Annotated in this window: 30 protein-coding genes (1 of these 30 running past the window's edge); 21 read left to right on the forward strand and 9 right to left on the reverse strand. The window is 35.6% G+C overall.

Features of this window, described 5'->3' with window-relative positions; translation table 11 throughout:
• Window positions 1-486: the 3' portion of a 23S rRNA pseudouridine(2604) synthase RluF gene (gene rluF / locus ACTJIP_RS07150; RefSeq protein WP_077415282.1), read on the forward strand. It extends 237 nt beyond the left edge of the window; the window shows 486 of its 723 coding nt (coding positions 238-723); the start codon falls outside the window, past its left edge; it ends in the stop codon at window positions 484-486.
• A gap of 166 nt (window positions 487-652) precedes the next feature.
• Window positions 653-1,873: a YncE family protein gene (locus ACTJIP_RS07155; protein WP_440704295.1), complete on the forward strand. Its 1,221-nt coding sequence runs from the start codon at window positions 653-655 to the stop codon at window positions 1,871-1,873.
• Window positions 1,874-1,957: 84 nt separating this feature from the next.
• On the opposite strand, the gene ACTJIP_RS07160 is transcribed toward ACTJIP_RS07155, so the two are convergent.
• On the reverse strand, window positions 1,958-3,220 hold the full coding sequence (locus ACTJIP_RS07160) for a helix-hairpin-helix domain-containing protein (RefSeq protein ID WP_077415278.1): 1,263 nt from the start codon (window positions 3,218-3,220) through the stop codon (window positions 1,958-1,960).
• A gap of 371 nt (window positions 3,221-3,591) precedes the next feature.
• Here ACTJIP_RS07160 and ACTJIP_RS07165 point away from each other — a divergent pair, with 371 nt between their 5' ends.
• From ACTJIP_RS07165 to ACTJIP_RS07205, 9 genes are all read left to right on the forward strand, one after another.
• A complete protein-coding gene (locus ACTJIP_RS07165) occupies window positions 3,592-5,196 on the forward strand; it encodes a T9SS type A sorting domain-containing protein (protein WP_440704296.1) in 1,605 nt (534 codons plus the stop codon).
• A 38-nt stretch (window positions 5,197-5,234) separates the two neighbouring features.
• Window positions 5,235-8,300, forward strand: coding sequence for a hypothetical protein (locus ACTJIP_RS07170; RefSeq protein ID WP_440704297.1), 3,066 nt, complete (start codon window positions 5,235-5,237; stop codon window positions 8,298-8,300).
• A gap of 11 nt (window positions 8,301-8,311) precedes the next feature.
• Window positions 8,312-9,322: a hypothetical protein gene (locus ACTJIP_RS07175; protein ID WP_228408717.1), complete on the forward strand. Its 1,011-nt coding sequence runs from the start codon at window positions 8,312-8,314 to the stop codon at window positions 9,320-9,322.
• A gap of 9 nt (window positions 9,323-9,331) precedes the next feature.
• Complete coding sequence (locus tag ACTJIP_RS07180) at window positions 9,332-12,922, forward strand: DUF6443 domain-containing protein (RefSeq protein WP_440704298.1); 3,591 nt, start codon at window positions 9,332-9,334, stop codon at window positions 12,920-12,922.
• Window positions 12,909-13,382 carry a hypothetical protein gene (locus tag ACTJIP_RS07185; protein WP_440704299.1) on the forward strand — a complete coding sequence of 158 codons (474 nt, stop codon included), beginning with the start codon at window positions 12,909-12,911 and terminating at the stop codon, window positions 13,380-13,382. The genes ACTJIP_RS07180 and ACTJIP_RS07185 overlap by 14 nt, the downstream gene beginning before the upstream one ends.
• Window positions 13,383-13,789: 407 nt before the next feature.
• Window positions 13,790-14,038, forward strand: coding sequence for a hypothetical protein (locus ACTJIP_RS07190; protein ID WP_411267035.1), 249 nt, complete (start codon window positions 13,790-13,792; stop codon window positions 14,036-14,038).
• Window positions 14,025-14,459: an RHS repeat-associated core domain-containing protein gene (locus ACTJIP_RS07195; RefSeq protein WP_411267036.1), complete on the forward strand. Its 435-nt coding sequence runs from the start codon at window positions 14,025-14,027 to the stop codon at window positions 14,457-14,459. Before ACTJIP_RS07190 ends, ACTJIP_RS07195 begins: the two co-directional genes overlap by 14 nt.
• A gap of 59 nt (window positions 14,460-14,518) precedes the next feature.
• Window positions 14,519-14,941, forward strand: coding sequence for a hypothetical protein (locus ACTJIP_RS07200; protein WP_219072404.1), 423 nt, complete (start codon window positions 14,519-14,521; stop codon window positions 14,939-14,941).
• A complete protein-coding gene (locus ACTJIP_RS07205; protein WP_219072405.1) occupies window positions 14,941-15,378 on the forward strand; it encodes a hypothetical protein in 438 nt (145 codons plus the stop codon). Before ACTJIP_RS07200 ends, ACTJIP_RS07205 begins: the two co-directional genes overlap by 1 nt.
• Before the next feature lie 277 nt (window positions 15,379-15,655).
• Here ACTJIP_RS07205 and ACTJIP_RS07210 read toward each other — a convergent pair whose 3' ends face one another.
• Complete coding sequence (locus ACTJIP_RS07210; protein ID WP_047383183.1) at window positions 15,656-16,000, reverse strand: MerR family transcriptional regulator; 345 nt, start codon at window positions 15,998-16,000, stop codon at window positions 15,656-15,658.
• A 210-nt stretch (window positions 16,001-16,210) separates the two neighbouring features.
• On the opposite strand from ACTJIP_RS07210, the gene ACTJIP_RS07215 reads away from it, so the two are divergent.
• On the forward strand, window positions 16,211-17,092 hold the full coding sequence (locus ACTJIP_RS07215; RefSeq protein ID WP_440704300.1) for an AraC family transcriptional regulator: 882 nt from the start codon (window positions 16,211-16,213) through the stop codon (window positions 17,090-17,092).
• A 136-nt stretch (window positions 17,093-17,228) separates the two neighbouring features.
• Here the strand turns inward: ACTJIP_RS07215 and ccoG are convergent, their stop codons facing one another.
• Window positions 17,229-18,671: a cytochrome c oxidase accessory protein CcoG gene (gene ccoG, locus ACTJIP_RS07220; RefSeq protein ID WP_077415258.1), complete on the reverse strand. Its 1,443-nt coding sequence runs from the start codon at window positions 18,669-18,671 to the stop codon at window positions 17,229-17,231.
• 256 nt (window positions 18,672-18,927) lie between these two features.
• Between ccoG and ACTJIP_RS07225 the strand changes: the two genes are divergently transcribed.
• Window positions 18,928-19,821, forward strand: coding sequence for an SMP-30/gluconolactonase/LRE family protein (locus ACTJIP_RS07225; protein WP_077415256.1), 894 nt, complete (start codon window positions 18,928-18,930; stop codon window positions 19,819-19,821).
• Window positions 19,822-19,896: 75 nt separating this feature from the next.
• Here the strand turns inward: ACTJIP_RS07225 and ACTJIP_RS07230 are convergent, their stop codons facing one another.
• The gene (locus ACTJIP_RS07230; protein WP_077415254.1) at window positions 19,897-21,204 is read right to left on the reverse strand and encodes a DEAD/DEAH box helicase; all 1,308 of its coding nucleotides are present in this window, start codon (window positions 21,202-21,204) and stop codon (window positions 19,897-19,899) included.
• 85 nt (window positions 21,205-21,289) lie between these two features.
• Window positions 21,290-22,564, reverse strand: coding sequence for a carcinine hydrolase/isopenicillin-N N-acyltransferase family protein (locus ACTJIP_RS07235; protein WP_077415252.1), 1,275 nt, complete (start codon window positions 22,562-22,564; stop codon window positions 21,290-21,292).
• A 278-nt stretch (window positions 22,565-22,842) separates the two neighbouring features.
• Here ACTJIP_RS07235 and rpsA point away from each other — a divergent pair, with 278 nt between their 5' ends.
• The 4 genes from rpsA to ACTJIP_RS07255 all read left to right on the forward strand — a co-directional run bounded on the left by rpsA (window position 22,843) and on the right by ACTJIP_RS07255 (window position 29,829).
• Window positions 22,843-24,633 (forward strand): 30S ribosomal protein S1, encoded by a 1,791-nt coding sequence (gene rpsA / locus ACTJIP_RS07240; RefSeq protein ID WP_077415250.1) that lies wholly within the window; start codon window positions 22,843-22,845, stop codon window positions 24,631-24,633.
• A 383-nt stretch (window positions 24,634-25,016) separates the two neighbouring features.
• Window positions 25,017-27,644: a T9SS-dependent M36 family metallopeptidase gene (locus ACTJIP_RS07245; protein WP_440704301.1), complete on the forward strand. Its 2,628-nt coding sequence runs from the start codon at window positions 25,017-25,019 to the stop codon at window positions 27,642-27,644.
• 125 nt (window positions 27,645-27,769) lie between these two features.
• Entirely contained in the window at window positions 27,770-28,756 is a 987-nt protein-coding gene (locus ACTJIP_RS07250) for an EamA family transporter (protein WP_077415246.1), read from the forward strand.
• Window positions 28,757-28,836: 80 nt separating this feature from the next.
• Complete coding sequence (locus ACTJIP_RS07255; RefSeq protein ID WP_440704302.1) at window positions 28,837-29,829, forward strand: alpha/beta fold hydrolase; 993 nt, start codon at window positions 28,837-28,839, stop codon at window positions 29,827-29,829.
• Window positions 29,830-29,965: 136 nt separating this feature from the next.
• Here the strand turns inward: ACTJIP_RS07255 and ACTJIP_RS07260 are convergent, their stop codons facing one another.
• Window positions 29,966-31,108, reverse strand: coding sequence for an MFS transporter (locus tag ACTJIP_RS07260; protein WP_440704303.1), 1,143 nt, complete (start codon window positions 31,106-31,108; stop codon window positions 29,966-29,968).
• 76 nt (window positions 31,109-31,184) lie between these two features.
• On the opposite strand from ACTJIP_RS07260, the gene ACTJIP_RS07265 reads away from it, so the two are divergent.
• On the forward strand, window positions 31,185-31,967 hold the full coding sequence (locus ACTJIP_RS07265) for an AraC family transcriptional regulator (RefSeq protein ID WP_219072409.1): 783 nt from the start codon (window positions 31,185-31,187) through the stop codon (window positions 31,965-31,967).
• 200 nt (window positions 31,968-32,167) lie between these two features.
• Here the strand turns inward: ACTJIP_RS07265 and rplS are convergent, their stop codons facing one another.
• Window positions 32,168-32,524, reverse strand: coding sequence for a 50S ribosomal protein L19 (gene rplS / locus ACTJIP_RS07270; RefSeq protein ID WP_047376947.1), 357 nt, complete (start codon window positions 32,522-32,524; stop codon window positions 32,168-32,170).
• A 293-nt stretch (window positions 32,525-32,817) separates the two neighbouring features.
• On the opposite strand from rplS, the gene ACTJIP_RS07275 reads away from it, so the two are divergent.
• Window positions 32,818-35,556 carry a fibronectin type III domain-containing protein gene (locus ACTJIP_RS07275; RefSeq protein WP_428168617.1) on the forward strand — a complete coding sequence of 913 codons (2,739 nt, stop codon included), beginning with the start codon at window positions 32,818-32,820 and terminating at the stop codon, window positions 35,554-35,556.
• Window positions 35,557-35,756: 200 nt separating this feature from the next.
• Here the strand turns inward: ACTJIP_RS07275 and ACTJIP_RS07280 are convergent, their stop codons facing one another.
• Window positions 35,757-37,286 carry a membrane-binding protein gene (locus ACTJIP_RS07280; protein WP_440704304.1) on the reverse strand — a complete coding sequence of 510 codons (1,530 nt, stop codon included), beginning with the start codon at window positions 37,284-37,286 and terminating at the stop codon, window positions 35,757-35,759.
• Between the two features lie 370 nt (window positions 37,287-37,656).
• Between ACTJIP_RS07280 and ACTJIP_RS07285 the strand changes: the two genes are divergently transcribed.
• Window positions 37,657-38,358 carry a CoA transferase subunit A gene (locus ACTJIP_RS07285; protein WP_047423619.1) on the forward strand — a complete coding sequence of 234 codons (702 nt, stop codon included), beginning with the start codon at window positions 37,657-37,659 and terminating at the stop codon, window positions 38,356-38,358.
• A 49-nt stretch (window positions 38,359-38,407) separates the two neighbouring features.
• On the opposite strand, the gene ACTJIP_RS07290 is transcribed toward ACTJIP_RS07285, so the two are convergent.
• Window positions 38,408-40,210: an ABC transporter ATP-binding protein gene (locus ACTJIP_RS07290; protein WP_180565495.1), complete on the reverse strand. Its 1,803-nt coding sequence runs from the start codon at window positions 40,208-40,210 to the stop codon at window positions 38,408-38,410.
• A 122-nt stretch (window positions 40,211-40,332) separates the two neighbouring features.
• Between ACTJIP_RS07290 and ACTJIP_RS07295 the strand changes: the two genes are divergently transcribed.
• Entirely contained in the window at window positions 40,333-40,986 is a 654-nt protein-coding gene (locus ACTJIP_RS07295; protein ID WP_047376943.1) for a CoA transferase subunit B, read from the forward strand.
• Window positions 40,987-41,201 lie beyond the last annotated feature (215 nt).

A 41,201-nucleotide genomic window follows, 5' to 3' on the forward strand; every position in this document is an offset into this window, starting at 1 on the left:
ACAAAACGTGAAAAAAATAATATTGTAGATTATATCAACCACCCGAAAAGGATTTTTCCTATCGGAAGATTGGATAAACCAAGTGAGGGATTAATCTTACTTACAAGTGACGGTGATATCGTTAATAAAATTCTGAGAGCCCGCAACAATCACGAGAAAGAATATATAGTTCGTGTAGATAAACCGATCAATCCAAGATTTTTGGAAAAAATGCGAAATGGAGTTCCTATTCTGGATACCGTAACAAAAAAATGTGAGGTAGAAAAGATTGATGATATGAATTTTAGAATTGTTCTTACCCAGGGACTCAACAGACAAATCCGAAGAATGTGTGAATATCTCGGATATGAAGTGAAAAAACTGAAGCGAATCCGTATCATGAATATCAAACTAGATCTCCCGATTGGAAAATGGAGAGATCTTACAGAAGATGAACTAAATGCATTGAATTCTATGCTAACAGATTCCAGTAAAACATTCAACTAAAATTTATACTATACTTTAACGGTTTACTTTCTATACTTTCCAATATCAATTATTGGAAATAGTATAAATTATTTTTATTTCATAATTTTTCACATATTGGTGTAATATATTTTATTTTTCACTAAAAATATTTTATATTTATAATAATAACTATAACCTGAAAATAATGAAATTAAATTTCAATGGAGTTCTTTTGTTTGTGACTTTGGTAATTCTTACCAGTTGTCTAAATGAACACGATCCGAGTCATTCACATGATTCTTCCTTTTACATTGATTATAGAAGCTTAAAAGGATTGTCAGACGGAATTGCCGTTATAGAACTTGATCCTGAAGCCCCGGATTTTGGAAATATCAGCAGCAGACTTGAACTGGGTGTTGGTGTATTGCCACATCATATTTATTACAATCAGAATGCAAAAAAAATGTTCACAACTGCTTTGGGAGGTAGTTATCTCTATGAGATAAAAACAGGAGAGGACCAAAACGGGCTGCCAAAATTAATTGATGCAACGCCTATTGATACTGGTGAGAATACAGTAGGAGAAAATTTATTTTTCACGAATGACGGAAGATATTTTATGACCTTTATGGGAGGAGCAGGAGGCCCGAAGGATGGCAGCATAGGTGTTTTTAACGCTAATAATAATCAGCTTATCAAAACTATTAAAGCGCCAATTCAGGCTAATCCCAATCAATTTATAATGTATCCGCATGGTATTTCAATTAATGAAGAAAAAGGATTAATGATGGTAACCTCTACCATTCACCCAGATCTTACTACGGGATTAGGAAATACCTGTACTTTATTAGACCTCAATACCTATGAAATTAAGGAGACGTATCGGGTAGCAGACTCACCAACAGATATGTCCGCTCCTGTTGAGGTTTTACTGCTGCGTGGGAAATTTCCGCAATATGCACTTGCTACAACAATGATCGGGGGTGATATCTGGATTGCACCATACAATACTACCACAAAAAAATATGATGCTTTTACTAAGCTTTTTGACGGGAGTACACAGGGGCTGGGCTGGGCACTCGAAATGTATATTGATGATTCAAATAAGCTGTATGTGAGTTTTGCAGATCCTGGAAAGGTACTTGTCTTCGATTTAAGTAATCTTCCCCAGCTAAAACTTTTGAAGACTTTCGATGCTGATAAAGGGGCACATCACATGGCTTTCTTTAAAACCAAGTCAGGAAAAGAGGTTGTAGCAGTACAAAATAATTTATTGGATCTCCCTAATCTGAACTCAGGAACCATTAGTGTAATTGATATCAACACCGGAAAAACCTTAGGTACAGTCGATTTGCGTAACCGTTATGGAATACTGCCGGAATCCATTGAAGGAACCAATGGCCCGAGCAATTATATGCATCACTAGAATTTAGAATATTGTTTCATAATATGAACTGTTCCAAAATATTATTTTTGGAATAGTTGATGTTGTTTTTTATCTGAGCTTAAATTATTTTACATATAATCTCATTCTTTCTTCATACTCAGGTTTCAGTTTTAAAAGTTTCCATATTTTTCTATCATCAGGATTACTGATCCGGTAGAAAATGATTTTGTCTGCAGAATATTTGAAATAGGGATGATTTTTAAGCCATTCCTCAGGAGCATCCACTAATGAATATCTGGGTACATCTGAAGCATTCAAAGGTGCTGTTGAGATCAGCTTCTGAACAAGATCCTGATCAATATTGTATGTACTTAAAATCTGTTGCTTATTGATAAAGCCTCCTAACTTTTTTCTGAAGCCAATAATAGAACCGGCACTCCTTTCATCCAGACCAAACTCTATTAGCTGTCTGAAAGTAATCGTATTGAGATCTGTTTTTGAAAAATCTGTTTTTTCCTGTTGCTTTTCCTGAATTCTGATATAAGGTTTCATTTCCTGAAATTTCTCTGCAGAAATCACAAAACATTTCTGCAGATCTTCTATACTTTTAAAACTTCCCCGTAGATTTCTATCCCGGTAATTAATGATGGTAATGGCTTGTTTTTCTGAAAACCCAAAAGCTTTCCAGCCCTCCAGGTCCTGTTGATTAGGATCAAAAGAATGGTATTGGATTTTGGTTTTGGCAGTATTATTCTTTGTGGAATTTTGGAAAGTTTCGGGAGTTTTCACTGGCAAAAGCAAATAAGATTCAAGTTTGCTGTAATTTTCAGGAGAGATGATGAAACACTCTTTAAACTTCTCCTTGCTGATAAAGCTTCCTCCCAGATAATTCCTGTATTTTAAAATAGCTTCTGCCTGTCTTTCACTGAAACCCATTTTGAGCCAGTCATTGGCAGAAAACCTATCAGGATTGAATTTTCCTGAAATAATAATTTCTTTCTTTCCATATGCATTGTGTCCTTCTAAATTCTTTCTCTCTGCTGTTTCAGGAAGTAGAATAGATGATTCCAATTCACTGAATTTTTCTTCAGAAATAGCGTAACATTTTTTCAACTGTTCTTTTGAATTAAATTTTCCTCCTACAATATCTTTATACTTGAGAATTGTAGCAGTCTGTTTCTCTGAAAATCCAAGTTTCTGCCATTGTTCTTTGTTCAGTGTATTGGGATCAAAATCTGATAGATCCACAGAATTTGAAGAACTTGCAATGAACTTTACATCAGGGAAAGGTTCTTTTTCCCGACTGGTGTACTTTTGGTAGGCCAGTAAAATAGTCAGCAAAGTGACCATAAATGCTAATTTTCGGTAATAGTTTTTTCTCATCATATGGTAAAAATATCAATAAAAATAAAGTGTGTCAATACTTGATAATGAAATGATTAAAGATGATATGCAGATTGTGTTTAATGCTTAAAAAGGAAATGGAAATTTGATATTTTATAAGATATAATTTCGTAATTGAGCGTGAATTTTTTTTGATTAATGTTGATCTTTTTGTTTGTAATGCGACAAGTTTTGTCGTTGTGTATAGATAATTTTGCATCAGTAAAATGAAAATATCAATATAAATTAAGAGGATTTAATAATAAATAGTATGATTTACAGCATACCACATGAAAGTGATTTTCGTGTCTTAAAAAGTGTTAAATTCGCACAGTTTTAATAAACTAATTACTAACTCAGAAAACAACATTGGAATGAAAAAATTCTATATCGGTGCATTCACCTTGTGCACGGTCTTGGGTATCTCTGCCCAGGAAGTAGTGTGGCAGAAAGATATCAAATCCTCTACCCAGGATTTTCTAAGCCAGGTTACCACAACCATTGATCAGCAGTATCTTATCACGGGAAGCTCTATACAGTCAGGAAGCGGGAAGCTGGAGGCTGGAAGTAAACAGAATAACGGATATGATTTTCATCTGGTAAAACTAAACCAGCAGGGAAATGAAGTCTGGGAAAAATACTTCTCAGGATCCAACCATGATTATTTATCAGCTACCGTTACCACACAGGATGGTGGATTTCTATTAACCGGAACATCTTATTCAGGAAAAGGATTAGATAAAAAAGAGGACTCCAAAGGAGGTTCAGATATCTGGCTGATCAGAATCAATGAATTCGGTGATGAATTATGGCAGAAAACGTTAGGAAGCACTTCTGATGAAGAAGCAAGATCTGTTATCCAAACTACAGACTTAGGGTTCTTTGTGGCCGGAAATGTACAAAATGCTGCAAAAGGTTATGGTTCCAAAGACGTTTGGATCACGAAACTGGATAAAGACGGAAAAGAATTATCCCAATTAATCTTAGGTGGAAAAGGCTTAGATGAAGTGGAGAAGATGATTCCAACGAAAGACGGCGGAGCATTATTGGGAATTTATTCAAGAAGTTCATCCGTTAAAACAAATAATCAGCAATCAACGACCAACACTAATACTCCGTCTGATAGAACTGCAACCTCAAAACAAAGCGACAACTTCGGTGAAGGAGACTACTGGATTGTTAAACTAGACAAGAACGGAAAAGTAGAATGGGAAAAGAACTATGGAGGTAAAGGTGATGATCATATCAGAACGCTGGCATTAACATCAACTGGTTTCATTATTGGTGGTGAATCCAGATCGGAAAGATCAGGAAATAAAACTGTAGGCATTGAAGAAGGAACAGATCTTTGGCTGATTTCCTTAAATGAAAGAGGTGATGAACAGTGGCAGAAATCCTACAATTTCAAGAACAGAGATATTCTAATGAGTATGAGTGTTCTTCATTCAACAGATGATAAATCTTCCAAAGGAATTTTATTAGGAGGTTATACTCAGGCAGAAGGAAGAATTCAAACCGATGATGAAACCTTCTGGATGCTCTACTTGGATCACAATGGGAATGAACAATGGAGAAAACACGTCAAAGGAGAATCCAGCAAGAAGGAAGAGAGATTGTCTGACTTAAAGCTCAACAGAGATGGTTCAATTGTTCTGGCGGGAACCAGTGCAGAAGAATTGGGTAAAGAGAACTGGAAGATTGTAAAGCTGGGAGACAAACAGGTTGATCAGTTGATTGAGAAATATGACATTAAGATCTATCCCAACCCTGTTTCAGATTATGCTTATGTAGAAATCGGCTTTGATTTTAAAGATGCTGATATTCTGTTGTATGATATGAGTGGAAGACAATTGCAAAGTCTAAAAACAAAGAACAGAGTGACCAAGATGAATACACAGGCTTTGGTGCAGGGAGCTTACTTGATTACAATAAAAACTGATACTAATAAAACGGCGAACGCTAAATTGATAAAAAAATAAACTTGATGAAAAGATTATATTCACTCATATTATTAATAATGTTAACTGGCTTTTCTTTCCAATTGCAAGGGCAGGGCCTCAATTTTAAACCGGTCAATATCAAATCACCTGAATCTTACAGTTATGAAAGAATGGGGAATATTCCTATTAATATGAATAGAGGTACTATTGATTTCAATATTCCTTTATTGGATATCAATATTGATGGTTTTAGCAGTTCAATATCATTAGGCTATGATTCTTCAGGATTTATTCCTACAAAAAAATCAGGGTTTGCGGGGCTGAACTGGTCTATTAATGCCTCAGGTGCTATTACACGTGAAGTAAGAGGAATTCCAGACGATTTTACAACTGTTCAATCCGCTTCCCTTAATGGATTTTTATCAGCCATAGCATATAATAAATCAGCTAATGATATTTATACAAAAAATTTTCAGTTGAGCATTGGACTTTCGACTCCTTGGCCAGGAATTTCTAATGGTTCTGTCTCTTCAGAACTTGAGTCTGACAAGTATAATTTTAATTTCTTAGGTATTTCAGGATACTTTACTTTAAGCAATGATGGGACTCCTTTAATAAGATCTAACGATCCCAACCTTGTAGTAGATATCTCTGGGTATTCACAGCAATGGGTTGCCGAACAAACCAATTGCAAACCAGAAATATCATCATTTAAAATAATTGATGGTAATGGAAACAAATATTATTTCGGAGGAAGATATGATAATTTAGAGCTCTCGAGTGATTTAGGAAATTATCAAACTAATCAGGGCGCATATATAGGTGATGCTGACTTTACAATTACTTCCTGGTATCTAAATAAAGTAGAACTTAATAATGGACGTACAATAAAATATACTTATAATGAAGATGATCCTATTGGTGCAGGCAGTAATTACTGTACGCAAAAAAATGCAATGCCACATTTAACGAATGCAGGCAGTTTCAATTTTTCATTTGATATCAACAGGTATTTTTATCAGGAGGCACAAAATACAACAGCACAGTATGATTATTCTTGGGCAGGTTATTCTGTATCAGGATCTTCACAAAGTAGTACTTGGCAAAGTCCATATATTAGAATCAATCTTACCAAAAAAGCAATGCTGAAGGAAATAAATGTTGATAATCTTTATACTATTTTTTTTACTTATGACACCTACAATGATGACTTGGGTTATAAATCGTATAAACTAAAAAAGATTGAAGAAAAATACCAAAATAATATTACTAAAACTATTGATTTTACTATTAGCCCTAAAGGAAGTTCAAAAAGAAGATGGCTACTTACTGCATTAAAGATCAACAATAAAGACTACGGATTTGAGTATTATAAGGATACCTCTTTTCCGGATGATGCTACAAGAGGGGTAGATTATTGGGGATATTATAATGGGAAGCCGGAAACAAATATGATGATTCCTGATTATAAGTTCTATGCTAATACGGGAGATACCGAAATACTCTCAAATAATCGAAATGTAGATTCTAATTTTAATGATATAGGCTTATTGAAAAAAGTTATTTATCCTACAAAAGGATATACGGAATTTTTTTATGAACCTAATACATTCTCTTCCAGATTAATGAAGAATTCGACAACAGCTTTTTTCCCTCAAATAGGTAATGAGACTGGAATAGCAAGTGGTATGAGAATCCAAAAAATGATAGATAATGCGGATAATATAATACCTGTAGTAAAGACTTATAAATATACGAAGGACCTCAACTCCATTGAATCTAGTGGCATTTTAAAATCACTTTATAGTTTTGTTGATTATGTTGAATATAAGCAAAGTGCACCAGGGGGGTACACCTTAAAAAAAGAGCTTAAACAGACTGGTTCAAATATAGAGCTTCAGGCATACTCCAGTAGTAATATTGAGTATTCCAATGTTTTCGAATATGTTGATGGACAAGTACGAAAGCAGCATACATTCTCAACTTATAAAACAAATCCGGATATACTGAATAGCACCAACTATTTTGTACAGTTACATACTCCACAATTTAACTATGATCATACGCTTCAGGATTATCTTAAAAACAAAGAAACTGATCTTGAAGATAGGAGTTTTGCCAGAGGAAAATTAGTGCAGGAAGATTATTATAAAGATAATACAGTGATTAAAACCGTCAAAATGAATTACGGATTTATTGATAAAGATTACTGTAAGAATTTTTCTAAAAACAATATTCTGACTCTAAGTTGTAGAAATGTAAACCAAGATTATACTACTAGGGTAAAAAAAATATCCAATGCGTGGGAACTGTTCCAAAAAGAATTTATAAAACCCTATGCACTAATTTCGTCCCAGATTGAAGAAAAGAATACCGGTGGAAACCTGATAACTCAAAATGGTTATGTTTATGATGATATTTCATATTTAAATAACAATAAGATAAATACTACTTTTTCAGATGGTAAAATAGTATCAACTGAAAAAAAGTTTGCTCAGTCCTTAAATAAGCCTGCGCTTATTAATTTAAATATGACAGGAATTCCTTTGCAGGAAATCACTTCACAAACGGTAGGAGTTGCTAATAATTTTTTATCAAAAATAGAATATGTCTATCCGGATTCATTGCCAACCATACAAGGAGGGAATCTAATGGTTCCTCTATCAATTCTTTCATATGATCTTCAGAATATTGCTACTTCAAGAACTGAAATATTCTATGATAAATATGATCCCAAAGGCAATCTTCAGCAGTTTACCACAAAGGATGGTCTTTCTACGGTGATCATCTGGGGGTATAATTTGACCCAACCTATAGCTAAAATAGAAGGAGCGAAGTTAACAGATATTCAGCAGTCCTTAATTGACTCGATTGTTAATGCTTCTAATACAGATGCTTCTGCCGCGGCTAATAATGATGAAACCCCACTTTTATCTGTACTAAATACCTTCAGAAATAGCTTGCCCAACTATCAGATTACTACATATACTTATGATCCATTAATTGGAGTAAGAAGCATCACTCCACCATCAGGAATCAGGGAAGTATATCTTTACGATTCGGCTAACAGGCTTAAAGAAATCAGGGAAAATAGCCAAACAGGAAACTTATTAAAAGAATTTAAATATAACTATAAACAATAAAAACTTAAATTATGAAAAAAATACTAATCATTGCAGGAATTTTAGCAGTTCAATTATCTTTTGCCCAGCAAGGGGCATTTTCTGAAGTAACTATCCAAAACCCTTCTCCTATATTATATTTAAAAAGAAGTACCAATGATGGAGGATTTATCCGGGGTATTCAAACTCAATATTTTAATGGAGATAATGGTTGGTTTTTTGGTGATTTGCATGGCAGCCAGTGGATTGTTTCCAAAGGAGATTATACGAATCCAAAATTGGTTATTAATGATAGTAACGGATATGTGGGAATTGGAACAGTAACTCCTTTAAGTAAACTTCATGTTGCGGGAACTATTATGGCGGGAGCTGGTGATTCTGTGACGGGAGTTAACGCTTTTTCTATACCGTATGGCAGTGGCTCAATGAGTAACTGGGGGGCATTGCGAAGCTCTGGCTCCTCTTATATGAGCTATGGGGTAAAAGCAAATGGCGCAAACGTAGGATGGTTGTCAAGCAGTGGGGAAGGAAACTTTGTAAAAACAGCAATTACACTTGATAATGAAGGTTTCAGATTATTGGCATCAGCTTCTCAGCAGTCCGCGATAGATTCACCCGTTTCAATGCCTGAAATCATGAAGGTTTCTTCCAATGGAAATGCTTTACTGCAAGGGAAGCTGGAGGCTAAAGAAATAAAAGTAACCTTAAGCCCAACTGCCGATTTTGTATTCGAAGAAAACTATGACCTTCCCAATCTGGAAGAGGTTGCAAAACATATTAAAGAGAAAAAACACCTTCCTGAGATTGCTTCCGCAAAAGTGATGGAAAAAGAAGGGGTAAACGTTGGTGAATTTCAGATTAAGCTATTGCAGAAAATCGAAGAACTTACTCTATATGCCATTAAACAGGAGAGACAATTAAAAGATCAACAGGAAAAAGTACAGAAACTGGAAGAAGAAAATGCAGACCTGAAAAATGCTGTTTCAGAAATAAAACAACTGAAAGAACAGTTTCTTAGAATGAAATCAGAGACAACCCATTAATAGAGAAAAATGTTTAGAAAAATATATATAAGCATTGGGTTGTTATGTAGCCTTTATCATTATGGGCAGGTGGTTTTAACAGCCCCTCCGGCCCCTAATACCGAAGTGGCAGACCCTCAGAGTATACGTATGCTTCCAGGGTTTAGCTTCAATTCTGCCAATGGAACTTTTCGGGCTTACATCGGAGGATCTTCATCTGGTAATGGGGAAAATTATACTCCCATCACCGTAAATTATTCGTCCAGTATTCCGATGACGGAAAATTATATTTATACCAGGCAGTATCTGGTACCCACAACTGTTTCGGACGGATCCCTTCAGCAGGTACAGAGTATTCAGTTTTTTGATGGGTTGGGAAGACCTAAGCAGTCTGTCAGTATTAAATCCACTCCTACAGGAAAGGATCTGGTAACCCATATTCCCTATGACAATTTTGGAAGACAGGTGGATAGTTGGCTTCCGGTTCCTATGTCCTCATTAAGTGGAAATATCCAGACCGGAGTAGAAGGAAGTGCAAACAGTTACTATCAGTCTAATGGGATTAATGATACTTATCCTTTTACCCATAAAACCTTGGAAAACTCTCCGCTTGACAGAGTATTAAACCAGAAAAATCCAGGCAGCGACTGGCAAAGTAAACCTGTTGTTTTTGGATATGAAGCAAATGTCACTGGTGAGGTTAAAAAATATACCACTGTTACCACATGGGTTGATGGAGCTACTTCTTCTGCACTTAGTGTATCCAGTTCATACGGAGATGCACAGCTGTATAAAAATACGGTAACCGATGAAGATAATAATAAGACCATAGAATTTAAAAATGGCAGAGGACAGACATTGCTGGTAAGAAAAGTTATCAGTGCTTCAGAAAATGCAGACACTTATTATGTCTATAATGAATATGACCAGCTGGCATTTGTTATACCACCTTTAGCTTCGGCAGCGGCAACCGTTTCAGCTTCAGCGTTGGAGCATCTTTGTTACCAGTATAAATACGATGGTAAAAACCGACTTGTAGAAAAGAAACTTCCGGGGAAAGGCCTGGAACAAATGGTATATAATAAAAAAGATCAGGTTATTCTCTATCGCGATACAGTTCTTAAAAATGGAATTGCCAATTTTTCAGCAGATCAGTCATGGATGTTTACCAAATATGATCGTTTCGGAAGAGTAGTGTATACAGGGATTACCAGAGATACCAATCCAAGAAATGCCATACAAAATACTATTGACAATCAATCAGGTGATGCTTTTGAAACCCGCGGTGGAAGTTTTACACTCAATGAAATGAGTATTGAATATGGAAACGCTTCTTACCCTACAGCAGTCGACAAGCTTCTGACGGTAAATTATTATGATACCTATCCTCAGGGAGCGCCAGCAGTGAGTACGGTTTTAAATCAGGAAGTACTGCCGCAGACGACACAGAATTCAGAGGTAAGTACCAAAAGTCTTCCTACCGCTTCTTATACTAAAAATGTTGAAAATGACAGCTGGACAAAAGCGTTTACTTACTATGATAAGAAAGGGAGAGCAATCGCTACCCATTCTTTGAATCATCTGGGAGGATATACCAAGACTGAAAGCTTTCTGAAATTTTCCGGAGTACCGGATTACAGCCTTATTGAACACAAAAGGACGGCCAGTGATACAAAGGTTAATATCAAAGAAACCTATGAGTATGATCATCAGGAAAGACTGGTAAGACACTGGAATCAGGTCAATGGAGGCGCTCAGGAACTTTTGGCAGAAAACCTTTACAATGACCTGGGGCAATTGCAGACTAAAAATGTAGGAAATACCACAGGCAGCCCACTGCAGCGTATTAAATATGCCTACAATATCAGAGGATGGATGAGAAAAGTTAATGATCCTGCCAATTTGCAGAATAAACTTTTTGCTTACGAACTGCGTTATAATAATCCTAACAGCCAGTTTTCAGGTTCCGCCAGATATAATGGAAATATTTCCCAGATGTCATGGATCACTCAGAATGATGTGGTACTGAGAAATTATTCTTATGAATATGATGGCCTTAACCGACTTAAGGAAGGACGTTTCTGGGATGCCATGAACTTAGAAAGAGGAGAATACCACGAGCAGCTGACCTATGACCTTAACGGAAATATAAAAAGTCTTTTAAGAAGAGGAAAACAGCTTCCGGGATATACCGCACCTGAAGTAATGGATAATCTGGAATACCATTATGAAAATGGAGAACAAAGTAATAAGTTATCTTACCTTAAAGAAATAGGAACCGGAAATGCGATAAGCGGGTACCCTTTGGCATCAGGAAGTACAGGAAGTACTATTACTTATGATGTCAATGGAAATATGAAGACTCAACTGGATAAAGGAATTTCCTCCATCCAATATAATTATCTAAATTTACAAGGAAAGATTACCCAAAACTCCAAAGTAACAGATTATATTTACAGAGCAGATGGAGTGAAAGTAAGAAAAGTTTTTGGGACAGAAACAACTGATTATCTGGACGGCTTTCAGTATACTAATTCCGTATTGAAATTCTTTCCAACGGCAGAAGGATATTTTAATGTTGAGACCGGAAAGTATGTGTATAACTACACAGATCACCTTGGAAATGTTAGATTAAGCTATGCTAAAAATGGAGCAGGAACAGAGATCATTGAAGAAAGTAATTATTATCCGTTTGGATTGAAACATGAAGGATATAATGCATTAACAGGAAATCCAGCATATAAGTATAAGTACAACGGTAAGGAATTGCAGGAGAGTGGAATGTATGATTATGGAGCAAGGATTTATATGCCGGATATTGGAAGATGGGGTGTTGTTGATCCGTTGGCGGAGAAGTCAAGACGATGGTCAAATTATACCTATACTTATAATAATCCGATTATGTTTATTGACCCGACAGGAATGATTGGAGAATTGGCAACTTGTCCAACCTGTCCTAATACATCGGAATTTAAACCATACATTGATGACCCGAAGAATGTATATGTTTATGATCCTAAAACGAAAACTGCTGAAAAAGAAATTCAAATTGACGAAGTTAAATTACAAGGATCTTCTTCTTGGAATGTAGGAACTAGAGCTTTAGGAGGTTTACAAATGATTGGAGGAACAGTTGAGGCTATTGTCGGAGGAGCTGGAGGTATTCTTACGGCAGAAACAGGGGTTGGTGCTGTAGCTGGCTGGTTTGTATTAATGAATGGAATTGATAATGCAACAACAGGAGCGCAACAGTTATGGACAGGAGAAGACGAAGAAACCTTTTTGCATCAGGGAGTTGAAGAAGGTTCATTAGCTTTAGGTGCAAGTGAAGAGACCGCTGAAAATATTGCAACAGGAGCAGATGTAGCAACAATTTTAGTTGGTAGTGGAAGCAGTTTAAAAAGTGCCAAAAACCTTAAACCAATGTACAAAAACACAAAAGGGTTAAAGCAGATTGGACTAAGAGCCACTAATACTAATAAACAATTTAGAATAGAAAGGCACGCATTACAAGGTACTGGAAGAAGGCTAACAAGAACCCATGTTAATTATGGTCTGGGTGGTAAGAAACATAAGTTTTTCAAAAATGCAAAAGAATTAAGACAGTATGTTAAAGAATGATTTTATAGGGTTACTAAGTAAATATAGTTATGCAAACCGTTCTTTATTATATCAAAATCTTTTATCATTTTTAATTTCTAAATTTCTGAATTTTAAAAATGATTTTGATTTTCATTTAGAAGGAGATGAAAAATATATAAATATTTGTATAGATAACAATGGTTTATTTCTTTTTATTGATTTAGATGAAGATTCAATGAGTATAAGATATAATCAAAGCGAGTTCTATATTTTTATAAATGAAATAGCTTTAGATGAATTGAAAATGTTATTAGAGAATTTTTTTGAAGGAAAATATTTAATAAAGTCGTTTGTTAATAAAGATTTGATTGTAAAACAGGAATTGTTATTTACTAATCAATGTTTAAAAAAGTATAATCAAGTTGATATATATAGTAATAAAGATAGTACTACAATATTTGAGAAAGAAGGTTATAATTGGATTAGGAGCTTCACCTAATAGTGAAAGCCTCCGCTGGCGCTAGCAACTCGCTCGTATCCACAAATAAAACAAAACCACTGTAATCACAGTGGTTTTTTAGTATCTTGGTCAACAAAAAAAGAAAAAATGATAAAATATTTATTTATTCTTTTTCTATGTACAATTGTTTCTATTCAGGGGCAGCAAAGCATGTCAGCAATTGCTAAAACCCCCGCTGCGCAAAGTCTTCAGACTTTGAGCTTATTAAATAAACTTACCCTCTGGTTTTCAAGGTAGCATAAATAACAGCCCTTGCAAATATGGCAAGGGTTGTTCATAAATAAGGTTCTATTAATTATATTTCCATCCAATATAATTATCTAAATTTACCCGGAAAGATTACCCAAAAATCCAAAGTAACAGATTATATTTACAGAGCAGATGGAGTGAAAGTAAGAAAGGTTTTCGGAACAGAAACCACCAATTATCTGGATGGCTTCCAATATACAGATTCGGTATTAAAATTCTTCCCAACGACAGAAGGGTATTTTAATGTTGAAACCGGAAAGTATGTGTATAATTATACTGATCACCTTGGAAATACCAGATTAAGCTATGCTAAAAATGGAGCCGGAACAGAGATCATTGAAGAGAGTAATTATTACCAGTTTGGATTAAAACATGAAGGGATATAATGCATTAACAGGAAATCCAGCATATAAGTACAAGTATAACGGAAAGGAGCTGCAAGAGACGGGAATGTATGATTACGGAGCGAGGATGTATATGCCAGATATCGGGAGATGGGGGGTGATAGACCCGTTAGCTGAGACTTCTCGTAGATGGTCTCCTTATACTTACGCCTATAATAACCCTATTCGATATATAGACCCGGATGGAAGATTTGCGATTCCTCCTGATGATTATATAGATGCTTCTACTGGAAAGTATTTGGGAAGTGATGGGGCTGCAACAACTAATGCCAGGGTAATATATAAAAGCGATTGGAATAGCATTACTTCTGAAAAAGGAGGTTCTACATCAGTAGATGCTACATCAGCTTTACAAGCAAGCAGTTCTGTAATTACAGTCAATAATACTCAAATTCTGATATAAATAACGCCAATAATGAAACTATTAAAGACCAGACAAAGGAACGACAAGTTTGGGTTGGTATGGAGGTTACAAGAGGTGATACTCCTACAGCGCAAGTAACCTCTGTTAGAGGGCCAGATGGGATAGATGGAAAAACTACAACATCTATAACATCTCTTACGGATAAATCAGGAGCTACAGTAAAACAAACTTTTGATGGTACAAAATTAATCCCTGTTGCTCAAGTGCATACGCATAATACTTCGCAAAATCCTAGTCTAGTAAATATACCAGGGACATCTGCTATGGATAAATCAACATCTAAGAGTTTTAATATTCCTGTGTATGCGGTTGATTCTTATACGGGAACTCAATCAACTGGAAATGCAATACATAGAGTTATGCCAAATGGTACACAAACAAATAATATTGGAACTACTAATACTAACAATATAGGACAGGCAGCTCTAAAACATTTTATAGATAAACAAAAAACTCCATAATGAAAAAGATTCTATCAATATTATTATTGAATTTTTGCTTGTTTAGTTGTTACTCGCAAAAATCAAATTCAGATATAATATATTTTTTACCTTCTTCCGTTAATGAAATTCTTAGTAAAGAGCTTCAAAAAAGAGGGCAGAATAATGAAACCTATATAGTTTTAGATAAAGAGAATACAGATACCTATACCATATACTTGAATAGGCTCTCTAATTCTTCAGAAAATTTTTGGGTAAAACATAGCAATAGATCTGTATTTATACAAGGAAAACTAATACCTCTTTATTTTTATTCTGATGAATACTTTTCATTTGCAGAGAAAGGTGAAACAGTATTAAAGAAGTTAGGCACAGAAGAAGTAATTAAAAAGACTATTAATATCCGGGAGAATACATTTTTTATAAAATTTAAACTCGATGGAGAGATAGTAAAATAAATACAAACCCCGCTCATTGAGCGGGGTTGTTATGTTATAAAATGCTTCAATCGCATCCAATATAATTATTTAAAATTTACCAGGAAAGATTACCCAAAACGCCAAAGTAACAGACTATATTTACAGAGCAGATGGTGTGAAAGTAAGAAAGGTTTTTGGTACAGAAACAACTGATTATTTGGACGGCTTTCAGTATACTAATTCCGTATAAAAATGTATTTTTACAAAAACTCCGCTGCAATTAATTGCAGCGGAGTTTTTTATATTTTCAAAGAAGTTATTCTTCCTCTCTTTCTCCCAAAGACTCCTTCAGTTTAATAAGCTCAGCTTTTACAAACTCAAGTCGGTCGATAAGAGTGATGGTTTCGGAGATTTTACTGTTTGTGGTCAGAGCAATACGGGCTCCGTCCAGCGTGTATCCTTTTTCTTTTACCAGATGGTAGATCATCTGAAGGTTTTTGATATCCTCAGGAGTGAAATATCGGTTGCCTTTCCTGTTTTTTTTAGGCTTGATAATTGGGAATTCCTGTTCCCAGTAACGTATTAATGAAGTGTTTACGTCGAATGCTTTTGCCACTTCTCCTATAGAATAATACAGTTTATCAGCTAAATTTATTTTCATTTTTCAACTCCTAAACTTCAAAGATAAAAATTTTTTAAAGTTTCATCCAAAATATATTACAAAAAGTGCAGTCAGACTTTATGTAAAGGGAAAATATAAAGATAAAGCGGTCATGAAATACCTCTGTTTATATAACAGATAGGAAAGGCTGCAGTATACCAGTTCTTTTTTGTCTAAATTTGTGAATCCTTACCATACATAATATAAGTGATGAATCCTATCTCTGTTCTTCATATCGATCTTTTCCAGGCAGGTAAAAATACGTCAGATTTTTATTTTAATACGATGAAGAATCATTTGGTGGTAGGACATCGTCATATAGAAAAGCCCCACAGACATGATTTCTACGCTGCTGTTCTTTTTACCAAAGGAGCAGGGGTACATGAAATTGATTTTCAGAAGTATGATGTTTCTGAGGGAAGCCTTTTCTTTCTATCGCCGGGGCAGATTCACAGCTGGGAGCTTTCAGAAGATATCGATGGTTATATTTTCTTTTGCTCTCAGGAGTTCTATGAAATGCATTATGTAAATCAGAAACTGAGGAATTTCCCCTTTTTCGGATCGGTGTCTTTTCCTAGAAAACTTCAGCTGGATAGTTTGGAACTGAAGAAAAATATAACTTTATTTCAGGAACTCGGAGAAGAACATCGGGCTAAAAATATAATGAAAGAAGGTCTTATTCTGTCATTGATGTCGCAGATCTTTATTAATTCCAGCAGATTATTTTCAAGAGATTTTGATACACAGGCTTCTGCTGCCGGACTTTCTTATTTTAAACATTATCAGGATTTTGAAAATTTGATTGAACAGCATTTTGCAGAATATAAATCGATTGCCCATTATGCATCTTTATTAGGTGTTTCTTCCAAACATCTGAACAGGATTGCACAGACCGTTGTTCAAAAAACCGCTACAGATGTTATTACAGAAAGAGTAGTGTTGGAAGCCAAAAGAATGTTGATGTATCTGGATGAAAGCCTGGTTGAAATTGCTTTCAGATTAGGATATGAAGAATATTCCTACTTTGTAAGAGTATTCCGGAAAAACTCCGGAATGACTCCCACCCAGTTTATGAGGAAATATAAAGCTTAATGAGTTTAAAGTTTATGGTTTAAAGTTGCTGGTTGCCATGTATTTGATTTTAAATACTTCCTATCAATATTTCACAGAGTATTTTCCCTAATCCCTAATCCCTAATCCCTAATTCCTGCAACCTATCATCTGCCACCTACAAAGCTAACTTAAACGGTCCTTCAAAAGTCGTTTCAAACGAATCTACGAGTTTTCCCTTTTCATCAAAAACTCCGATGACCATATTTTGTTTTGAAAACTTAATGTCTTCTTCAGGGAAGGAAATATTAATGTTCCCTTTCAGGATCTGGTCTCCTTTTAAGATGATTGTTTCAGAGCCGAAATAAGTGATTTCAGCATTCAATGGGGTGATAACTTTGATGTTCAACGTCTTTTTTTCATTAGATTTATTAAGAAGAGTATAAATAAAGGTATTGGTGATTTTACCGTTTTTAACGAAAAATGTAGAGCCTGCCGGTTTGATAAATTTCGCTTCCATAGAACCGCGATCATACATTAAAAATCCAAGGAATCCGATCAGCAATGCCAGAATAACGGTCGTTGCCTTCATTCTTGGTGTAAATCTGAACTTTTCGCGGTTTTCAATTTCTGATTCTGTAGCATAACGAACTAATCCTTTAGGTAACCCTACCTTTTCCATTACTTCATCACAGGCATCAATACAAGCTGTACAATTCACGCACTCCAGTTGCTGCCCGTTTCTGATGTCAATTCCCGTAGGACAGACAACAACGCATTGGTTACAATCAATACAATCTCCCTTACCAGCAGCTTTTCTATCTTCATTATTTCTCCATTTTGAACGGCCTTCTCCTCTTTTAAAATCGTAATATACGTTGATTGTCTGTTTATCAATCAGAACTCCCTGAAGCCTTCCGTAAGGGCAGACCAGAGTACATACCTGCTCGCGAAGCCATGCAAAAACAAAATAGAAAGTCATCGTGAAAAAGATCATCGTAATAAACTTTAAAGGATGTTCTGAAGGCCCTTCAAGCATAATCTGGAAAACCTGTTCATAGCCTACGATATACATAAACATAAAAGTAGAGCAGAGCAGGGAAATCAAAATAAATACGGACCATTTTGTAAGTCTCTTCCTTATTTTTTCAGCATCCCATTCCTGTCTGTCAAGTTTCATCTGTTTATTTCGGTCTCCTTCGATCCAATATTCTATTTTACGGAAAACCATTTCCATAAAAAGAGTTTGAGGACAAAGCCAGCCGCAGAATATCCTTCCGAAAACTACCGTAAATAACATCACAAAAATAACGGAAGTTACTGCTCCCAATGCAAGGATAAAAAAATCCTGCAGATAGAAAGGCTGCCCGAGGATAAAGAATTTCCTGTCGATAACATTGATGAGCAGAAAAGGATTGTTGTTGATCTTTACAAAAGGCAGTCCGAAAAAAAGGGCAAGAAGAAAATAGCTGGTGTAATTCCTGTAATTGGTGTATTTTCCTTTAGGCTTTCTGGGGAATATCCACTTCCTTTTTCCGGTTTCATCCATTGTTCCCACTGAATTTCTGAAATCTTCACTTTCAATTTCCAAAGACTTGATATTGTTGGACTCTGCGCTCATTATTGTATGCTATAAAAGTATTTTGGTACTATTTTCAACAGGATCATTCTCATTTTTTTAATTGATTTTTCATTTAAAAAAGTGATCAATCCTGTTACTGCAAAGCTCCGGATTATATCTCTGCAGTACTAATATGATCTACTTCAAAAATAGGATAATTGGGACATTTTGTGTTTTTGATTTTTATTGTATCAAAACGGGAAAATATTTTGAAACCTGTAGGTCATATTGTAAATTGCAGGTTTAAAAATGAAGTATGAAGAATATATTTAAAATAGGCATGATTGGTTTGGTTTTCGCATTGGTAAACTGTCAATCAGTAAATTATAGTAAAATGTTGTATGAAGGAGTAAAGCCGGAAATGGTTTCTGATACGTTCAGTTTCACAGAAGGACCATCAGCAGATAAAGAAGGGAATGTTTACTTTACCGATCAACCCAATGATAAGATCTATTATTGGGACTGGAAAAGCAATAAGGTAATAGAGTTCTTAGACAAGACGGGAAGGGCAAACGGAACACACTTTGATAAAGACGGATATTTGATTACCTGCTCGGATGATCAGGGAGAGATCTGGAAAATTTCCAAAGACAAGAAAGTAGAAGTTCTGCTTAAAGGTTTTGAAGGAAAAAGGTTGAACGGTCCCAATGACGTTTGGAATGATGAAGCCGGAGGAATGTACTTTACAGATCCACTGTACGAAAGAGATTATTGGATCGGTTTTAAACAGGAACTGCAACACAAAAGCCTTTATTACAGAGATAAATCAGGGAAAGTTATCAAGCTGGATACATTTACCCAGCCAAATGGAATTGTAGGCAGTGAAAAACTGAAAAAATTATACCTTTCTGATATTGATGCCGGGAAAACTTATGTATATGACATATTGGGTGAAGGGAAATTGTCAGAAAAAAGACTTTTCTGTGAAATGGGATCAGACGGAATGGAGCTGGATAAGCACGGAAACCTTTATCTTACAGGAGATGGAGTACATGTTTTTAACCGTTCCGGAAAGAAAATTTACCATATTCCTATCCCTGAAAAATGGACTTCCAATGTAACTTTTGGTGGAGAAAATAATGATATACTTTTCATTACCGCCTCAAAATCTGTGTATACTTTTCCTACCAAAGTAAGAGGAATAAAATAAGATGAATGTCATTGCGGAAAGCGATCTCTGCATTTCGCAATGACATATATATTGTTTGTCTAAAGAATCATATTTTTAATAAGCAACTTCCATTTTTACTTTCTTTCCTTTCAGCTTTTCGTTCTGAAGCTTTCTTAAAACAGCATTTACTTTGCTTCTGGAAACAGCAACATAAGAAGTTGTATCCTTTACTTCAATCAAACCGATATCTTCTTTCTGAAGTTCTCCTTTTTTGATAAGATATCCCACAACATCCACTTTGTTGACCTTATCTTTTTTTCCGGCACTGATATAAATAGTCTGGAAAGGTGTTTTTTCCGGAACTTTAGTAAATCCGGCAACACTTTCTTCAGGAGTATTATTTTTAATGAACGGGAAGTTTTCGTCCTCTGTCATGATCAGATATACAAAACCTTTGGCATTCATTCTTGCAGTACGCCCGTTTCTGTGGATGAAAGCATCTTCTTTGGGAGGAAGCTGATAATGTACAATAGATTCTACTTCCGGAACATCAAGTCCGCGGGCAGCAAGATCTGTAGTAATAAGAATTCTTGCAGAATCATTTCTGAATTTCAGCAATGCACGTTCTCTTTCGTCCTGCTCCATACCGCCATGGAAGGTTTCTCTGTCGATTCCCATCTGATGAAGAAGTTCAGAAATTCTGTCAACAGCCTCACGGTGGTTACAGAAAATAAGAGTCCTTTTATTTCCTATTTTACAGATTAAATTAAACAAAGTATCCAGCTTTTCCTCAGAAATTGTCATTACTTTTCGCAATTGGATATCTGGTTTTACTTCACTTAGTTTTAAAAAATCGATGGTTTTTTCATTTTTTAGACCAGTAAACGATGGAATTTCATCCATTGTCGTAGCTGATGTTAAAATTCTTTGAGAAAGGCCTTTTAATGAGCCTGCAATAAACTCCATATCTTCATGAAAACCTAGCTCCAGAGCTTTGTCGAATTCATCAAGAACGAGTGTTTTAATCGTTTTCGGATCAAAATTATTATTTCTTACGTGGTAAGCAACCCTTCCCGGAGTTCCTATTAAAACAGCAGGAGCTTCAATTAAATTGTTAACCTCGATTTTTTTATCATGTCCACCATAACAAACAGATACTTTAAAATCCGTTCCCATAGCTTTGAAAACCTGCTCAATTTGTAAAGCCAGTTCTCTGGCCGGAACCAATATCAATGCCTGAACTCCCTGAACATTTTTTTTCAGATTCCGAAGAACCGGGAATAAAAAAGCAAGAGTCTTTCCAGATCCTGTAGGAGAGAGTAAAACAATGTCTGTATTGTTTTCAGACGCATTATAAGTAGATTTCTGCATCTGATTCATATCCTGAATCTGCAGCTTCTGGTAGATTGATTGTAGTTCCATGGTGCAAAGGTAGTGAATTTTGAAGGTTTTAGAGTTGAGGATATCAGGGTTTATAAGTAATACAGTTTCCCCAATTTTCCTTTTCTTACTTTTTTATATCCTTCATTCTGTTAAGTATTTCTTTTCCCCGGATTAATGTTACGCTATAGGCTTTATCGGGATTAGTTACTGCTTTCTCATAAAATTCTTTTGCCAAAATTTTGTCTCCCTGCGTAAGATTGATAAACCCAATCATTTCATACATGAAATTCTGAAGTTTAAGATCTGTAGTTTCCTTGGAAGATAAATACTTTAAAAGTTTTTCTGCTGAAGTAAGTTTTGTGTCTTTGTATTGCTGTACATCATATCCATAAGGTTTACTGAACCAATAGTACCACATACTGCCATTATTGTGCTCGTTCCAGGAATATTTAATGAGCTGTAATGCTGCTTCCAGTAAGGCAGAATTTAATTTTTCATTTTTTGGAGATAATTTTTCACTTTCTGAAATATAATGGTCGATTGTTCTATCTATACCTTTATTTTTCATCTCCTGAAAAATAGATTCTTTAAGATATAAAGAATGGTTCTTTGAAAAATTTTCATAAGCAAACGAAGCCGGAAAATGATCCGCAAGGTTTTCGATTCTGTATCCTTTTTTTAATTCAGATTTCAGATCGATAATATAGACTATATTATAATCATGGAAAAGATAGACATAAATAATGCCCTTTTTTAAATCGAAGATTGTAGAGTATAATGTATTGAGTTCGCCTTCCTGATGGGTTTTATCCAAAATTTTTTTTAGAAATTCCACACTGTTCTCTTTCGATCCGGAAAGCATTTCATTAGCAATTTCTGGTCGCCTGCATGATAACTTCCCATTAATCATATTGCAGTTTGAATTCACTTGAAAGTCTCCATTCTTTTCAGTTATTCCTTTGGGGCTAACTAATACAGAATTACCATACTTATCCGCTATTAGAGCTTGGGAGTAAGATATGTAGTCATATTTTTTTAATATAACAATGGCTTCTTTTACAGTTTTGCATGTTCCTAGGATTTCCCACATGATATCTCCGGGATAGGGATTGGTCAGGTTCAATTGGGTGAAATCATAATTCGCTGCTGCAAAATCAAAGAATAGTCCGTATTCATTCATGGCTGCGGCTACCTGCATGTCAGGGGCTCCGAAGCAAACGGAGGCATAGCGATTTGAGCTAGCTGGGTTATACCAAATTCTGGTAAAGGGAGTGGTATCGTCTTCGTTGGCTGCAACAAATGTTTCACCTCCTCTTGAACAGGAAAAAATTGTACAGGCTTTTATATTGATGGTATAGAAAAGGATACCAATTAAAATAAAAATATTTTTTTTCTGCATAGCTATTTTGTTTATCAGATCTCTTGAATTTGATACTATTTAATTATTAAACAATTCTGCTGATCAATCTATTACATTCATTTTAAAGATTCGATTGATTTTAATTAAATATGAATAAAGCTTCATTGTTGATGTTAAATAAAAAGTGTATCTTTGCATCCACTTTTGTGGCGAAAAGGTTTGATGGGTAAATTACTTAAAATTAATTACTTCCGTATTTTTTAATCCGCATTTATTCAAACCGTTAAAAAAGAAGGAATACAAATTTTTATTAGAAAATGTCAAAAGAGACAAATTCAGCAGAGGTTTTATTAAACCAAAACGTAGCACCGGAACAATTTGATTGGGATTCTTTCGAATCAGGTCTTGATGCAGATGCGAGAAAAGAAAAAAGCGATTTAGAAGAAATCTATAACGGATCTCTTAACAGCCTAAACGATAATGACGTTTTAGTTGGTAGAGTTGTAAGATTAACTGACAAAGAAGCTATCGTAGACATCAACTTCAAATCTGAAGGTGTTATTTCTCTTAACGAATTCCGTTACAACCAAGGCCTAAAAGTAGGTGACGAGGTAGAAGTAATGGTTGACAAGAGAGAAGACAAAACTGGTCAGTTACAATTATCTCACAGAAAAGCTAGAACGCTTAAAGCTTGGGATAAAGTAAACGAACTTCACGAAACTGGAGAAATCGTTAACGGTTTTGTTAAATCAAGAACTAAAGGTGGTATGATCGTTGACGTTCACGGAATCGAAGCATTCTTACCTGGTTCTCAAATTGACGTTAAGCCAATTAAAGATTACGATCAGTTCGTAGGAAAAACTATGGAGTTCAAAGTTGTGAAAATCAACCCTGAGTTCAAAAACGTAGTTGTATCTCACAAAGCATTGATCGAAGCAGATATCGAAGGTCAGAAAAAAGAAATCATCGCTCAGCTTGAAAAAGGTCAGGTTCTTGAAGGTACTGTTAAGAATATTACTTCTTACGGTGTATTCATTGACTTAGGAGGTGTTGATGGATTGATCCACATTACAGACCTTTCTTGGTCTAGAGTGAACCACCCATCTGAAATCCTAGAGGACGGACAGACTGTAAAAGTTGTAATCCTTGATTTTGATGATGAGAAAACAAGAATCCAATTAGGTATGAAGCAATTAGAAGCTCATCCTTGGGATGCTCTTTCTGCTGACTTGAAAGTAGGTGACAAAGTAAAAGGAAAAGTAGTAGTTCTTGCTGACTATGGTGCATTCGTAGAAATCGCTCCAGGTGTAGAAGGATTAATCCACGTTTCTGAAATGTCTTGGTCTACTCACTTAAGATCTGCTGGAGATTTCGTAAAAGTAGGTGATGAAGTAGAAGCTGAAGTATTAACTTTAGATAGAGAAGAAAGAAAAATTTCTCTTGGTATCAAGCAATTGTCTAAAGATCCATGGGAAAACATCGAAACTAAGTATCCGGTAGGATCTCAGCATGTAGGAACTGTAAGAAACTTCACTAACTTTGGTGTATTCGTAGAGTTAGAAGAAGGTATCGACGGATTAATCTACATCTCTGATCTTTCTTGGACTAAGAAAATCAAGCACCCATCTGAATTCTGTGCAGTAGGTGATAAATTAGATGTTGTAGTTCTTGAATTGGATATCCAAGCTAGAAGATTATCTTTAGGTCACAAGCAATTGACTGAAAACCCATGGGATAAATTCGAAACTAAATATGCTGAAGGAACTATCCACGCTGGTAAAGCTGTAGAAGTTCACGATAAAGGAGCTTCTGTTCAATTCGAAGATGCTGAGGTTGAAGCTTTCTGCCCTTCAAGATTATTAGAGAAAGAAGATGGATCTAAAATCAAAAAAGGTGAAGATGCTCAATTCAAAGTAATCGAATTCAACAAAGAATTCAAGAGAGTAGTAGTATCTCACACAGGTATCTTCAGAGACGAAGAAAAGAAAAACGTTAAAGAATCTTCTTCTAGAAACGTATCTTCTTCTTCAAACAACGAAGAAAGATCTACTCTTGGAGACATCGATGCATTAGCAGAGTTGAAAAGAAAAATGGAAGAAGGTAAATAATCTTTGAACCATTGATACATAAGGAGCCGCTCGTTTGAGCGGCTTTTTTTATCTAAATATATATGATAAATATAAAATTTGATAATAGAAAAGAATAAATTATAGAGCTTTTTCAAAAAAAATATTACATAAGTCAATAATTGTTAAAAAATATACATTGATGTGAGATTTGTTTAATGAAATAACCACATCAAAAATATATTAAAGCGGGATAAATATAATGTGGTAGGAGTAAATTTACGGTGACGTTCTCTTTATTGAGAAATATGTAAAGTCGTATTAATTCGATGGTTTTTCAAGTATTCATTTATTTTTAAATTTTAAATAAAAAAAATATTGAAGATTTGTGAATTATTTGTAGATTAGCGGCTTTAATAATGGATATGAAAAATAAAGCTTTACCTCTTTTGTTTGCAGTATTTTCTGCATTTCCAACAGTATTGTTTGGACAGGATAATGAAAAACTGATTAAAGATTATATTTCTCAAAATAAAATAAGAGAATATAAAAAATCTGATCTTAATAATATCATTGTTGATAATGTAGATCCGTCAAAATCATTGAATGGTAATGTTGTTAAATTTCTACAGACATATAATGGTTTACCCATTTACAGCTCTGTAGGTACAGCATTGATTAAAGACAGTAAAATTGTTTATTATACAGATAATTTTGTAAAAGACTATACTGCATCTACATCGGGTACGGCTGTTATTAATAAAAATACAGCTCTTCAAAAAATTGCTGAAGACCTGAAAAACCCTGATATTGCAAATTTTACAATTCTTGAATATCTTGAAAAGACTCAGAAAAAAGCAACATCAGCCAATCAAAGACTTGTATATACCAACGACGAGAGTGGAAACCTGCGTTTGGCTTATGAATATACCTTAACAGAACCAAAGTCTCCAAATTTCTGGAATATTTTAGTAGATGCCAACAATGGGAATATTCTGTTAAAAAATAACCTGACTTTATCTTGTAATTTCAATCATGATGCTTACAGCTCAGATGCTGATTATAGCCATGCTGATCATTTTGAAAATACCCTAATGGGGCCTCAAAATAATGTAGCACAGAATAACTTTCCGTTACTTTTACCTGATAATGCATCATATAATGTATTTCCATTGCCTATTGAAGCACCTACTTTTGGTTCAAGATCAATCATTACTAATCCTTGGATATTAAGTGCTTCTCCTGAAGGATGGCATTCTGATGGTACTAATCATTATACTGTCACAAGAGGAAATAATGTTTTTGCTTATGAAGATGCTGCAGGAACAGCTTTAACAGCGCCTGATTATCTTACAGGAGCTCCGGCAGATGGTGGGGCCACAAGAAATTTTGATTTCCCTTTTAATATCAATGAAACTCCGTTAAGCAACAGGAATGCTGCTATTACGAATTTATTTTATCTGAATAATAGAATTCATGATGTTTTCTACAAATTTGGATTTACAGAATCTGCCAGAAACTTCCAGCAGAACAATTTTGGTAATGGACCTGTAGGAGGAGATGATGATTCTGTATATGCAGAGGCGCAGGATGGCAGCGGATTAAATAATGCGAATTTCTCTTCAGGGCAGGATGGTTATAATGGTAAAATGCAGATGTACCTTTGGTCTCCAGTTGGAAGGGTATTCTACTATAATGCACCTACTGCAGCCGTTTCCCGTACACCGGGAGCTGGAACTGCACAGTTTGGTGCTCCATTACCTATGAGCGGAATAACAGGAGATGTAGCTCTTTCATCAGTTTTGGATGGTTGTACAGCTTTGCCTGTAAGTTCATTGACTAATAAAATAGGACTGGTTGAGAGAGGAACATGTTCTTTTGCTATTAAAGTGAAAAACCTTCAGGATGCCGGAGCTAAAGCGGCTATTGTATATAATAACGCAGCGAATGGAGCTACTATAGGTAATATGGCAGGGAATGATCCAACAATTACAATTCCTTCAGTACTTATTACCAATGCAGAAGGAGAATATATCAAAACTCAGATGGCAGCAAGTACAACTGTAAATGTTACCCTAAAAGGAAATATGACTCCTGATGGAAGCTTTGATAATGGAATCGTAACTCATGAATATGGTCACGGAATATCCAACAGAATGACAGGTACAGGATATAACTGTCTGAATGCAGGAGTGAGTAGAGAACAGATGGGAGAAGGATGGTCTGATTTCTTCGCTTTAATGCTGACTAATAAAGCTGGAGATAATGCTACTGTAGCAAGAGGTACAGGTACTTATGCATTAGGTCAGGCGATAACAGGTGCTGGTATCAGACCTGCAAAATATTCAACAAGTCTTGCTGTTAACGGATTTACATATGGAGATACAAATGGAATGGAATACAATAACGGATCAGCAATCGTTCCCGATGTACACTCTATTGGTTTCGTCTGGGCTACTATGCTATGGGATCTTCACTGGAAATATGTTGAAAAATATGGTTATTCTTCAGATGTATTATCTACAACGCCTAACGGAAGTACAAAAGTATTACAGCTGGTAACAGATGCTTTGAAGCTTCAGACATGTAACCCTAGCTTTATTGATGGAAGAAATGCAATATTAGCTGCTGAGTTGGCAACAACTGGAGGTGTTGACAAATGCATGATCTGGGGAGTTTTTGCAAGAAGAGGTTTAGGAGTGAATGCATCAGCAGGAGTAAAAAATAATATTAATGATCAGGTTCAGGACTTTAATGTACCAGAGACATGTTTATTGGCTACTAATGAAGTGAATGGTGATAAGAATAAGAATATTTCTATCTATCCAAATCCTGCTAAAGACGAGTTTTATATCAACTTCCCAAGCAATACTCTTGGAAAAGTAAGTGTAGAACTTTATGATATGTCAGGTAAATTGGTTTCTTCTGAAGATAAAATTTCACCGGATGCTAAGAAAGCAATTTCTACAAGCAATCTGGTAAACGGAACTTATATGGTTAAAATCAAAGGACTTGGTTTTGAAGCAGCTTCAAAAGTAATGGTTAAAAAATAATTTACTTATTAATTAATTTCAAAATCGCCGCAAGCTTGCTTGCGGCGATTTTGTTTATCTATCATTATAACACTTCAGATAGGTTTAATTTATATGTTGTACCTTTGCAGGCTGTTAAAAAAATTATGAAGAAGAAAAATATACTAAAAGGTGTTTTATTTGTAGGGATTGGAGCTAGTATATACGGTATGTTGGCCACTTTTGTGAAAATGGCATACCATGATGGTTTCACCACTTCGGAAGTAACGACTTCCCAGTTTGTATTAGGTTTGACAGGACTTTTGATCCTCAATCTTATTCAGACTCTAACCTCAAAACAGAAGTTATCGCTGCCAAATTCTAAAGAAGTCAGAATGCTACTGCTTGCCGGAACTTCTTTAGGAGGAACAAGCTTATTCTATTATATTGCTGTACAGTATATCAATGTTTCAATTGCTATTGTATTGTTGATGCAGTCGGTATGGTTCAGTGTAGTGGTGGAAAGTATCATTACAAAAAAACTGCCTAACGCGAGGAAAGTAGTTTCTGTAGTTATTGTATTGCTGGGAACAGTTTTGGCAACTAATCTTATTAATATGGAGATAGAGCTAGACTGGCATGGGGTTTTCTGGGGATTAATGGCAGCCGCTTCATATACCTTGACGATGTTCACATCCAATACACTGGCTACCCATCTTCCGGTTTTCAGAAAAAGTATTATCATGTTGGCTGGTGGTTCTGTAGTGGTTTTTGCATTTTTATTCTTTGCTCAGATTGGGCCTATGTATTTTGATGGTTTAAAATCATTATACTTAAATTTTACAGAAAATACAGAGCATATTCACTCATTCAATTATTCAATATTCCTGACATATGGATTTGTGTTGGCTCTTTTTGGAACCATTATCCCACCGATTTTATTCAATGTAGGATTTCCGAATGCAGGATTGGGACTGGGAAGTATTGTTTCTTCACTGGAACTTCCGGTTTCCGTAACGATGGCCTTTGTTTTACTGGGTGAGAAAGTATTTCTGATCCAATGGATAGGAATTACCCTGATCCTTTTTGCTATTGTTCTGATGAATTTACCGTCAAAGAAAGAAAAAGCAGTTTCAATGGCAGAATTGTCTTAAAAATATTTAAATAAAATAATAGTTGAAACCGTTCCTTTTGGAGCGGTTTTTTTAATTTTAATCCTTTAAATAAAAGTTTCATGAAATATTTCAGAAATATAATGGCCGCTTTTACATTGACGGTCTCAGGTTTTATGTTTTCACAGGTAAAACCTCTGGATGCAATGCTGTCTGATTATCAATATCCCTATGAAGTTCATTTTTTTAATTTCAAGTCGCAGGGCGAAGAGTTGAAAATGGCTTACATGGATGTAAAACCACAAAAGCCTAATGGAAAAACAATAATGCTTCTCCATGGGAAAAACTTCAATGGGGCTTATTGGGAGAGGACAGCGAAAGATCTTTCTGCTAAAGGATTCAGAGTGGTGATTCCTGATCAGATAGGATTTGGAAAGTCTTCAAAACCCCATGATTACCAGTTTTCTTTTTCACAGCTGGCAGAAAATACGAAAGGAATTCTTGATGAACTAAAGATTGATAAAGCAATCGTTCTGGGACATTCAATGGGAGGAATGGTAGCGACCAGATTTACATTACTATATCCAGGGAAAGTACAGAAACTGATTCTTGAAAACCCGATCGGACTTGAAGATTATAAAACTTTTGCTGCTTACCAGACCATTGATCAGGCGTATCAATCTGAACTTAAAAATACATCGGAAACCTATAAAAACTATCAGCTGAAATTCTATTATGATAACAAATGGAAAGAAGAATATCAACCATGGCTTGACTTAATTGCAGGGTGGACGCTCCATAAAGATTATCCTCAGGTAGCCTGGGATGCAGCACTCACCTCAGATATGATTTACAACCAGCCCGTATGTTATGAATTTAAAAATATAAAAGTTCCTACACTCCTTATTATCGGAACAAGAGATAGGACTGCAATCGGGAAAGATAGAGCTCCCAAGAAACTTCAACCGAAAATGGGGCAATATCAGGAGCTAGGAAAGAAAACTCAACACGAAATTGCCGGTTCAAAGCTTGTTGAGCTTGACAATGTAGGACATCTTCCTCATATAGAAGTATATCCTCAATTTTTTGAAGCTCTATATCATTTTATACAATAGAATAAGCTTAATAACTATAAAATATTTGAAACATTAAGTTGGATAAGTGATTAGAATATTAAGTTATTTTATTTACTATTTTATCTTTAATGAAATTTAACCATTCTGACTCTTTATTAAACTTAATGTTTCAAATTTATTGCTCCCTGTGATTAATGAGTAGTAAAGCACACACACCAATTCCCGAAAACAAGATACAGGAAATTCCTAAATTCTGTATAAAACCAATGCTTATAAGGCCTAAACCTATCAGGATATAATAAATAAGTCCCAGCAAAGCTCCGGCACTTCCGGTTTCGTTTTTATAATTGATGAGTGCAGTACTCAGAATATTAGGAATTGCAGTGCTGAACGCCATCACAATGAAGAAATATGGAATTAAAAAGTATATCCCTTTACTTGCCAGAATCCATACGAAAATAGAGGCGATAAATGCAGTAAATGTACCTACTTTAATTAAGTATTTAGGTTGTAGATTCCTCAATAACAGGAATCTGTTAAGTTTTGCTCCGGCAAATGTTCCGCCAGCCAATATAACACTACTGTATCCGAAAACATACGAGGAATAATGATATTCTTTAAAGATAAACGGAGCCAGTGAGTAGTAAGAAAACAGCAAGACATTAAAACTCATAATCAGTAGACAGCACTTTATGATCGCTTGGTCACAAAGCATCCTCTTTAATAAATCAGTTAAAATACCCATGTTGATTTCTTTTACTGAATGGTGGGTTTCTGAAATTTTCTTACGGGAAAGAATAAAAAACAGCCCTGCAAGCAGGTATAAGGTTATAAAAACTCCCTGATATCCAACAGAAGAAGCCAATACTGATCCGGTAATCATTCCTATTACAGGACTTATGGATAAACCAATCCCGATCCAGGAAAATACTTTGCTGATGTTTTTTTGATCATAAGTATCTCTTAAAATCGTTTGGGTTACAATAGAGCCGACGGAGATTCCAAATGCAGAAATAATCCTGGCACTAAGGAGAATCATGAAATTAGGCGCAAAAACAGCTGTCAGTGTTCCAATGCCATAGGTGATAAGCCCATATTCAATGGATTTTTTCCTTCCGATTCTGTCACATTGAACTCCCCAAAATGCAACTCCCAGAGCAAATGCTATAAAATATAAGCTGATCGTAAGGGCAACAGATTCTTCTTTCACTCCGAACTGTTCCTGAATCATTGGCAAAACCGGGCTATAAATGGTTTCTACAAACTGAGGAAGCATTACAAGTACAGTCAGCAGCCAGATAGGATTTGTCTTTTTCATTTTTTTTCTGCAAAGTTTCCAAAATTTCAATGTATATTTATAATGATATAAAAACAAAAAATATCAAAAATAAGACATGGCTGTATTGGAACAAAATGAAGAGTTTGATGCGGATTCTATTCGGGAAAAAGTCATTGGAATAGCTTCTGATATGGTGATGCATGATTCCGGCTTTCATTTTCATACAACGAAAGCTCAGCTGCTATATGCACCTTCTGGCTGTATGACAGTCACTACTTCTGACAGGCAGTTCGTTCTTCCTCCATTCAGAATGCTTTGGATTCCTGCCAATGAGAGGCATAGGGTAAATTTTAGAAATATTGTAGCTTACAGATCAGTCTATTTTGATAAATGCTATGCAGAAAAATATATGAACTCCAGCCTTAAAGTTCTGCATGTAAATCCATTATTAAAAGAAATTATAGAAAGGATCTGCTTTTGGGAATGGTCAGATCTCAGAAATGATCAGGTCAGTCTGCTGAATGTATTTTGGGATGAAATAAGCAGAGCTCCGGAGGAAAAGCTGGAACTTAAAATACCGCAAGACAGACGTTTAAAGAAATTTTCAGAAGAGTGGACTCTGCGCTATGCTATGCCGCCGATGTTGAAAGACCTTGCCGAAAAGGCCGGGGCAGTGGAGAAAACAATCAGCCGTATTTTTAAAAAAGAAACAGGGTTGTCTTACCAGGAATGGAGGCAGCAGTGGCGGTTGCAGCGATCGATTGAACTTTTGGTAGAAGGTAATTCAATAGGAGAAGTGTCTCATATTTTAGACTTTTCATCAGACAGTGCTTTTATAGATTTTTTCAAAAAACAGACGGGAACCACACCTTTGCAATATCTCATAAAACATGAGTAATATTTTTTGTAGGTAATAAATAGTTCGGATAGTTCTACACCCTGTCAAGGTTTTAAACCTTGACAGGATGTACATCGTTGAATGATATTGATAATTTAGAAACAAAAAGGAACTTCAAATAGAAGATAAAGAATGTTTTAAACAAGAAAAGAGACTGTTTACGGATAAACAGCCTCTTTTTGTATGTATTGTTGTCTGAATTATTTCTTCTTGTAAGCAGCGTCTTTGATTCTTGCTTTCTTACCTCTAAGGTCTCTGAAGTAGTAAATTCTAGCTCTTCTAACTCTACCTTTTCTATCAAGCTCAATTTTTTGAAGCGCAGGCAGGTTAATAGGGAATACTCTTTCTACACCTACATCACCACTCATTTTTCTGATAGTGAAAGTTTTTGTAGAACCAGTACCTCTTAATTGGATAACTGTTCCTTTGAAGAACTGAGTTCTTGTCTTTTGTCCTTCTTTAATTTCGTAATACACAGTAATTGTATCACCTGCTTTGAATTCAGGGAATTCTTTTTTCGCAATGTACTTGTCTTGTACGTACTTTAATAAATCCATTATTAATAAATAAAATGTTAAAGCTAAGCAACTTACACGTTCTTCGTCAGAGGTTGAATAACAGGTTGCAAATGTACAAAATAGTTTTCAAATATGCCAAATAATTAATGTACTAAAAACTATAATTTTTTCATTCAGGTTTTGCTGAAAAATTAATGGTTTCTTTAAAATACCATCAGACAGAGTTTATATGGGAAACCTACTTTTGCCCGAAGTAAAAAATCCGAACAGCGATTTTTTAAATTCCTGATTCACAACTTAAAACTATATGTTATTTTAAAACTAAAGCTATTATGAAACATTATTTCTTCTTTTTTTGTTTCGCGGTCCAGATGGCTTTCGGACAGGTTTTGTTTCCATATTTACAAAACCCAACCCCGAATTCTATGATCGTCAATTGGAAAACAGCTTCCAATAATGAAACAACTGTAATCTACGGAAATTCTCCAACGAATTTGAACGTGACGGTAACAGGGACAACCAATATCTTCTCAGATACCGGATATAATAACAACTATTATTATCACACAGCAAAGGTTACCAATTTGCAGCCGAACACTAAATATTATTATAAGATAAAAACGGGAACCAGTGAATCTGCCGTTTATAATTTCAGAACACTTCCTTTGCCGGGACAGGCCGTAACTGCCAATGGAAAGATCCGTTTCCTTATTATGGGGGACAACCAGATCAAAGCAGAGCCAAGATATGATACGCTTACTTTGAATGCGTATAAAAAATTAAAGGAAAAATTCGGAGCTGCTTCAGATCCGTCAGATAATATTGCCCTTACTTTTATGGTGGGTGATCAGGTGGATGTAGGAACATTGGACCATTATGAGAATGTTCACTTTAAAAAGAACATCAAATTATCACCTTATCTCCCTATCCAGACAACAGTAGGAAATCATGAAACCTATGGAACGATGGGAATGAATTCTTACTATGCCCATTTTTATATTGATGAAATTAGTTATAAAGGGATAAGCTCAGGTAATGAAAATTATTATGCTCAGCAGGCTGGGAACGTGTTATTCGTAAGTTTAAGCTCAGAACATACGGGTTCTGCACAGCAGACATGGCTTCAGCAGATCTTAACAGCAGCTAATAATGATACTACAGTAGACTGGATCATTTCTTTGAGCCACAGACCTTATCAGGCTGAGCAGTATGTAGGAGATATCTCTACATGGGTAAGAGAAAATGCAGTACCGCTTCTGGTAACTTCGGATAAATATTTAATGCACGTTGGTGCTCACCACCATTTATATCACAGAGGTCAGCTGAAAAATACACCGAATTATCAGATTATTTCCGGAGGAACTGCTTGGGATCAGTATTGGGGAATGTCTAATGAAAAAGATTTTGATGATGTTCAGAAAACCTTGACAGACTGGACGTATCAGATCGTAGAAGTAGATATTCCGACAGGAAAAGTGGATATTGAATGTTATTCTATCGGAGGAGTATACAACAAGAAAAATAATGTACTGGTAGATTCTTTCCATAGGTATAAAAATCAACCTAAACCGGCAAAACCATCCATTACAAACACTTTTACGGGTACTACTACTTTACCTTTGACATTGAATGGAAGTGCATTTTCTTCTTCAAATAATGAACTGTTGAACACGACACAGTTTCTGATCAGTAAGACATCCAATTTTTCTGTGATTGAAAAAGAATTTTACCGTGATTTTGAAAACTGGTTCGGAAAAGACGGAAACGGAACTCCTGATAAAACCAAAAATCTGAATGATGGAGTAGACATTACAAAAGCAACACTGGCTTCGAACTCTATTCCAAACGGAATTTATTACGTGAAAACCCGTTACAGAGACAGAAACCTGGAATGGAGTGACTGGAGTGATGTGAAACAGTTTGAAATCACGGGAAGTGTAGTTTCAAATCCTACATTTACTTTAAATAAAACAGAATATGCCCAAAATGAAGCCATTACCGCTACTTTCACAGGAGGTCCCGGAAATCAGCAGGATTGGGTAGGAATTTATAAAAAAGGGCAAACGCCGGCCAGTACTACTTCACAAGTGTACAGTTATACTAATGGACAGGTAGCAGGAACGGTTACGTTTAATAATGGTATGGCAAATAAAGGTCAGTATTTTGCAGGATTTTTTGCTAACGGAGGGTATACAGAAATCACTCCAAGAAAAGAATTCTATGTAGGTCCGAAAGTTCAGCTGCAGACAACTTCTGATACGTATCCCGTAGGAGGAACGGTTGTTCTTAATTTTACAGACGGGCCTAATTTACAGAAAGACTGGATTGGAATTTATAAAATGGGACAGACTCCGGGAACTACAGCTTCTATCAAATGGAGCTATGTAACGACTGCATCAGGAACATTGAATTTTACAGGGCTTCCGAAAGGATACTACTACGCTCAGTATCTGCTGGAAGACGGATATAACGGAATCGGGGAGAAGGTATTCTTTAAAGTAGGAGATATCGTTACAGATCTTTGGATCAATAAACCGGTATATACTTTAGGAGAAAACATTACCGCTTCATGGACAGATTCCCCGGGAATTATCAAAGACTGGTTAGGAATCTACCCTCAAAGTGTTCAGACACCGGATGATAATTTTGTTTCTTATACGTATTTTGACGGTGTAACTCAGGGGACAAAAACTATTCAGGGAACAGCAGTGCCTGCCACACCAGGAAACTATTATATGGTCATGTTTACCAATGATTCTTATACAGAAGTTTCAAACAGGGTACAGTTTCAGGTAACCTCACCAACATTAGGAACGGAAGAAACAAGAAGTACAGAGAAAAATGTAGTGTTGTATCCAAACCCAACCAAACCGGGACAGCCTACTTTCATCAAAAGTGATTACCCAATTGAAAAAATTGAATTGGTCTCAGCTTCTGGAGAATTACTGTATGTGTCAAAAAATATCAATAACCAACGTTTCTCTTTGGTGAATGAGAATCTTCCGACGGGCGTTTACTTCGTTAAAGTACACGGAAGAAAACTATTTACTTTAAAGCTGATTATTCAGTAACAGGTAAACGAAACCCAATTATAATTTAGAGACTGCTGAAATAGCGGTCTCTTTTTTATTGTTTAAACATAACGCCTGCTCAATCTGAACAATTTGCAGAAATGTTTACCACAAACATTTGTGAAAATCTGTGTCATCTGCGTTTAAATAAAAAGGCGATTCCAAAAATTGAAACCGCCTTTCATATGTTTATGCAGTGATTAGTCTAAATATAGATCATCTTCGCTTAATGCCGCCGGATTTTCGGTAGAAGCATATTCGTCCGGAATATCAGCCAGTATTTTGGTTTCCTGAAGAAGCCTTCCATCCGTACTGTAAAGTTTTAAGAGTACCCATTTTCCATTGCGTTCAAGTTCTTTAACTCCGTTTAAGGTGTTGAACTTTATTTTTCCGCTTTGTAAGATACCTGCTTTTACAGAAGATTTATTGGCGGGTTTCCCTTTTACATACTGTACAATTTGTGCTGTGAAAAAGTAATCATTATCTCCGTCTTCACTCAAAGGCTGGTTGTAAGTGTATAAGAGAATACCTTTATTATCATAGATAGTGGCGTCGTAAGCTGTTTGTTTAGAATTTAATTTCTTCTCAGATTTCAGCTTTTTCTCTTCAGTATATATTTTAGTATTCACTAAAACGCCTTCCTTATATTGAGTTTCGGTAAATCCTTCATAGGCTGTACCATTATAAGGCATTTCATCTTTATAGGTTAAGGTAGATTTCAGTTTTCCATCCGGAGAATAATATTTAATCTCCTGGGTAACATCGTCTTTTAAAATTTTCTCAGATGATAATTTTCCTTCTTCGTCAAAATATTTACTGGTGATGATTGAGCCGTTTTTATATACATCAATAGAAGATATCAGTGCATAATCATAATTAAGCTGATAATCTTCACCCTCTGTCGGCTGGTAAATATCATTCTCTTTATCGTACTTATAAATAAGGTGGCCTATTTTTTTACCGGATTCATCATAAGTGGTTTTATAACCGTCTTTTTTGTTTCTCTTCTGTTCCTGAAGCAGCTGTCCATTTTTAGCATAGATGATACTTTCCTTTATACTGCCGTCACTTTTAGTTTTTTCGATTTTCGAAATCCTCATTGGATTCGGATAATAATCTACCTGCAGTCCCTCTCCTGAACCCGAAGGAGATGTACCAATAAGTTTCCCTTTCTCACCGTAATATTTAGTCTCATAATTACCGTCTTTGTCAGAAGTGGTTTCATATCTGATTCCTTTAATATCATCATCATAAATAATGGTCTTTATGGGCAGAGAATTTTCATAATTGGTTATCGTGTTATAAAAAGATTCATTTTCAGGATCCTTGTATGACACCATTTTTCCAGTAAAGTTACCGTCAGCTTTGTAGACCATATCTTCTGTAATCCGGCCTTTATCATCATAAGACTGAGAATCTCCCACCTGCTTTCCGTTAGAATAAGTTACGGTACTCATGATCTTTCCTTCAGGAGTGTACCAGACTACTTTTCCGTCAAAAACTTCACTGTTGGGAGTTGCATCAGAAGCAAGTCCTTCCATTTGAAGTTTTCCGTCCTTATAAAAATCTTTGATAAGGGTGAGTTTGCCTTTAGGAGTCGTTTCACGGTAATATTCCATTTTATCCTGAGTGGTTTTTTCCCAGTTTTCATCAAAATATGTTTTTTCTTGTGCATACATATTGATGCTGAGTACCAGGGCAAGTAATGCTGAGGTAAATAATTTTTTCATGTTTTATTTAAGGTTTGATTTTGTATATGATTAATGTGATGGTATAATGTTGAAATATTCTCTGAAGAGATCAGAAGAAGTAAAAGGGCAATAATGGTCTGCCGTAAAATAATTTTTATATTAAAATTGTGTTTAAGTCAATGATATCCGAAATAAGAATACACTGTATCTCTGGATTTGAAGCCTCAAATATAAATCAAATTGACGAAAAATACCACAAAAACGAACAGACTTGTTCATTTGTTTTGATAAAAGTTTGATTTTTATAGTTTTAAATATCAAAAAAAAGGATTCTATTCAGGATCATTTTGGTTCATCGGATATACCGGAAAATTTATTAAATTTAGCCAACAGAAAAATCTAATATTTCATGATAGATAAAAGAGTAAAAAATGCAAAGGAGGCCATCGAAGGAATTCAGGATGGAATGACACTGATGCTTGGCGGATTCGGACTTTGCGGTATCCCGGAAAACTCAATCAATGCTTTGGTAGAAAGTGATGTGAAAGATCTGACTTGTATTTCAAACAATGCAGGAGTAGATGATTTCGGATTAGGATTATTGCTTCACAAAAGACAGATCAAGAAAATGATCTCTTCTTATGTAGGAGAAAATGCTGAATTTGAAAGACAGATGCTTTCAGGTGAGCTGGATGTAGAACTTACTCCACAAGGGACCTTAGCTGAAAAATGCAGAGCTGCCCAGGCGGGAATTCCTGCTTTTTATACCCCTGCAGGATACGGAACTGAAGTAGCAGAAGGAAAAGAAGTAAAAGAATTCAAAGGGAAACCTCACATCCTGGAGCATGCTTACGAAGCAGACTATTCTATCGTAAAAGCATGGAAAGGAGACCACGCCGGAAACCTTATCTTCAAAGGATCTGCAAGAAATTTCAATCATCCTATGGCAGGAGCTGCGAAGATCACGATTGCTGAAGTAGAAGAACTGGTAGAACCGGGACAATTGGATCCCAACGAAATTCATATTCCGGGAATCATGATTCAAAGAATTTTCCAGGGAGAAAAATTTGAAAAAAGAATTGAGCAGAGAACAGTAAGAACTAAAGAATAAGCTCGAATAATAAAATAAAAAAGCGCTGAAAATATTTTCAGCGCTTTTTTTATGCTTGAGGATTCAGTGTTTTTCTTTCTCCGATTTGTTGTCTCCACATGGCATAATAAAGGCCTTTTTCGGCAATCAGATTGCTGTGGGAGCCTGTTTCCACTACCTGCCCACGTTCAAGAACATAGATTTTATCAGCATGCATAATTGTACTTAAACGGTGTGCAATAAGTACTGTAATTTGTTCTCTTTCTTTTGATATGTCCTTAATGGTTGTAGTAATTTCTTCTTCAGTAATACTGTCCAACGCAGAAGTAGCTTCATCAAATATCAGCAGATGAGGTTTTCTTAAAAGCGCTCTTGCAATGGCAATTCTTTGCTTTTCACCGCCACTCAGCTTCAGACCGCCTTCACCAATAACGGTTTCAATTCCTTTTTCAGCCCTTTCCAGCAATGCTGTACAGCTCGATTTCTGTAAAGCAACAGCCAGTTCCTCTTCAGTAGCTGAAGGATTTACGAAAAGAAGGTTTTCTTTAATAGTTCCTGCAAATAACTGGGTATCCTGCGTTACAAAACCAATTTGATTTCTCAGTTCATCAAAATCAAACTCCTTTCCATTAATTCCATTGTAAAAAATATTCCCTTCCTGAGGTCTGTACAATCCAACCAGCAGTTTTACCAATGTACTTTTTCCGGAACCGCTAGGCCCTACAAAAGCAATAGTTTCTCCGTTTTTAAGATCAAAAGAGATATTATTCAAGGCTTTATACTGAGCAGACTGATGTTTGAAAGAAACATGTTTGAATTCCAGCTCTTCAATAGCGCCAATTTGTTTTGGATGAAGAGGCTTTTCTTCTACTTCTTTTTTCATTAAACGGTCAAAATTCTGAAGAGAAGCTTCTGCTTCACGGTAAGAAATAATGATGTTCCCGATTTCCTGCATAGGCCCGAAAATAAAGAAACCATAAAACATCAGAGACAGATACTGCCCTGGAGTCACAATATTTTTAAAAATTAAATACAATAAAGTCAGGGTAATCATTTGCTGGAGAAAATTCACCATCGTTCCCTGGATAAAACTTAAAGAACGGATGCTTTTTACCTTTCTCAATTCAAGACCAAGGATTTTATAGGTATTGTTATTTAAACGGATTACTTCCTGATTGGTTAATCCTAAACTTTTAACAATCTCAATATTTCTTAAACTTTCTGTAGTACTTCCGGCTAACGCTGTTGTTTCAGTAACAATGTTTTTCTGAATTACTTTTATTCTCTTACTCAATAAATTGGTGACAATAGCAATAAAGAAAATTCCAGAGATATAAACCGGCATAATAGACCAGTGTAAACGGATCGCATATACTGAAACGAAGATAATACTCACCAGAATTCCGAAGAAAATATTGATGAAATTAGTAATGAATTTTACCGTATCTTCTCTTACTTTCGTTAAAATAGACAAGGTTTCACCACTTCTCTGATCTTCAAACTCCTGAAAAGGCAGCGCCATGGAATGTCGAAGACCATCTGTGAATATTTTTGCTCCAAATTTTTGGGTAATCACACTTACTACATAATCCTGAAAAGCTTTTGCAATTCTACTTACCATGGCCGTTCCGATAAGTAACCCTAGAAAATAAAATGCGCCATGGTATACTGTGCTGCCGTAGAGATATTCGTTAAGGTTTCTGGGCAGCAGTTTTTCTTTATCAAAAAAATTAGGGTGAGTAACCAGCTGATCCAGGATATTTCCTGTAATAGCCGGCGCAAATAAAGAGAAAACCTGATTAATAGTAGCCAAAAATAAAGAAATGAGAATCAGCCACTGATAAGGTTTAAGATATTTAAAAAGTATTTTCATTCTGTTAAAATAATGAGGCAAAATTACAGATATTATTTTAACTAACAGTGTTAATTATTGAACACAACAAAGCTCTTTTGTATTCAAGTGAAAATAATTAAATTGCAGTCTAAGTTTTTATTATGCTTACAAAAGAACAAATTGCCAAAAGAATTTCAAAAGAACTGAAAGATCGTTATTATGTAAACCTGGGAATTGGGATTCCTACTTTGGTTGCCAACTATGTTCCGGAAGGTATTTCCGTAGAATTCCAGAGTGAGAACGGAGTTTTGGGGATGGGGCCTTTCCCTTTCGCAGGAGAAGAGGATGCTGATATCATCAATGCCGGAAAACAAACCATTACTATTTTAGAAGGAGGTTCATTCTTTGATTCTGCATTCAGTTTCGGGATGATTCGTGGTCAGAAAGTAGACCTTACTATCCTTGGAGCCATGGAGGTTTCAGAAAACGGAGATATTGCCAACTGGAAAATCCCCGGAAAAATGGTGAAAGGAATGGGAGGTGCTATGGACCTTGTAGCTTCTGCTGAAAATATTATTGTTGCAATGATGCACGTGAACAAAGCGGGAGAAAGCAAAATCCTTAAGAAATGTACTCTTCCTTTAACAGGAGTCAACTGTGTAAAAAAAGTGGTTACTGAATTAGCTGTTCTGGATGTAACTCCGGCAGGTTTCAAACTCGTGGAAAGAGCACCGGGAGTTTCAGTAGAAGATATTATTAAAGCTACAGAAGCAGATCTGATCATTGAAGGTGAAATTCCTGAAATGCAGTTCTAATCTGATACAATATAACAGTTTCGGCCTCACAAAGTGAGGCCGAAACTGTTTTTAATGACATAGGAGATCGGAGCGTCAAAAAAATAACTCCTGTGAACGTTAAGAAAATTCTCCTGTCCGAAGCGCGAGACGAATTTGGAACTAATTAACCAATATAGATTTCGCGCAAGTTTAGAATTTTTAGAGAGCAGGAATTATTTTTAGCGGAGAGGTCC

This window comes from Chryseobacterium sp. 22543, assembly GCF_052044565.1.
Taxonomy (GTDB): domain Bacteria; phylum Bacteroidota; class Bacteroidia; order Flavobacteriales; family Weeksellaceae; genus Chryseobacterium.

Bases quoted from the DNA above. Each gene is read 5' to 3' on its own strand.
- ACTJIP_RS07155 (WP_440704295.1), top strand. From the start codon at position 653: ATGAAATTAAATTTCAATGGAGTTCTTTTGTTTGTGACTTTGGTAATT.
- ACTJIP_RS07160 (WP_077415278.1), bottom strand. From the start codon at position 3,220: ATGATGAGAAAAAACTATTACCGAAAATTAGCATTTATGGTCACTTTG.
- ACTJIP_RS07165 (WP_440704296.1), top strand. From the start codon at position 3,592: ATGAAAAAATTCTATATCGGTGCATTCACCTTGTGCACGGTCTTGGGT.
- ACTJIP_RS07170 (WP_440704297.1), top strand. From the start codon at position 5,235: ATGTTAACTGGCTTTTCTTTCCAATTGCAAGGGCAGGGCCTCAATTTT.
- ACTJIP_RS07175 (WP_228408717.1), top strand. From the start codon at position 8,312: ATGAAAAAAATACTAATCATTGCAGGAATTTTAGCAGTTCAATTATCT.
- ACTJIP_RS07180 (WP_440704298.1), top strand. From the start codon at position 9,332: ATGTTTAGAAAAATATATATAAGCATTGGGTTGTTATGTAGCCTTTAT.
- ACTJIP_RS07185 (WP_440704299.1), top strand. From the start codon at position 12,909: ATGTTAAAGAATGATTTTATAGGGTTACTAAGTAAATATAGTTATGCA.
- ACTJIP_RS07195 (WP_411267036.1), top strand. From the start codon at position 14,025: ATGAAGGGATATAATGCATTAACAGGAAATCCAGCATATAAGTACAAG.
- ACTJIP_RS07200 (WP_219072404.1), top strand. From the start codon at position 14,519: ATGGAGGTTACAAGAGGTGATACTCCTACAGCGCAAGTAACCTCTGTT.
- ACTJIP_RS07205 (WP_219072405.1), top strand. From the start codon at position 14,941: ATGAAAAAGATTCTATCAATATTATTATTGAATTTTTGCTTGTTTAGT.
- ACTJIP_RS07210 (WP_047383183.1), bottom strand. From the start codon at position 16,000: ATGAAAATAAATTTAGCTGATAAACTGTATTATTCTATAGGAGAAGTG.
- ACTJIP_RS07215 (WP_440704300.1), top strand. From the start codon at position 16,211: ATGAATCCTATCTCTGTTCTTCATATCGATCTTTTCCAGGCAGGTAAA.
- ccoG (WP_077415258.1), bottom strand. From the start codon at position 18,671: ATGAGCGCAGAGTCCAACAATATCAAGTCTTTGGAAATTGAAAGTGAA.
- ACTJIP_RS07225 (WP_077415256.1), top strand. From the start codon at position 18,928: ATGAAGAATATATTTAAAATAGGCATGATTGGTTTGGTTTTCGCATTG.
- ACTJIP_RS07230 (WP_077415254.1), bottom strand. From the start codon at position 21,204: ATGGAACTACAATCAATCTACCAGAAGCTGCAGATTCAGGATATGAAT.
- ACTJIP_RS07235 (WP_077415252.1), bottom strand. From the start codon at position 22,564: ATGCAGAAAAAAAATATTTTTATTTTAATTGGTATCCTTTTCTATACC.
- rpsA (WP_077415250.1), top strand. From the start codon at position 22,843: ATGTCAAAAGAGACAAATTCAGCAGAGGTTTTATTAAACCAAAACGTA.
- ACTJIP_RS07245 (WP_440704301.1), top strand. From the start codon at position 25,017: ATGAAAAATAAAGCTTTACCTCTTTTGTTTGCAGTATTTTCTGCATTT.
- ACTJIP_RS07250 (WP_077415246.1), top strand. From the start codon at position 27,770: ATGAAGAAGAAAAATATACTAAAAGGTGTTTTATTTGTAGGGATTGGA.
- ACTJIP_RS07255 (WP_440704302.1), top strand. From the start codon at position 28,837: ATGAAATATTTCAGAAATATAATGGCCGCTTTTACATTGACGGTCTCA.
- ACTJIP_RS07260 (WP_440704303.1), bottom strand. From the start codon at position 31,108: ATGAAAAAGACAAATCCTATCTGGCTGCTGACTGTACTTGTAATGCTT.
- ACTJIP_RS07265 (WP_219072409.1), top strand. From the start codon at position 31,185: ATGGCTGTATTGGAACAAAATGAAGAGTTTGATGCGGATTCTATTCGG.
- rplS (WP_047376947.1), bottom strand. From the start codon at position 32,524: ATGGATTTATTAAAGTACGTACAAGACAAGTACATTGCGAAAAAAGAA.
- ACTJIP_RS07275 (WP_428168617.1), top strand. From the start codon at position 32,818: ATGAAACATTATTTCTTCTTTTTTTGTTTCGCGGTCCAGATGGCTTTC.
- ACTJIP_RS07280 (WP_440704304.1), bottom strand. From the start codon at position 37,286: ATGAAAAAATTATTTACCTCAGCATTACTTGCCCTGGTACTCAGCATC.
- ACTJIP_RS07285 (WP_047423619.1), top strand. From the start codon at position 37,657: ATGATAGATAAAAGAGTAAAAAATGCAAAGGAGGCCATCGAAGGAATT.
- ACTJIP_RS07290 (WP_180565495.1), bottom strand. From the start codon at position 40,210: ATGAAAATACTTTTTAAATATCTTAAACCTTATCAGTGGCTGATTCTC.
- ACTJIP_RS07295 (WP_047376943.1), top strand. From the start codon at position 40,333: ATGCTTACAAAAGAACAAATTGCCAAAAGAATTTCAAAAGAACTGAAA.